The sequence below is a fragment of the Sphingopyxis terrae subsp. terrae NBRC 15098 genome (assembly GCF_001610975.1).
Lineage (GTDB): Bacteria > Pseudomonadota > Alphaproteobacteria > Sphingomonadales > Sphingomonadaceae > Sphingopyxis > Sphingopyxis terrae_A.
Map to the genome: position 1 here is coordinate 2,025,969 of NZ_CP013342.1, position 54,203 is coordinate 2,080,171.

General features: G+C 65.3%; 59 protein-coding genes and 1 pseudogene (2 of these 60 cut by a window edge). 29 read left to right on the forward strand and 31 right to left on the reverse strand.

Features of this window, described 5'->3' with window-relative positions; genetic code table 11:
* Nucleotides 1-738: the 3' portion of an enoyl-CoA hydratase-related protein gene (locus AOA14_RS09795; protein WP_062901651.1), read on the forward strand. Its footprint begins 45 nt before the window's first position; 738 of the gene's 783 nt are visible here — the last part of the coding sequence; the start codon falls outside the window, past its left edge; its stop codon occupies nucleotides 736-738.
* 151 nt (nucleotides 739-889) lie between these two features.
* Nucleotides 890-1,765 carry a 3-hydroxyisobutyrate dehydrogenase gene (gene mmsB / locus AOA14_RS09800; RefSeq protein WP_062901652.1) on the forward strand — a complete coding sequence of 292 codons (876 nt, stop codon included), beginning with the start codon at nucleotides 890-892 and terminating at the stop codon, nucleotides 1,763-1,765.
* A 426-nt stretch (nucleotides 1,766-2,191) separates the two neighbouring features.
* Here the strand turns inward: mmsB and AOA14_RS09805 are convergent, their stop codons facing one another.
* From AOA14_RS09805 to AOA14_RS09855, 11 genes are all read right to left on the reverse strand, one after another.
* Entirely contained in the window at nucleotides 2,192-2,428 is a 237-nt protein-coding gene (locus AOA14_RS09805; RefSeq protein WP_062901653.1) for a hypothetical protein, read from the reverse strand.
* 141 nt (nucleotides 2,429-2,569) lie between these two features.
* Nucleotides 2,570-4,603: a 3-hydroxyacyl-CoA dehydrogenase NAD-binding domain-containing protein gene (locus tag AOA14_RS09810; protein WP_062901654.1), complete on the reverse strand. Its 2,034-nt coding sequence runs from the start codon at nucleotides 4,601-4,603 to the stop codon at nucleotides 2,570-2,572.
* Between the two features lie 156 nt (nucleotides 4,604-4,759).
* Nucleotides 4,760-5,962, reverse strand: coding sequence for a serine hydrolase domain-containing protein (locus AOA14_RS09815; protein WP_062901655.1), 1,203 nt, complete (start codon nucleotides 5,960-5,962; stop codon nucleotides 4,760-4,762).
* A gap of 12 nt (nucleotides 5,963-5,974) precedes the next feature.
* Nucleotides 5,975-6,778 (reverse strand): SDR family NAD(P)-dependent oxidoreductase, encoded by an 804-nt coding sequence (locus AOA14_RS09820; RefSeq protein WP_062901656.1) that lies wholly within the window; start codon nucleotides 6,776-6,778, stop codon nucleotides 5,975-5,977.
* Entirely contained in the window at nucleotides 6,778-7,554 is a 777-nt protein-coding gene (locus tag AOA14_RS09825) for an SDR family NAD(P)-dependent oxidoreductase (RefSeq protein WP_003041355.1), read from the reverse strand. The genes AOA14_RS09820 and AOA14_RS09825 overlap by 1 nt, the downstream gene beginning before the upstream one ends.
* A complete protein-coding gene (locus AOA14_RS09830; RefSeq protein ID WP_062901657.1) occupies nucleotides 7,551-8,624 on the reverse strand; it encodes a phosphotransferase family protein in 1,074 nt (357 codons plus the stop codon). Before AOA14_RS09830 ends, AOA14_RS09825 begins: the two co-directional genes overlap by 4 nt.
* A complete protein-coding gene (locus AOA14_RS09835; protein ID WP_062903104.1) occupies nucleotides 8,621-9,712 on the reverse strand; it encodes a Zn-dependent alcohol dehydrogenase in 1,092 nt (363 codons plus the stop codon). Before AOA14_RS09835 ends, AOA14_RS09830 begins: the two co-directional genes overlap by 4 nt.
* 92 nt (nucleotides 9,713-9,804) lie before the next feature.
* Nucleotides 9,805-11,097 (reverse strand): acyl-CoA dehydrogenase family protein, encoded by a 1,293-nt coding sequence (locus AOA14_RS09840; protein WP_003041345.1) that lies wholly within the window; start codon nucleotides 11,095-11,097, stop codon nucleotides 9,805-9,807.
* A 113-nt stretch (nucleotides 11,098-11,210) separates the two neighbouring features.
* On the reverse strand, nucleotides 11,211-12,662 hold the full coding sequence (locus tag AOA14_RS09845) for an MFS transporter (RefSeq protein ID WP_062901658.1): 1,452 nt from the start codon (nucleotides 12,660-12,662) through the stop codon (nucleotides 11,211-11,213).
* Nucleotides 12,659-14,098, reverse strand: coding sequence for an MFS transporter (locus tag AOA14_RS09850; protein ID WP_062901659.1), 1,440 nt, complete (start codon nucleotides 14,096-14,098; stop codon nucleotides 12,659-12,661). Before AOA14_RS09850 ends, AOA14_RS09845 begins: the two co-directional genes overlap by 4 nt.
* Nucleotides 14,095-14,952, reverse strand: coding sequence for an SDR family NAD(P)-dependent oxidoreductase (locus AOA14_RS09855; RefSeq protein WP_062901660.1), 858 nt, complete (start codon nucleotides 14,950-14,952; stop codon nucleotides 14,095-14,097). Before AOA14_RS09855 ends, AOA14_RS09850 begins: the two co-directional genes overlap by 4 nt.
* A 172-nt stretch (nucleotides 14,953-15,124) precedes the next feature.
* On the opposite strand from AOA14_RS09855, the gene AOA14_RS09860 reads away from it, so the two are divergent.
* The 4 genes from AOA14_RS09860 (at nucleotide 15,125) to AOA14_RS09875 (ending at nucleotide 18,940) form a co-directional block, all read left to right on the forward strand.
* Complete coding sequence (locus AOA14_RS09860; RefSeq protein ID WP_062901661.1) at nucleotides 15,125-16,306, forward strand: acyl-CoA dehydrogenase family protein; 1,182 nt, start codon at nucleotides 15,125-15,127, stop codon at nucleotides 16,304-16,306.
* A 3-nt stretch (nucleotides 16,307-16,309) separates the two neighbouring features.
* Nucleotides 16,310-17,428 carry an acyl-CoA dehydrogenase family protein gene (locus tag AOA14_RS09865; RefSeq protein ID WP_062901662.1) on the forward strand — a complete coding sequence of 373 codons (1,119 nt, stop codon included), beginning with the start codon at nucleotides 16,310-16,312 and terminating at the stop codon, nucleotides 17,426-17,428.
* Nucleotides 17,429-17,480: 52 nt separating this feature from the next.
* Nucleotides 17,481-18,284, forward strand: coding sequence for an SDR family oxidoreductase (locus tag AOA14_RS09870; protein ID WP_062901663.1), 804 nt, complete (start codon nucleotides 17,481-17,483; stop codon nucleotides 18,282-18,284).
* 140 nt (nucleotides 18,285-18,424) lie between these two features.
* Complete coding sequence (locus AOA14_RS09875; protein ID WP_062901664.1) at nucleotides 18,425-18,940, forward strand: hypothetical protein; 516 nt, start codon at nucleotides 18,425-18,427, stop codon at nucleotides 18,938-18,940.
* A gap of 66 nt (nucleotides 18,941-19,006) precedes the next feature.
* Here the strand turns inward: AOA14_RS09875 and ppc are convergent, their stop codons facing one another.
* Nucleotides 19,007-21,676 (reverse strand): phosphoenolpyruvate carboxylase, encoded by a 2,670-nt coding sequence (gene ppc / locus AOA14_RS09880; protein WP_062901665.1) that lies wholly within the window; start codon nucleotides 21,674-21,676, stop codon nucleotides 19,007-19,009.
* A gap of 109 nt (nucleotides 21,677-21,785) precedes the next feature.
* Between ppc and AOA14_RS09885 the strand changes: the two genes are divergently transcribed.
* Nucleotides 21,786-22,340 (forward strand): hypothetical protein, encoded by a 555-nt coding sequence (locus AOA14_RS09885; RefSeq protein WP_062901666.1) that lies wholly within the window; start codon nucleotides 21,786-21,788, stop codon nucleotides 22,338-22,340.
* A 2-nt stretch (nucleotides 22,341-22,342) separates the two neighbouring features.
* Here AOA14_RS09885 and AOA14_RS09890 read toward each other — a convergent pair whose 3' ends face one another.
* Together AOA14_RS09890 and AOA14_RS09895 are read right to left on the reverse strand one after the other, a co-directional pair.
* Complete coding sequence (locus AOA14_RS09890) at nucleotides 22,343-22,765, reverse strand: YbaY family lipoprotein (protein ID WP_082819889.1); 423 nt, start codon at nucleotides 22,763-22,765, stop codon at nucleotides 22,343-22,345.
* Between the two features lie 64 nt (nucleotides 22,766-22,829).
* Entirely contained in the window at nucleotides 22,830-23,396 is a 567-nt protein-coding gene (locus AOA14_RS09895; protein ID WP_003041310.1) for an HNH endonuclease, read from the reverse strand.
* A 170-nt stretch (nucleotides 23,397-23,566) separates the two neighbouring features.
* Between AOA14_RS09895 and gluQRS the strand changes: the two genes are divergently transcribed.
* The 8 genes from gluQRS (at nucleotide 23,567) to AOA14_RS09935 (ending at nucleotide 30,392) form a co-directional block, all read left to right on the forward strand.
* Entirely contained in the window at nucleotides 23,567-24,427 is an 861-nt protein-coding gene (gluQRS, locus tag AOA14_RS09900) for a tRNA glutamyl-Q(34) synthetase GluQRS (RefSeq protein WP_062901667.1), read from the forward strand.
* A gap of 9 nt (nucleotides 24,428-24,436) precedes the next feature.
* On the forward strand, nucleotides 24,437-24,661 hold the full coding sequence (locus AOA14_RS09905) for an HIG1 domain-containing protein (protein ID WP_003041307.1): 225 nt from the start codon (nucleotides 24,437-24,439) through the stop codon (nucleotides 24,659-24,661).
* A 31-nt stretch (nucleotides 24,662-24,692) separates the two neighbouring features.
* A complete protein-coding gene (locus tag AOA14_RS09910) occupies nucleotides 24,693-25,274 on the forward strand; it encodes a cob(I)yrinic acid a,c-diamide adenosyltransferase (RefSeq protein ID WP_062901668.1) in 582 nt (193 codons plus the stop codon).
* 106 nt (nucleotides 25,275-25,380) lie between these two features.
* Nucleotides 25,381-26,703: an ergothioneine biosynthesis protein EgtB gene (gene egtB / locus AOA14_RS09915; RefSeq protein ID WP_062901669.1), complete on the forward strand. Its 1,323-nt coding sequence runs from the start codon at nucleotides 25,381-25,383 to the stop codon at nucleotides 26,701-26,703.
* 2 nt (nucleotides 26,704-26,705) lie between these two features.
* On the forward strand, nucleotides 26,706-27,692 hold the full coding sequence (gene egtD / locus AOA14_RS09920; RefSeq protein WP_062901670.1) for an L-histidine N(alpha)-methyltransferase: 987 nt from the start codon (nucleotides 26,706-26,708) through the stop codon (nucleotides 27,690-27,692).
* An 82-nt stretch (nucleotides 27,693-27,774) separates the two neighbouring features.
* The gene (locus AOA14_RS09925) at nucleotides 27,775-28,641 is read left to right on the forward strand and encodes a 3-hydroxyacyl-CoA dehydrogenase NAD-binding domain-containing protein (protein WP_062901671.1); all 867 of its coding nucleotides are present in this window, start codon (nucleotides 27,775-27,777) and stop codon (nucleotides 28,639-28,641) included.
* An 80-nt stretch (nucleotides 28,642-28,721) separates the two neighbouring features.
* Nucleotides 28,722-29,213: a hypothetical protein gene (locus AOA14_RS09930; protein ID WP_062901672.1), complete on the forward strand. Its 492-nt coding sequence runs from the start codon at nucleotides 28,722-28,724 to the stop codon at nucleotides 29,211-29,213.
* A gap of 36 nt (nucleotides 29,214-29,249) precedes the next feature.
* Nucleotides 29,250-30,392, forward strand: coding sequence for an epoxide hydrolase family protein (locus tag AOA14_RS09935; protein ID WP_062901673.1), 1,143 nt, complete (start codon nucleotides 29,250-29,252; stop codon nucleotides 30,390-30,392).
* Between the two features lie 19 nt (nucleotides 30,393-30,411).
* On the opposite strand, the gene AOA14_RS09940 is transcribed toward AOA14_RS09935, so the two are convergent.
* The 3 genes from AOA14_RS09940 to AOA14_RS09950 all read right to left on the reverse strand — a co-directional run bounded on the left by AOA14_RS09940 (nucleotide 30,412) and on the right by AOA14_RS09950 (nucleotide 32,839).
* Nucleotides 30,412-30,732 (reverse strand): MliC family protein, encoded by a 321-nt coding sequence (locus tag AOA14_RS09940; RefSeq protein ID WP_186402860.1) that lies wholly within the window; start codon nucleotides 30,730-30,732, stop codon nucleotides 30,412-30,414.
* A gap of 11 nt (nucleotides 30,733-30,743) precedes the next feature.
* Nucleotides 30,744-31,355 (reverse strand): beta/gamma crystallin-related protein, encoded by a 612-nt coding sequence (locus tag AOA14_RS09945; RefSeq protein ID WP_062901675.1) that lies wholly within the window; start codon nucleotides 31,353-31,355, stop codon nucleotides 30,744-30,746.
* 131 nt (nucleotides 31,356-31,486) lie between these two features.
* Nucleotides 31,487-32,839, reverse strand: coding sequence for a NupC/NupG family nucleoside CNT transporter (locus AOA14_RS09950; protein ID WP_062901676.1), 1,353 nt, complete (start codon nucleotides 32,837-32,839; stop codon nucleotides 31,487-31,489).
* Nucleotides 32,840-32,996: 157 nt separating this feature from the next.
* Here AOA14_RS09950 and AOA14_RS09955 point away from each other — a divergent pair, with 157 nt between their 5' ends.
* From AOA14_RS09955 to AOA14_RS09985, 7 genes are read left to right on the forward strand one after another with little or no spacing between them, the layout of a single operon-like run.
* Nucleotides 32,997-34,961, forward strand: coding sequence for an alpha/beta hydrolase family protein (locus tag AOA14_RS09955; protein ID WP_082819890.1), 1,965 nt, complete (start codon nucleotides 32,997-32,999; stop codon nucleotides 34,959-34,961).
* A 43-nt stretch (nucleotides 34,962-35,004) separates the two neighbouring features.
* Entirely contained in the window at nucleotides 35,005-35,682 is a 678-nt protein-coding gene (locus AOA14_RS09960; protein ID WP_003041276.1) for a queuosine precursor transporter, read from the forward strand.
* The gene (gene argB, locus AOA14_RS09965) at nucleotides 35,679-36,587 is read left to right on the forward strand and encodes an acetylglutamate kinase (protein ID WP_186402864.1); all 909 of its coding nucleotides are present in this window, start codon (nucleotides 35,679-35,681) and stop codon (nucleotides 36,585-36,587) included. The genes AOA14_RS09960 and argB overlap by 4 nt, the downstream gene beginning before the upstream one ends.
* 45 nt (nucleotides 36,588-36,632) lie before the next feature.
* Nucleotides 36,633-36,932, forward strand: a complete 300-nt coding sequence (locus tag AOA14_RS09970) for a YggT family protein (protein ID WP_003041270.1) — start codon at nucleotides 36,633-36,635, stop codon at nucleotides 36,930-36,932.
* Entirely contained in the window at nucleotides 36,932-37,837 is a 906-nt protein-coding gene (folD, locus tag AOA14_RS09975) for a bifunctional methylenetetrahydrofolate dehydrogenase/methenyltetrahydrofolate cyclohydrolase FolD (RefSeq protein WP_062901678.1), read from the forward strand. The genes AOA14_RS09970 and folD overlap by 1 nt, the downstream gene beginning before the upstream one ends.
* Nucleotides 37,837-38,511, forward strand: a complete 675-nt coding sequence (locus AOA14_RS09980) for a hypothetical protein (RefSeq protein WP_062901679.1) — start codon at nucleotides 37,837-37,839, stop codon at nucleotides 38,509-38,511. The genes folD and AOA14_RS09980 overlap by 1 nt, the downstream gene beginning before the upstream one ends.
* Nucleotides 38,508-39,137, forward strand: a complete 630-nt coding sequence (locus AOA14_RS09985) for a MarC family protein (RefSeq protein WP_003041264.1) — start codon at nucleotides 38,508-38,510, stop codon at nucleotides 39,135-39,137. The genes AOA14_RS09980 and AOA14_RS09985 overlap by 4 nt, the downstream gene beginning before the upstream one ends.
* 58 nt (nucleotides 39,138-39,195) lie before the next feature.
* Here the strand turns inward: AOA14_RS09985 and AOA14_RS09990 are convergent, their stop codons facing one another.
* Nucleotides 39,196-39,885, reverse strand: a complete 690-nt coding sequence (locus AOA14_RS09990) for a YiaD family glycine zipper/OmpA-like lipoprotein (protein ID WP_062901680.1) — start codon at nucleotides 39,883-39,885, stop codon at nucleotides 39,196-39,198.
* A gap of 212 nt (nucleotides 39,886-40,097) precedes the next feature.
* On the opposite strand from AOA14_RS09990, the gene AOA14_RS09995 reads away from it, so the two are divergent.
* On the forward strand, nucleotides 40,098-41,423 hold the full coding sequence (locus tag AOA14_RS09995; protein WP_062901681.1) for a hemolysin family protein: 1,326 nt from the start codon (nucleotides 40,098-40,100) through the stop codon (nucleotides 41,421-41,423).
* 48 nt (nucleotides 41,424-41,471) lie between these two features.
* On the opposite strand, the gene AOA14_RS19750 is transcribed toward AOA14_RS09995, so the two are convergent.
* The 4 genes from AOA14_RS19750 to AOA14_RS10010 form a co-directional block, all read right to left on the reverse strand.
* Nucleotides 41,472-41,621, reverse strand: coding sequence for a hypothetical protein (locus AOA14_RS19750; RefSeq protein WP_156000971.1), 150 nt, complete (start codon nucleotides 41,619-41,621; stop codon nucleotides 41,472-41,474).
* Between the two features lie 103 nt (nucleotides 41,622-41,724).
* A complete protein-coding gene (locus AOA14_RS10000; protein WP_062901682.1) occupies nucleotides 41,725-42,303 on the reverse strand; it encodes an LptA/OstA family protein in 579 nt (192 codons plus the stop codon).
* Nucleotides 42,300-42,938 carry a hypothetical protein gene (locus tag AOA14_RS10005; protein WP_062901683.1) on the reverse strand — a complete coding sequence of 213 codons (639 nt, stop codon included), beginning with the start codon at nucleotides 42,936-42,938 and terminating at the stop codon, nucleotides 42,300-42,302. The genes AOA14_RS10000 and AOA14_RS10005 overlap by 4 nt, the downstream gene beginning before the upstream one ends.
* Nucleotides 42,939-42,954: 16 nt before the next feature.
* On the reverse strand, nucleotides 42,955-43,572 hold the full coding sequence (locus AOA14_RS10010; protein ID WP_003041249.1) for a ribonuclease D: 618 nt from the start codon (nucleotides 43,570-43,572) through the stop codon (nucleotides 42,955-42,957).
* A gap of 260 nt (nucleotides 43,573-43,832) precedes the next feature.
* Between AOA14_RS10010 and AOA14_RS20270 the strand changes: the two genes are divergently transcribed.
* Nucleotides 43,833-44,630: a cold-shock protein gene (locus tag AOA14_RS20270; protein ID WP_062901684.1), complete on the forward strand. Its 798-nt coding sequence runs from the start codon at nucleotides 43,833-43,835 to the stop codon at nucleotides 44,628-44,630.
* A 78-nt stretch (nucleotides 44,631-44,708) separates the two neighbouring features.
* On the opposite strand, the gene AOA14_RS10020 is transcribed toward AOA14_RS20270, so the two are convergent.
* The 3 genes from AOA14_RS10020 to AOA14_RS10030 form a co-directional block, all read right to left on the reverse strand.
* Nucleotides 44,709-45,161, reverse strand: a complete 453-nt coding sequence (locus AOA14_RS10020) for a Dps family protein (RefSeq protein ID WP_062901685.1) — start codon at nucleotides 45,159-45,161, stop codon at nucleotides 44,709-44,711.
* Nucleotides 45,162-45,284: 123 nt separating this feature from the next.
* Nucleotides 45,285-45,848 carry a hypothetical protein gene (locus tag AOA14_RS10025; protein WP_062901686.1) on the reverse strand — a complete coding sequence of 188 codons (564 nt, stop codon included), beginning with the start codon at nucleotides 45,846-45,848 and terminating at the stop codon, nucleotides 45,285-45,287.
* Between the two features lie 108 nt (nucleotides 45,849-45,956).
* A complete protein-coding gene (locus AOA14_RS10030; RefSeq protein ID WP_062903106.1) occupies nucleotides 45,957-46,352 on the reverse strand; it encodes a YkvA family protein in 396 nt (131 codons plus the stop codon).
* A gap of 24 nt (nucleotides 46,353-46,376) precedes the next feature.
* Between AOA14_RS10030 and AOA14_RS10035 the strand changes: the two genes are divergently transcribed.
* Together AOA14_RS10035 and AOA14_RS10040 are read left to right on the forward strand one after the other, a co-directional pair.
* Entirely contained in the window at nucleotides 46,377-47,363 is a 987-nt protein-coding gene (locus AOA14_RS10035; RefSeq protein ID WP_062901687.1) for a dipeptide epimerase, read from the forward strand.
* A gap of 50 nt (nucleotides 47,364-47,413) precedes the next feature.
* Nucleotides 47,414-47,899, forward strand: a complete 486-nt coding sequence (locus tag AOA14_RS10040) for a MarR family winged helix-turn-helix transcriptional regulator (RefSeq protein ID WP_062901688.1) — start codon at nucleotides 47,414-47,416, stop codon at nucleotides 47,897-47,899.
* Here the strand turns inward: AOA14_RS10040 and AOA14_RS10045 are convergent.
* Both AOA14_RS10045 and AOA14_RS10050 read right to left on the reverse strand, forming a co-directional pair.
* Complete coding sequence (locus AOA14_RS10045) at nucleotides 47,896-48,360, reverse strand: pyridoxamine 5'-phosphate oxidase family protein (RefSeq protein ID WP_062901689.1); 465 nt, start codon at nucleotides 48,358-48,360, stop codon at nucleotides 47,896-47,898. The two genes, AOA14_RS10040 and AOA14_RS10045, sit on opposite strands and share 4 nt — an antisense overlap.
* Nucleotides 48,361-48,422: 62 nt before the next feature.
* Nucleotides 48,423-48,818 (reverse strand): VOC family protein, encoded by a 396-nt coding sequence (locus AOA14_RS10050; protein ID WP_062901690.1) that lies wholly within the window; start codon nucleotides 48,816-48,818, stop codon nucleotides 48,423-48,425.
* Between the two features lie 88 nt (nucleotides 48,819-48,906).
* Here AOA14_RS10050 and soxR point away from each other — a divergent pair.
* Nucleotides 48,907-49,376 (forward strand): annotated as a pseudogene (gene soxR / locus AOA14_RS10055) (redox-sensitive transcriptional activator SoxR).
* A gap of 59 nt (nucleotides 49,377-49,435) precedes the next feature.
* On the opposite strand, the gene AOA14_RS10060 reads toward soxR, so the two are convergent.
* The gene (locus AOA14_RS10060) at nucleotides 49,436-49,741 is read right to left on the reverse strand and encodes a hypothetical protein (protein ID WP_062901691.1); all 306 of its coding nucleotides are present in this window, start codon (nucleotides 49,739-49,741) and stop codon (nucleotides 49,436-49,438) included.
* Between the two features lie 173 nt (nucleotides 49,742-49,914).
* On the opposite strand from AOA14_RS10060, the gene AOA14_RS10065 reads away from it, so the two are divergent.
* Both AOA14_RS10065 and aqpZ read left to right on the forward strand, forming a co-directional pair.
* Nucleotides 49,915-51,198, forward strand: a complete 1,284-nt coding sequence (locus tag AOA14_RS10065; protein WP_062901692.1) for a methyl-accepting chemotaxis protein — start codon at nucleotides 49,915-49,917, stop codon at nucleotides 51,196-51,198.
* 109 nt (nucleotides 51,199-51,307) lie between these two features.
* Nucleotides 51,308-52,033 (forward strand): aquaporin Z, encoded by a 726-nt coding sequence (gene aqpZ / locus AOA14_RS10070; protein ID WP_003041215.1) that lies wholly within the window; start codon nucleotides 51,308-51,310, stop codon nucleotides 52,031-52,033.
* A gap of 48 nt (nucleotides 52,034-52,081) precedes the next feature.
* Here the strand turns inward: aqpZ and galU are convergent, their stop codons facing one another.
* The 3 genes in view from galU to AOA14_RS10085 are tightly spaced (at most 54 nt apart) and all read right to left on the reverse strand, a layout consistent with a single transcriptional unit that may run on beyond the window.
* Nucleotides 52,082-52,945 carry a UTP--glucose-1-phosphate uridylyltransferase GalU gene (galU, locus tag AOA14_RS10075; protein WP_062901693.1) on the reverse strand — a complete coding sequence of 288 codons (864 nt, stop codon included), beginning with the start codon at nucleotides 52,943-52,945 and terminating at the stop codon, nucleotides 52,082-52,084.
* Between the two features lie 54 nt (nucleotides 52,946-52,999).
* A complete protein-coding gene (locus AOA14_RS10080; RefSeq protein WP_062901694.1) occupies nucleotides 53,000-53,509 on the reverse strand; it encodes an outer membrane lipoprotein YfiB in 510 nt (169 codons plus the stop codon).
* A gap of 20 nt (nucleotides 53,510-53,529) precedes the next feature.
* Nucleotides 53,530-54,203, reverse strand: partial view of a diguanylate cyclase DgcN/YfiN gene (locus AOA14_RS10085; RefSeq protein WP_062901695.1) — the 3' portion only. Its footprint extends 535 nt past the window's final position; the window shows 674 of its 1,209 coding nt (coding positions 536-1,209); the start codon falls outside the window, past its right edge; it ends in the stop codon at nucleotides 53,530-53,532.

The following is a 54,203-nucleotide window of genomic DNA, read 5'->3' on the forward strand; positions in this document are numbered from 1 at the left end:
CTCGTCACGCTCAACCGCCCGCAGGCGCTCAATGCCCTGAACTCCGATGTGCTGAACGACCTTATCGCCGCATTCGCGGCTTTCGAGGCCGATGACAGCCAGCGCTGCGCCGTTCTTACCGGATCGGGCGACAAGGCGTTCGCCGCGGGCGCCGACATCAAGGAAATGGCCGACAAGCCCGCCGCCGATTTCTATCTCGAGGACTTCTTCTCGAAATGGACGAGCGACTTCGCGAAGAAGGTCAGGAAGCCGTGGATCGCCGCGGTCAACGGTTTTGCCTTGGGCGGTGGCTGCGAACTGGCGATGATGGCTGACTTCATCATCGCGTCGGAAAAAGCGAAATTCGGCCAGCCCGAAATCAAGCTCGGCGTCGCCCCCGGCATGGGCGGGTCGCAGCGGCTGACCCGCGCGGTGGGCAAGGCGAAGGCGATGGAAATGTGCCTCACCGGCCGGATGATGGACGCCGCCGAAGCCGAGCGTTCGGGCCTTGTTGCACGCGTGGTTGCGCATGAAACGCTCGTCGACGAAGCGGTGAAGACCGCGACCACGATTGCAGGCATGCCGCCGATGGCTGCGATGGTGAACAAGGATATGGTCAACGCGGCGTTCGAAACGACGCTCGACCAGGGCCTTCTCTACGAACGCCGCCTGTTCCAGATCCTCGCCGCGACCGAGGACAAGGTCGAAGGCATGGCCGCGTTCATCGAAAAACGCGAAGGCGTGTGGAAGGGGCGGTGATCGTCTCGAACATAATCCATCTTTTGAGTGAAAAGCTGTGTGCCCCCGCGAAGGCGGGGGCCCATCATCGGACGGCGCAATTCAAACTGCCGGATGATGGATCCCCGCCTTCGCGGGGACACACAAGTCATTGAGGTTTGTGGAGAGAAATATGAAAATCGCCTTTATCGGACTAGGCAACATGGGCGGCGGGATGGCCGCGAACCTTGCGAAGGCGGGCCACGACGTCCGCGCCTTCGACCTCAGCGAAGAGGCGCTGACGCGGGCGGTAGAAGCGGGCTGCACCCGCGCCGCATCGGCGGCCGAGGCGGTGACCGGCGCCGAGGCTGTCGTGACCATGCTCCCTGCGGGCAAGCATGTCGCGGGCGTTTATGACGCCGAGGTCTTTCCCAATGCCGCGCCCGGCACTCTGCTGCTCGATTGCTCGACGATCGACGTCGCAACCGCGCGCTCGAACATCGAAGCGGCGACGGCGAAGGGCCTCGTCGCGGTCGACGCGCCGGTTTCGGGCGGGATCGCCGCTGCGAATGCGGGCACGCTTACCTTCATGGTCGGCGGCACCGACGAAGGTTTCGCGCGCGCCGAACCGATCCTCGCGAAAATGGGCAAGGCGGTGATCCACGCCGGCGACGCGGGTGCGGGGCAGGGCGCGAAGATCTGCAACAACATGCTGCTCGGCGCCTCGATGATCGCGACGTGCGAAACGCTTGCGCTTGCGCAGAAGCTCGGGCTCGACCCGCAGAAATTCTTCGACATCGCCAGCGTGTCGTCGGGGCAATGCTGGTCGCTCACCAGCTATGCGCCGCTCCCGGGCGTCGGGCCGACGACTCCCGCCGACAATGATTACAAGGGCGGGTTCGCCGCGGCCCTGATGCTCAAGGATCTCCGCCTCGCGATGGAAGCGGCAGCGAGCGTCGAGGCTGAGGTCCCGATGGGGTCGAAGGCCCGCGAACTCTATGAAGCGTTCGTCGCCGCCGATGAAGGCGGACATGATTTTTCCGCGATCATCAAGACATTGCAGGATTGAGCCGCAACGCCGCCCGTGACCGTTTGGGGTCGATTCCGGTCATACGACCCAGATCGACGGCGAACGACGACTTTGGGGAGGGGAGCGGACGTTTCACGTTCGTGCAAGAATGGATTGCGACACGGAGGCTCAGTGCTGCGGACCGCTCAACAACAGGAGAGTCGCCCAAGCGACGATCAAGATAGTTAGCAGGCCCCACGTTGACAAAAGCCAGGCTTTAGAGCGCACATCTCTGGCGGTCTGCACAACTGCATACATAAGGACCGGCAAAAAGAATAATGCAGCCGAGCCGCCCATAAATGTCCCTCGAGGTTAAACCGATTTCATCGCCATGCGCGAGTTTGGCCGCGCGATGATCGACATTATGGACAAACAACCATGTCCGCAATCGGTCGATAACCGAACCCACCGCGGTCCGGCACCAGTTCAATAGAAATCCGCTGTCTCGCCGCCATTGAGCCTTTTGGTGCGATGCACTTGCGTGGGCGCTTTGCTGTCGCCGGAGCGCACTTCCAGTCGGCCGTTCACCCGCCGCACCTCGGCCGGGGCCACTATGCGCGCGCGGGCGACGCCCACGGCGCTTGCCTGCGGCGGCGGAGCTTGCGCTGCCGTCGGTGCGCCCGCAGCGACGAGCAGGGCGAGGGCAAAGGACATGGCGTTCATGCTCTGCTCTAACGGCCGATGCCGCCATGATCTTAACCCTGAATCGCCGCTGTTTTTACGGCCGGTCGCCGTGATTTTGACAAAAGAAGGGCCGCCTGACCCAAGCGGGGACAGGCGGCCCTTTCTTCGTTTCGCGCTGGTTTAGAAGCCCGCCTTCGCCGCGGCCTTCTCGGCGAGCAGCGGTGCCACCGTGAAGCCGTGCTTTTCCAGCGCCGCGGCGATCTTGTCGGTGCCTTCAAGGCCCGCCCAGAACATCGGACCGCCGCGATAGACCGGCCAGCCATAGCCGTAGATCCACACCACATCGATATCGCTCGCGCGCTGTGCCTTGCCTTCGGCGAGGATCAAGGCACCTTCGTTGACCATCGGATAGAGCGTGCGTTCGACGATTTCCTGATCGCTGATCTCGCGCTTCTGAATGCCCGCCTTCTGGCGGAACTCCTCGATGATCTCGGCAACGCGCGGGCTTTCCGACGGATTGCGCTTGTCGTCATAGTCATAGAAGCCCGCCTGCTTCTTCTGGCCCCAGCGGCCTTCGGCGCACAGCGCGTCGCGGATGCTTTCGATCCGGTTCGGGTCGCGGTGCCAGCCGATGTCGACGCCGGCAAGGTCGCTCATCTGGAACGGTCCCATCGGCATGCCGAAATCGACATGCACCTTGTCGACCTGCGCCGGGGTCGCGCCTTCGAGCAACAGCTTCTGTGCCTCGATCTGGCGCGGTGCGAGCATGCGGTTGCCGATGAAGCCGTGGCAGACGCCGGCGACGACGGCGACCTTGTCGATCTTCTTGCCGATCGCCATCGCGGTCGCCAGCACGTCGGGGGCGGTCTTGTCGCCGCGCACCACTTCGAGCAGCTTCATCACATTGGCGGGCGAGAAGAAGTGCATGCCGAGCACGTCGCCGGGGCGGCTCGTCGACGCTGCAATCTCGTTGACGTCGAGGTAGCTGGTGTTCGACGCCAGAATGGCGCCGGGCTTTGCGATCTTGTCGAGCTTGCCGAAGATGTCTTTCTTGACGTCCATATTCTCGTAGACCGCCTCGATGATGAGGTCGCAGTCGGCGAGCGCGTCGAGTTCGAGCGCGGGGGTGATGAGCCCCATCATCTGATCGACCTGTTCGGGCTTGAAGCGGCCCTTCGCGGCGCTGGCATCATAATTCTTGCGCACCACGCCCAGGCCGCGGTCGAGCGCTTCCTGCTGCATTTCGACGATGGTGCAGGGAAAGCCCTTTTGCAGGAAGTTCATCATGATGCCGCCGCCCATCGTGCCGGCGCCGATGATGCCGACCTTCTTGATGTCGCGCAGCTGCGTGTCCTTGGGCAGGCCGTCGATCTTTGCCGCCTGGCGTTCGGCGAAAAAGATGTGGCGCTGCGCCGCCGACTGGCTGCCCATCATCAGCTTCATGAATTCCTGGCGCTCGAAGGCGAGCCCTTCGTCGAAGGGCAGGCGCGTCGCCGCCTCGACGCAGGCGAGGTTCGCGTAAGGCGCCTCGAAACCGCGCCAGCGCTTCGCGTTCGCGGTCTTCAGCTTTTCGATGACGCCGACGTCGCCGAACACGGCGCGTTCGCGGGTCGGGCGCGGGCCGTCGGCGATCTTGGCGCGGGCGAAGGCGATTGCGTCGGCGGCAAGGCTGTCCTCACCCGCCAGCGCATCGACGAGGCCCATCTCCTTCGCGCGTGGCGCGGGGACGGGATCGCCGAGCGAGGTCATCGTCGCGGCGACTTCGACCCCGACGACGCGCGGCAGGCGCTGCGTGCCGCCCGCGCCGGGCAGCAGCCCCAGCTTCACCTCGGGCACGCCGAGCTTCGCCGACGGGACCGCGACGCGATAATGACAGACGAGCGCAGTTTCGAGGCCGCCGCCGAGCGCCGTGCCGTGGATGGCAGCGACGACCGGCTTGGTCGCGGCTTCGATCATGTTGAGCACGGCGTTGAAATCGGGACCGCGCGGCGGCTTGCCGAATTCGCTGATGTCGGCGCCGGCGATGAAGGTTGCGCCATCGCAGCGCAGCACGATCGCCTTGACGCCGTCATCGGCGAGCGCGGCTTCGAAATTATCCTTCAACCCCTGACGGACATGCCACGACAGGGCGTTGACCGGGGGGTTGTTGACGATGACGACGGCGATCTCGCCATCCTTCTGCATCGTGACGGATACGGGGGTTTCATCGGACATGGGAAAGCTCCTCTCAATCTAAAGCCTGTCAGAAAAGCCTTGTGCCCCCGCGAAGGCGGGGGTCCATCACCGGACGGCACGATCTGGCACCGGCAGGAGATGGGTCCCCGCCTTCGCGGGGATACAGGCCCTTTTTATTCGAACATATACATCATTTCAGTCGTCGATCGCGGCGTGGACGAGCGTCTTGACCTCGCGCCGCACGGGATAGGTGGACGAGGGCATGAGCTGGGTCATGAACACCATGCAGATTTCTTCGACCGGATCGACGAAGAAGCCGGTCGAAAACATGCCGCCCCAATAAAAATCCCCCGCCGAGCCGGGGATGCCCGCCGCCGCCGGGTCGAGCGTGACCGCGAAGCCGAGCCCGAAGCCGACCCCGGCATTTTCGTCCTCGGAAAAGATGCCGACGCTATGCTGCGTCAGGTCGCCGCCGCCGACCAGGTGGTTCGCGGTCATCAGGGCGAGCGTCTTGCGGCTGATGATTCGCGTGCCGTCCAGCTTGCCGCCGCCGAGCAGCATCAGACAGAAACGGTGATAATCGGCCAGCGTCGAGACGAGCCCGCCGCCGCCCGAATGAAAGCTGCGGTCCTTTGCCCAGCGGCTGCGGTCGCCGCTGTCGAAGCCCTTCATCTTCTCCTTCGGGTCGAAAGCGTAGCAGTCCGTCAGCCGATGCTGTTTGTCCGCAGGCACCTTGAACCCGGTATCGACCATGCCGAGGGGGCCGAAGATGCGCTCCTGCAGCACCTCGGCGAACGGCTTGCCCTCGATCCGCTCGATCACCGCGCCAAGGACGTCGGTCGCCATCGAATAATTCCAATGCGCGCCGGGATCGAACTGCAGCGGGATTTTCGCGAGTCCCGCGATGAAGCTGTCCATCGTATAATCGGCGTCGAAATCGTCGATCTTGGTCTTGCGATAGGCGGCGTCGACCGGCGTACGCTCCTGAAAGCTGTAGGTGAGGCCGGCGGTATGGCGCAGCAGGTCGACCATCAGGATCGGGCGCACCGGCGGCCGGGTCAGGAAGGGCACATTGCCGCCGCCCGCAACGAAGACGCCGGTGTCCTTGAACTCGGGGCAGAACTTTACCAGCGGATCGGACAGCGCGACCTTGCCCTCCTCGACCAGCATCATGAAGGCGGTGCTGGTGATCGGCTTGGTCATGCTGGCGATGCGGAAGATCGCATCCTCTTTCAGCGCCTCGCCCGGACGCGCCTCGCCGATGCACGACAGATGCGCGATCTCGCCGCGCCGCGACACCAGCGTCGCCGCATGCGGCAGGCGGCCGGCGCCGACATATTTCGCGCCGAGAAAGGCTGGAATGCGGTCTAGCCGCGCGGTATCGAATCCGTGACCCATGGGGCGTCGTCCTTAGTGCGATGTCTGGCCGAGAAGCTGGCGCGTCACCGGGTGCGAGCTGGTGAGGCCCCCGTCAACCGCAATCGCCTGTCCGTTGACGTAGCTTGCCTGGTCGCTGAGCAGGAAGAGCGCGACATTGGCGAGCTCCTCGGGCTGGCCGGCGCGCTTTAGCGGGTTGAGCTGGCCGATCTTGTGCGTGACGCCCTTCTCCTTTGCATAGTCGAAGGTCGGTTTGGTCATCCCGGTTTCGGTGAGGCCGGGGCAGATCGCGTTGACGCGCACATTGGCCGACGTCATCTGCTGCGCCGCGGTCTTGGCAAGGTTGATGACCCCCGCCTTCGACGCCGAATAGGCGGCCGGGCCGGCGCCCGAATTGATCCCCGCGACACTCGCGGTCAGCAGGATCGCGCCGCCGCGGCCCTGATCGACCATCGCCTTGCCCGCATGCTTCACCATCAGCGCCGGGCCGATCAGATTGACGCGCAGCGTTTCGGCCCAGGCCTCGGGCGAGATGTCGAAGATGCCGCCCATGTCGCCGATGATCCCGGCGTTGGCGAAGGCGATGTCGAGCCCACCGTAATTTTCCTGTGCGGTCGCGACCAGCCGCGCAACATCGGCTTCGACACCGGCATCGACTTCCAGCGCGACGACGGTGCCGCCTGCGTCCTTCACTGCCTGCGCCGTGTCATGCACCGCCGCGCTCTTGTCGCCGATGACGAGTTTCGCACCTTCGGCGGCGAAGCGCAGCGCGCTTGCCCGGCCGATGCCGCTGCCCGCGCCGGTAATGATCGCAATCTTGCCGTCCAATGCGCCCATCATGCGCCTCCCGATATCGTGGCTCCGCCATCGCAGACGATGGTCTGGCCGGTTGTGAATGCCCCCGCCTTGCTGGCAAGAAAGACCGCCGCGCCGGCGATCTCGTGCGGTTCGCCGATGCGCTTCAGCGTCGAAGCCGCGGTGGAACGCCGAAGATTCTCTTCATTTTCCCACAGCGCGCGCGCCATGTCGGTGCGGATCAGGCCGGGCGCGATGCAATTGACGCGGACGCCCTTGGGGCCGAACTCGACCGAGAAATTGCGCGCCACCTGCATGTCCGCCGCTTTGGAAATCCCGTAGGCTCCGATGATCGGCGATCCCTTGAGCCCGCCGATCGAACTGATGATCGTGATCGATCCTTCGCCGCGTTCGAGCATTTCGGGTGCGACCATCGAAATCAGCCAGTGGTTGGACAGGATATTATTGTCCATGATCTTGCGGAACTGGTCGTCGCTGATGCCGAGGCCAGGACCATAATAGGGGTTCGATGCCGCGTTGCAGACGAGCGCGGTGATCTTGCCGAAGGCGGCGCGTGTCGCGTCGACGAGATGCTGCAGATCCTCCTTCGACGAGATGTTCGCGGCAACCGCAATGGCGGTGCCTTCGCCAAAGCGCGCGTTGATCGCCGCCGCGGTCTGATCGCAGGCATCCTGCTTGCGGCTCGAGATGACGACCTTGGCGCCCTGTTCGGCCATTGCTTCGGCGGTCGCCTTGCCGATGCCGCGCGACGATCCGGTGATCAGCGCGACCTGCCCGGTCATGTCGAACAGGCTCATGCGCCGGCCTGCTGCGCGAAGTGCCATGCCTTTTGCGCCAGCGGCAGGACGCGTTCGGACATTGCCTTGGCATGGGCCGACGATGCGGTACCGTCGATGACGCGCTTCTTGATCCCCTGCATGATGCCGGCGAGGCGGAAGAAATTATAGGCGAAATACCAGTTCATGTCGGGAACGCTGTCGCGCCCGGTCGCGGCGCAATAGCGATCGACCACCTCGTCGAGCTCCGGAATGCCGAGCGCCGCGCGGTCAAGGTCCATCACCCCCGAACGGCCGCCGTTTTCGGTCACCCACGCCATTGCGACATAGGTGAAATCGGCGAGCGGATCGCCGAGTGTCGACAATTCCCAGTCGAGCACCGCCAGCACCTCGGGCCGGTCCTTGGCCCAGATCATATTGTCGATCCGGTAATCGCCGTGGACGACGCTGGTGCGCGTCTGTTCGGGCAAGGTCGCGGGCAGCCATGCGATCAGCCGCTCCATCTCGTCCATCGTCTCGGTCTCGGACAGCCGGTACTGCTTGGTCCAGCGATCGACCTGGCGCCCGAAATAATTGCCCGGCTTGCCGAAGTCCGAAAGCCCGGCGGCTTCGACATCGACACTGTGCAGCGCCGCGAGCGCGTCGATCATCGCGAAATAGGTCGCGCGGCGGTTTTCGGGGGTCGACCCCGGCATCGATCCGTCCCAGATGGTATGGCCGTCGACCATCCCCATCACATAGAACCAGCTGCCGACCACGCTGTCATCGGTACACAGCCCATATTGGCGCGCGACCGGATAGCCCATCTTATGGAGGCCAGCCTGCACCTTATATTCGCGGTCGACGGCGTGCGCCGACGGGAGCAGCGGGCCGAAAGGTTTGCGCCGCAGCACATAATTGCCCGACGGCGCCGATATCTTGTAGGTCGGGTTCGACTGGCCGCCGGCAAATTTGCTCTGCGTCAGCGGGCCTTCAAACCCTTCGACATTGGCTTCCATCCAGGCGGTCAGCTTCGCCTCGTCGAGGACGTCGGCGCCCTCCGGCGCGACGGTGCCGCTGAAGGCCTTTTGCGCGTCGATTGTTTCCGTCATTGGCCGAACACGATCACCGACCGCGCGGCATCGCCCTTTCGCATCTTGTCGAAGCCTTCGTTGACCCGGTCGAGCGGGATCGTCTCGGCAACGATGCTGTCGAGATCGAGCAGGCCGCGCAGGTAGAAATCGACGAGCCGCGGGATGTCGACCGGGAAGCGATTGCCGCCCATGATCGCGCCCTGCAGCTTCTTGCCCGAAAGCAGGTCCATTGCGCCCAGCCCGACCTTTTCGGACAGCGGCATCATGCCCAGGATCGTCGCGGTGCCGCCGCGGCGCAGCGAGGCGACCGCGAGGCTGGCCGAGGCAGGACGCCCGACCGCTTCGACCGCATGGTCGACGCCGCCCTTGGTCATTTCGACGATCTGTTTGGCGGCATCGTCGGCGAGCGCGTCGACGACATCGGTTGCGCCGAGCTTCATCGCCAGTTCGCGCTTTTCGGGAACCGGGTCGGCGGCGATGATGCGCCCCGCGCCGGCGATCTTGGCGGCGTTGATCGTCGCGAGCCCGACGCCGCCGCAACCGACGACCGCGACCGTTTCGCCCGGCGTCACCTTGCACGCGTTAAAGATGGTGCCCGCGCCGGTCGTGACCGCGCAGCCGATCACCGCCGCCCGGTCGAGCGGCATTTCGGGATCGATCGCGACGCACGCATGTTCGTGGACCAGCATCACCTCCGAAAAGGCGCTGAGGTTGAGCATCTGGTTGACCGGCGATCCGTCGGGGCGCGTGATGCGCGGCGCCGATCCGACCGGCCGGCGCGTCTCGCCGCCAAGGCACAGCGACATGCGCCCGGTAACGCAGAACTCGCAATGGCCGCAAAAGGCGCTGAGGCAGGTGACGACCGCATCGCCCGGCTTCACCGTGCGGACTTCGCTGCCCACCGCCTCGACGATCCCGGCGGCTTCATGGCCGGGGATGGCGGGCAGGGGGTGCGGATAGGCGCCGTCGATGAAGTGAAGGTCCGAATGGCAAAGCCCGCAGGCGGCGGTGCGGATGCGCACCTCGTGCGGGCCGGGCTTGTCGACGACGACCTCCTCGATGACGAGGGGCTTGCCGGGTTCGATCAGGACGGCGGCTTTGGTCAATGTATCTTCTCCGTTCGGTTCGAGCGACATCGAGAACCGGTTGTGGCCGTTCGTGTCTCGACTTCGCGCGACACGAACGGACGTGGGACGATTTAACGCGTAACGCCGATGTCGCCCGACGAGAAACGATCGTCCTGCGCGGCGGGCGAATGTTTCGCCAGCTCGATGCGCGCGATGGCGCGGGCGTGGACTTCGTCGGGACCGTCGGCGATGCGCAGCGTGCGCTGGCCGGCATACATTTTGGCGAGGCCGAAATCCTCGCTGACGCCGCCGCCGCCATGCGCCTGAATCGCATCGTCGATGATCTGCAGCGCCATGTTCGGCGCCTGCACCTTGATCATCGCGATCTCGGCCGCGGCCGACTTGTTGCCGACCTTGTCCATCATGTCGGCGGCCTTCAGGCACAGGAGGCGCGTCATTTCGATGTCGATGCGCGCGCGGGCGATGCGCTGTTCCCAGATGCTGTGCTCGGCCACGGTCTTGCCGAAGGCGACGCGCGACTGGAGCCGCTTGCACATCCGTTCGAGCGCTTCTTCGGCGACGCCGATCGTGCGCATGCAATGGTGGATACGCCCCGGCCCGAGGCGGCCCTGCGCAATCTCGAAGCCGCGGCCTTCGCCGAGCAGCATCGCGTCCTCGGCCTTGACGCGAACGTCCTTGAGCTCGATTTCCATATGACCGTGCGGTGCATCGTCATAGCCGAAGACGGGCAGGTGGCGCAGGATATTGATGCCCGGCGCGTCCATCGGGACCGCCAGCATCGACTGCTGCGCGTGGCGCTTGGCGCCGAAATCGGTCTTGCCCATGACGATCGCGACCTTGCAGCGCGGATCGCCCGCGCCCGACGACCACCATTTGACGCCGTTGATGACATAGTCGTCGCCGTCGCGTTCGATCCGCGTTTCGATGTTCGTCGCATCGGACGAGGCGACCGCGGGTTCGGTCATCAGAAAGGCCGATCGAATCTCGCCATTCATCAGCGGGGCGAGCCATCTGTCCTTCTGCGCGCGGGTGCCATAGCGATGGAAGACTTCCATATTGCCCGTGTCGGGCGCCGAGCAGTTGAACACCTCGCTCGCAAAGCCGACGCGGCCCATTTCCTCGGCGCACAGTGCATATTCGAGGTTGGTGAGCCCCGGACCTTCGAATTCGAACGTCTCGTCGACATGATGGTGCGCGCTGCTGCGCGGCGGCATGAACAGGTTCCAGATGCCGGCGGCCTTCGCCTCGGCCTTCAGATCCTCGACGACCTGGATGACTTTCCAGCGATCGCCGCTCGCATCCTGCTGTTTGTAGGTCGCAACGGCGGGGCGGATCTTGCGGTCGATGAACTCGCGCACCCGGTCGCGCCAGTGCACCTGCCGGTCGGTGAAGTCGAAATCCATCGCTGCATCCTTTCCCTTTACGTTCACGTAAGCCTTTGGACCGATTCGCCCCCCTTTGCCAAGACCCGCGGCGCAGAAAATTGCCCCGGCATCGCTGCCCGCGCAATCTTCCGTTACGGCCGCGGCCCCTGGCTATCGGCCGCCGCGCCGCCCGTCGAGGCGAGGGCGGCGAGCCGTGCCTCGTGGCTGGCCCGGTCGATCGGATACCGCCGCAGGCCAATGGCCGCCATGACCGAAATCAAAATCATCAATCCGGCGAAAGTCCACGCCATTGCCGCGGCAGTGCTGGCTGGCCAGTCCTCGGGCCGCACTTGATCGCTCAACCCCGCAAAGGCGACAAGCTGGCCGACGAGAAAGATGCCGAGCGCCTGCCCGAATTTCTGGACCATCAGATAGCCGGCGAAGAAGACGCCCTCGATCCGCGTGCCATGATCGACCTCATGCGCTTCGACGATTTCGGCAACCATCGACGAGGTGGAAATGGTTGCCACCACCAACCCGAACAGCGACAGGGTCTGCAACGACAGCAAAAGCATCACCGAAGGCCATCCGCCCAGATCGGGCCACCAGCCCAGATTGCGTGCGGCATAGGGCAGGAAAGCGATCACGCCACTCGCGAGCGCGGCACCGATCGCGCTGTCGCGCTTGCCAAAGCGGCGGTGCGCATGGCCGACCGCCGCGAAAGCGCCGAAGACCGCGACGGCGAGCCCGACAGGATAGAAACGCAGCTGTGCATCGCTGAGTTGCCAGACATAGAGCATCATATAATTGGTCGACGCGATCGTCGTCGCATAGGCGCCCGTGACGAACAGCGCGCCGGACGCCAGCGCAAGAAACGCCGGGTTGCGAAAGGCAAGCAGGATGTCAGCGAGCATCGAATGGCCGTGCGGCCTGCGCGGCGGAGGCGGCAGCGACAGGATGCGGCGTTGCTGACCGAATGCCGACGCCAGCGTCGTCAGCAAGATCATGGCGGCGCCGAACAGACCGTAGGCGGTATAGCCGGATGTCTCGAGCAAGCCGCTGCGCGCGGGATCGTCGGAGACCAGAAAGACATTATAGGCAAGCGCCACGGCAAGGAGGCCGCCGAGCCAGCCGAACAGAAAGCGATAGCGCATCAGCGCGGTGCGCTCGTCATAATCGCGCGTCAGTTCGGCGACGAGCGAGATCGACGGAATTTCGCACGCCGACACCAATATCCGCACGGCCACGACATTGAGGAACAGGCCCAACGTCGAATGTTTTGCGATATCGGGCGACACCCACAGCAGCGTCCACACGATTGCCATCGGCAGAGCGGCGCCGTAAAGCCAGGGCAGCCTCCGCCCAAGCCGGGTTCGCGTCGCATCCGACAGCCGGCCGATCATCGGATCGACGATCGCATCGACCAGCATCGCGCCGATCAACACGAGCGACACGACGCGCGGATCGAAACCGAGCACCTGGTTGTAATAGATCATGAAGAAGGTAGTGAGCCCCGACTCCTTGATTCCGAGCGTTACGGCACCCACGCCATGCGCCACCTTGATGCGCGTCGGCAGCGCGCCCGGGAGAATATTGGCGCTCATTGCAGCGCGATCGTTTCGGATGCGGACAGCGCGGCGACGCGGGCTTCGTGGTCGGCGCGGTTGATCGGGAAGCGCGCGAAGATCCACGTCGACAGGATTGTCGCGACGATCACGATCAGGCTGTAGCTGACGACCAGCCGGTCGACCACTTGCGGTGCAACCTCGCCGGGAACGGCTTTCGCCGGCAGGCCCGACAGGCTGATCAGCAGGCCGGTGAGGCCGATCCCTACGGCGGTGGCGCATTTCTGGACGAACATCCAGCCGGCGGCGAACACGCCTTCGGTGCGGCGTCCGGTTTCGACCTGCGAGGCTTCGACGACGTCGGCGAGCATCGACTGTGCGGAGATCATCACCATCACCGCGTTGACGTTGGAAACGAGGATGAAGCCCATCAGCAGATTGCTCGAAAAGGCGGAGCCGGTTCCCGGCCAATGGCCCGAAAGGAACAGGCCGAACGGCGCCACCCAGAACGTCGTGCTGATGATCCCGCAGATCACCGCGACGCGCTTCTTGCCGAACCGGTGGTGGAGTGGCTGCACAAACACGAAGGACAGCAGGACGCTGACCATCAGCAGCCATGGCAGCGCCGCGAAGGCGCCATCGGAAAAGCGCCAGACATAAAGATAAAGGAAGTTCGAGATGGTGAAGGTCATCTGCGTGCTCGAAATCGCGATCAGCGAGGCGCCGAGCAGGATCAGCGCCGCCGGGTGGCGCAGCGATTCCCAAATCTCGGCAAAGGCGCGCCGGGGCGTTCCGGGTTCGGGCTTCGTCGCGGGCAGATGCGCTATGCGCCGATGCTGGCCGAGCGCCGAGATGAAAACCGTCACCGCCATGATGATCGCCCCGCACAGGCCGTAGAGCCAGTAGCCCGCAGGATTGAGCTGCCCGAACTTGTGCGTCGCGTCGGGCCGCAGGAAGACGGTGTTGGCGAGGAAGAAGACGAGCAGCCCGCCGCCCCAGGCGAAGAGGAAGCGGAAGCGGACCAGCGCGGTGCGCTCGTCATAATCGCTTGTCAGTTCGGCGACGAGCGATTGCGACGGCACTTCGCAGCACGATACCAGCGTGCGCACCAACACCGCGACGACCACCAGATAGGCAAAGATGTGCGTATGGTCGTCGGGCGGCGACCACAGCAGCATCCATGCGAGCCCGAGCGGCAGCGGCGCGAGATAGAGCCACGGATGGCGGCGGCCCCAGCGCGTATAGGTGCGGTCCGAAAAATAGCCGATCAGCGGATCGACGAAGGCATCGGCGAGCAGCGCGAACATCAGCGCCAGCGAAACAAGGCTCGCATCGAGCCCGACCACCTGGCTGTAAAAGATCAGGAGGAAGGTCGAAAAGCCGTTGTCCTTGACCCCATAGGCAACGCTGCCGAGGCCGTGGAATAATTTGAGCCCGAGCGGCAGGCGCGCCTGCGCCGGGGTCTCGGCGGTCACGCCGCGGCTCCGGCCTTGGCCGCATCCTCCATGGCTATCAGGGCGTCGAACAGGCCGGGCGCTTCGGGATCCCAGGCGTGGCGCTGGCCGATCGTCAGACCGCCGTCGACCAGCATATGCGTGCCGGTCATGAAGCTCGCCTCCTCGCTCGCCAGATAGGCGACGGCATTGGCGATGTCGTCGGGTTGTCCGCCGCGCGCGACCGGCTGCGCATGCGCACTCATTTCGGCGATCACCGCCTTGGCCGCATCCTTGCTTTCGTCGGGCACCTCGAGCGAGGTGGTGAAGATATTGGTGTTGATGAAGCCGGGGCAGATCGCGTTCACGCGGATGCCATATTGGGCAAGATCGGTCGCCGCGACCTTGGTCAGATGCAGCACGCCCGCCTTGGCGACGGCATAGGCGGTCGGCGAATAGCCAGCGCCGAGCGCCGCGACGCTCGCAGTGTTGACGATCGCGGCGCCTTTGCGGCCCTTCATGTGAGGCGCAGCATAGCGGATGCCCATCGCGACCGATTTGAGGACGAGGTTCATCGTCCAGTCCCATCCGTCGGGCGTGATTTCGTCGATCGGGGCGCGGTCGCCGCCTGCGGCAGCATTGTTGAACACGATGTCGATGCCGCCGCCGCGCTTCGCGGCTTCGTTCATCAGCGCTTCGATGTCCGACGCGACGGTGACGTCGCACCGGATGAATTCGATCCGGCCGTTCGACGCCGCGGCAAGAGCCTGACCGCCCGCCTCGTCGATGTCGGCTGCGAAAACATGGGCGCCTTCGCCCGCGAGTTTCAGAACGGCCGCCTTGCCAATACCCGATGCTGCGCCGGTGACGACGGCGACCTTGCCTGCGAATCGCATTTCCTGCTCTCCCGTTTTCTTTTGCCACTTAGCTTAGGCGCATGGGAGGGCGCGTCAACGGCCCGCAATCGGACGCTACGGCGCCGTAACGGCAGCGCGGCACGGCCAAGTTGACGCTTGCGTAAACCGGGCGACTCCCCTTAGTTTGCGCGCCAGAAGAGGAGCCCGAAAGATGAGCGATCAGGACGCTTTCCGCGCCGAAGTGCGCGCCTGGCTGGAAGCCAATTGCCCCCCCGAAATGCGCGAACCCGTCCGCGACGAAGGCGATGTGTGCTGGGGCGGCCGCAAATGGGTTTTCAAGAATGACGCCCAGAAACAATGGCTCGAAGCCTGCGCCGCAAAGGGCTACACCGTTCCCGATTGGCCGAAGGAATATGGCGGCGCCGGGCTGACCCCCGAACAGACCAAGATCCTGAAACAGGAAATGAAGCGGATCAACGCGCGCTCGCCGCTCGACAGCTTCGGCATCTGGATGCTCGGCCCCGCGCTGCTCAAATTCGGTACCGAAGAGCAGAAGGTCCATTATCTGAACCAGATCGCGCGCGGCGAAATCCGCTGGTGCCAGGGCTATTCGGAACCCGGCTCGGGCAGCGACCTCGTCTCCCTGCAGACCTTCGGCGAGGACAAGGGCGATCACTGGGTCGTCAACGGATCGAAGATCTGGACCAGCTATGCCGACAAGGCCGACTGGATCTTCTGCCTCGTCCGCACCGACAAGGCGAACAAATATCAGGGCATCACCTTCATGCTCTTCGACATGGAGAGCAAGGGCGTCACGACCAAGCCGATCCTGCTGATTTCGGGCAATTCGCCCTTCTGCGAAACCTTCTTCGACGATGTCGAAGTGCCCAAGACGCAGTTCGTCGGCGAGATCAACCGGGGCTGGGACGTCGCCAAATATCTCCTCGGCCACGAACGCGAGATGATTTCGGGCGGCGGTGCGGGCGGCGACATGGTCAGCATCGGCGGCGCCTTTGCCAAGGCGATCGGCAAGAACGGCCATGGCGAACTCGACGATCCGATCCTGCGCGCCGAAATGGCGGCGTTCGACGTCGATGTCTTTGCCTATCGCGCGATGGGCGAACGCTTCATGGACATGTGGAAGACCGGCCGCGCGCACCCCGCCTCGTCGAACATGATGAAATATGTCGGGACCGAGCTCAACAAGCGCCGCCACGAACTCGTCATGTCGGGCGGTGGCAGCGAAGCGCTCGAATGGGACAGTCCCGAAACAAAGGGTGGCGCCCGCCCGCGCGCGTGGCTGCGCACCAAGGCCAATTCGATCGAAGGCGGCACGAGCGAAGTGATGCTCAACGTCATCGCCAAGCGTATCCTCGATTTGCCCGGAGCCTGACCCATGCCCTTGTATCACAATGACGATCAGGCGATGCTCAAGGACAGCGTCGCGCCCTTTGTGGCCGAACAGGCCCCCGTCTCGCACCTCCGCAAGCTGCGCGACGAGGCCGACGCCACCGGCTTCTCGCGCGACCTGTGGGCGCAGTTCACCGAAATGGGCCTGCCCGGCATGCTGGTGCCGGAGGCGCATGGCGGGCTCGGCATGGGGCATATGGAAGCGGGCATCGTGCTCGAGGAAATCGGCCGCAACCTGACGCCGTCGCCCTTCCTCGCGACCAGCGTCGGCGCGGTCGCCGCGCTGGCGAAGGCGGGCGGAACGCAGGCGGGCCGCTGGCTTCCCGCCATCGCCAGCGGCGAGGCGATCGTCGCACTCGCGATCGACGAGGGTGCCAAGCACCGCCCCGACCGCATCGCGACCGCCGCGACACGCGCCGGCAACGGCTTTCGATTGGACGGCAAGAAAAGCTTCGTCCTCCACGGCCATATCGCCGACATGAGCATCGTCGCGGCGAAAACCGACGGCGGTATCACCCTGTTCGCGGTGCCGAAGGATGCAAAGGGGCTGACCGCCGATCCGCGCCGCCTCGTCGACTCCTCGCTTGCAAGCCATGTCACCCTCGACGGCGTCGAGGTCGATGCCGACGCGGTGATCGGCGAAGTCGATGCCGGCGGCCACATCCTCGACGCGCTGCTGGCCGCCACCCGCACCGGCGCTGCCGCCGAAATGGTTGGCGTCGGGCAGGGCGCGATGGACATGACCGTCAATTACCTCAAGGAACGCAAGCAGTTCGGCAAGCTAATCGGCGAGTTTCAGGCGCTCCAGCACCGCGCCGCGCATCTCTATGGCGAGATGGAAGTCGCGCGCGCCACGGTGATGAAGGCGCAGCAGCTCCTCGACGAAGGCAGCGAAGGCGCGAAGCTGATGGTCTCGGTCGCCAAGGCCAAGGCGGGCCGCGCCGCCAACCTTGCGGTGCGCGAAGGCGTTCAGATGCACGGCGGCATCGGCATGACCGACGAATATGACATCGGCCTCTACATGAAACGCGACCGCGCGCTCGCCGAATTCATGGGCGATGTGCATTACCATATCGACCAGGTCGCCCGGATGAACGGATACTGAAACGACTCAAACCCCCTGCCGCCTGCGGGAGGGGAGTGATCGGAGAAAAACAATGAACCTCAATGATATGTTCGGCCTCAACGGCCGCATCGCGCTCGTCACCGGCGGTTCGCGCGGCATCGGCAAGATGATCGTCGAAGGCTATCTCGCCGCGGGATGCGCGCGCGTCTATATCTCAGCGCGCAAAACGGCGCAGATCGAGGAAGCCGTCGCCGATTTCGAAACGCGCTATCCGGGCAAGGTCATCGGCCTTCCCGTCGATCTTTCGACCGTCGAAGGCTGCCGCGCGCTCGCCAAGGAACTCGAAGCACGCGAGGAAAAGCTCGACATCCTCGTCAACAATGCGGGCGCCGCCTGGGGCGAACCCTTCGAGAATTTCCCCGAAGCCGGCTGGGACAAGGTGATGGACATTAACGTCAAATCGCCCTTCTTCCTGACCCAGGCGTTGCACAATCTGCTGAAGGCGGCGGGCACGCCCGCACAGCCGGCAAAGGTCATCAACATCGGATCGATCGACGGCATGCGCCTCAACCCATGGGAAACCTACAGCTATCATGCGTCGAAGGCGGCGATCCTCTATCTGACCAAGCGCATGGCGGCGCGGCTGGTGCAGGACAATATCATCGTCACCGCGATCGCACCCGGCGCCTTCCAGTCGGACATGAACAAGGCGGCGCGCGACCATGGCGACGCAGTTGCCAAGAGCATCCCGACCAAGCGCATCGGCGTGCCCGAGGATATGGCCGGCGCAGCGATCTTTCTCGCATCGAAGGCGGGCGATTATGTCGTCGGCGAAACGATCGCGGTCGACGGCGGTCTCGTCCATGGCGACCTCAAGACCAGCATCGACGCTTAGGCCGCTTCTTGTTGGCCACCCCGGACTTGATCCGGGGGGCATCCCTGTCGAACCGTAACCGCGTTATGGCGAGCCGACAGGAAATTGACTCGCCGCGCGCGCAGGTGTATTATTCAGATAATGCACCAAGGAGACAGTCCATGCGTTTCGCCTTCCTGATTCCCCCGATGCTGTTGCTCGGCGCCTGCGGCCACGCCGAAGACAAGAGCGATAAGGCCGAGATCACGGTGAATGCCGATGGCGACGGCGGCAATGTCCGGATCACCGCCGGCAAGGACGGCGGCAAGGTCAGCATCGATGGCGACCACGGCTCGATGAGCTTCAAGCTCCCCGATTTCGCCAATATCGACGTCGATAGCGATTTCGATATCGACGGGGTGAAGCTCTATCCGGGCAGCAAGATCGCAAGCATCGACGTCAATGCGAGTGACAAGGGCGGCGCCGACAAGGCGAGGGTGCGCCTCGGCTTCACCTCGCCGGCGGCGCCCGCCAAGGCAGCCGACTGGATGGCCGGCGAATTTGCGAAGAAGAATATCCAGGTCCAGCGCGCCGGCGACACGCTGCGCGGAACCGACAAGGACGGCGCCGATTTCACGATCAGCTTCGAACCCGCGGGCGAGACGAGCAAGGGCGAGGTGCGGATCGTCAAGAATTGACCCCTCGTCATGGCGAGGCGCGAAGCGATTGCTTCGCCTTGCTCCTCGCCATGACGGTGTTCGGGTCTACCCGCTGTTGCGCAGCGCGGTTGCGATCGCGTTGATGGTCAACTGGATGCCCTCGGCGATGCGGGGGTCGGTTTCGCCCGCGCGATGGCGCTTCATCAATTCGATCTGCAGCAGGTTGAGCGGCTCGATATAGGGCAGGCGCAGGCGGATCGATGCCTCGAGCGCTGGATTATTCTCGAGCAGCCGCGACTGGCCGGTGATTGTCAAAAGCCCGTCGTGGGCGCGGTGCCAGCCGTCGCGGATGCGCGAAAAAATCGCCGCATGCCCGCCCACATCCCCGGCCAGTTCGGCATAGCGCGCGGCGATGCCGATGTCCGATTTTGCCAGTACCATTTCCATATTTCCGAGCAGCGCGCCGAAGAAGGGCCAGCTTTGCGCCATATCGGCGAGCAGCGCCTGGTCCGCGAACGCCGCAAAGGCCTCGCCGGTGCCGTACCAGCCGGGCAGCATGGTGCGCGCCTGCGCCCAGCTGAACACCCAGGGGATCGCGCGCAGGTCCTCGATCGCGGTCGATTTGGTGCGGCTCGACGGCCGCGATCCGATCTTCAGCGTCGCGATCTCGGCGATCGGCGTCATTGCACGGAAGAAGTCCTTGAAGGCGGGCGTGTCGTAAACGAGGCCGCGATAGGCGGCGAAGGCGTCGTTCGACAGCGCGGTCATAGCACCCGCAAAGCGCCCGGCGTCGTCCGCGCTCATCGCCTCGGGCTCGAGGCTGGCGAGCAGGCTTGCCGATACCATCGCCTCCAGATTGGTCGCGGCGCTGTCGGCGGTGCCATATTTGGCCGCGATCACTTCACCCTGTTCGGTGATGCGGATGCGGCCCTGCACCGTCCCCGCGGGCTGCGCGCGGATCGCAGCGAAAGCGCTGCCGCCGCCGCGCCCGACCGCACCGCCGCGACCGTGGAACAGCTGCATCGCGGTATCGGCGGCCTCGAACACCGGGGTCAACGCTTCCGATGCCTGGTAGAGCCCCCATGTTGAGGTCAGATAGCCGCCATCCTTGTTCGAATCCGAATAGCCGATCATCACTTCCTGATGTCCGCGCGCGACGACATGCGGCGCAATCTCGGGCAGCGCGAAATAGGCGGCCATGATCCCCGGCGCCTCGTCGAGGTCGGCGATGGTTTCGAACAGCGGCACGACCATCAGATTGTCCTGCGCCTCGGCCGACCACAATCCGGCTTCGCGGGCGAGGACATGGACTTCGAGCAGGTCGGACAGGCTTTCGGCCTTGCTGATGATCCACTGGACGATCGCCTCGACGCCCAGCCTGGCGCGGATCGCGGCGGCGGCGTGGACGATCGCGAGTTCGCCGGCGGTTTCTTCGCTCCATTTGTGCCACGGCGCGGCAAGCGGGCGGTTGGTCGCCAGTTCGCGGCGCAGCAGCTCGACGCGCGCCTCTTCGCCCAAGCTGAGATAATCGCCTTCGACGCCCGCGACCGCGAGCAGCTCGGCGAGCACGCGTTCGTGCACCGCGCTGTTCTGCCGCATGTCGAGCGTCGCAAGGTGGAAACCGAAGACCTCGACCGCGCGGATCAACCGGCCGAGCGCGCCGATGCCGCCAAGCTGGCCCTCGCCGCTCGCCGACAGGCCGGCGGCGATGGTGACGAGGTCGCGGCGAAAATCGGCGGGAGCGGCATAGGCGTCGCCGGCCAGTGCCGACGGCCGCGGCGGCGCGCGCCCGACGATGCCGGCATAGGTTGCGCACAACCTGGCATAGATGCCCGACAGTGCGCGGCGATAGGGCTCGTCGCTGCGGCTCGGCGCGGTATCGCCGCTCGCCGCGGCCAGTGCCTCGACCGCTTCGGAGACTGTCGCGAGCGAAGACGACACCGACAGTTCGGCGCCGAGCGCATGCACCGCGTCGATATAATGGCCGAGCACCGCGGCGGCGTTGCGGCTCGTTGCCATATGCAGCGTCTCGGCGGTGACGAAAGGATTGCCGTCGCGGTCGCCGCCGATCCAGCTCCCGACGCGCAGGAAGCTTGCCGGGCGCGCGCCAAGTTCCTGTTCCCAGCGCGCATAAAGCTTGGGGATCACGGGCACGAACACGTCGCGCAAATAGGTCAGCGCATTGTCGATCTCGTCGGCAACGAACAATTTTTCGGTGCGCAGCGGCCGCGTCTGCCACAGCAGCACGATCTGGCGGCGGATCGCTTCCTCGACGACATCGCCCTCGGCGGTTTCCTCGACGCCGGCATCGCGCAGCCGCATCAGCTCGGCGATGCGGTTCTTGTGGTCGAGCATCGACTTGCGGCGCACCTCGGTCGGGTGCGCGGTGAGCACCGGCGCGACCAGCGCGGCGCCGAGCAGCGCCGCGACCGCATCGCCATCGATACCGTCCTGTTTCAGCCGGGCAAGCGCTGCCGCCACCGTCGCCTCGGGCTCGGCGGCGACGCCCTGCCGGTCTTCGGCCAGATTGGCGAGCATCGAAAACAGCATGAAGCCGCGCACGAAGGCGATGGTATCGTCGAGGCTCAGCGCCTCCAGCCCCGGATCGATCGTCTCGGCGCCCGCGATGCCGCGATGCCGGTCGACGCTCGACGACCGGATATATTCGGTCTGCCGGAACAGCTTCTCGCCGCCATAGGCGCGAATGACGTCGCCGAGGATTCGCCCGAGATAGCGGATGTCGGGATTTTGCGAGATCTGGATTGGTGGGCCCATGGACGCAGCTTGCTGCACCGCAACAGGCGCCGGGTCAAGCGGCGCATAGCTATGCCTTTATTACGTGTCTGTTAAAGCTATTGAAATGGCTTGGGCTGAGGGAGGCAATATGAAGCAACGAAGCGCCATGATTGCCGTCGGCACAGCACTGCTCCTTTCCGTGGGCGTCGTTTTGTCGCTGGCCATGGGATCGGAGGTGTCGGGCGACGAATATATCATGTCGCCGCCCTCCAGGCCTTCGGCCGGAGCCACGCCGGTCAGGCCGTGGCCGCAAGCCGCCGAGGTCCGCCTGTTCGTTGAAGATCTATCTTATGACGATCAAGAAAAGATGGGGAAATGGACGTCGCGACCCGAAGGCATTCGCCTGACAAAGGCGCAGCGGGATATTCTCGACGGATCGGTATTTCTTTACCGTCTGACAAAGAAGGAATGGGCTGAGCGGGTCCATGCGGCTTGCTTTATTCCGCATCACTTCTTTCGATATTATGACGGATCGGGGCATCAGCTCGGCGAGATTCAGGTCTGCTACTGCTGCCAAGGTGTCGGCATGACTCCCGCGCTTCGCCGGACCGATTCCTATGACGAATGGCAGTTCGACTTTCCGAGAGTCGAAAAGATGCTGCACGAGATGGGCGTGCGCACAGACCTAAACTGTGACGGCTGAGGTCAGCGCGTCTTCACCATCACCAGCGTGCCCAGGTCGATCCGCGGCGCACCGTCGAAGGTCACGCTGTTGCGCGTGTCGGTGATGAACATCAGCTTGCCCGACGCATCGGTGATCCGCGCCGCCACGGCGTAGCTGTGGCGCGGGTCGAGACGGCGCTGGTCGACAGTCAGCGAAAAGGCGAAGGGCACCTGCCGGCCGTCGGCGGTGAAGCTCTGGCGTGCGATCACCGACGCGGGCGCATCCATCAGGCTGACGTCGGCCAGCGTCACCTCGACCTGCGCCGTCGGCGGCAGTGCCATGCGTTCGCGATAGGTTATCGCGCCGGTCACCGACACGGGCTGCTCGGCGGGCGCGAAGCTTGCGCAGGCGGCAAGGGGCAGGGCGGCGAGGCCGATGGCGAGCGAGGCGATGGCGTGGTTCATGGCGATACTCCTGTTGACCAAATATCTGGCAATCGCCTGGCATCCTCCGGCTGAACCGGGCCTGTCAGCCCTCCAGTTCGACATCCCAGTAAAGCCAGTCGATCCAGCTTTCGTGCAGATAGCCCGGCGGAAAGGCGCGGCCATTGTCCTGAAGCTGCCAGCTCGTCGGACGCCACGGCTTCTGGTGCAGCGGCATATGCGCCTGCGCCGGCGTCCGCCCGCCCTTGCGCAGATTGCACGGCGCGCAGGCGGTGGTGACATTTTCCCAGCTCGTCCGTCCGCCCAGCCGCCGCGGCACGACATGATCGAAGGTCAGGTCCTTGCCTGACCCGCAATATTGGCAGGCGAAGCGATCGCGCAGGAACAGGTTGAAGCGCGTGAAGGCGGGATATTGCGACGGCTTCACATATTGGCGCAGCGCGATGACGCTGGGGATCGGCATTGTCCGCGTCGGCGAATGGATTTCGCGCTCGTAATTCTCCACGATCGTGACGCGGTCGAGGAATACCGCCTTGACCGCGGTCTGCCACGGCCACAGGCTCAGCGGGTAATAACTCAGCGGCGTATAATCTGCATTGAGGACGAGAGCCGGACAATTATCGGGATGCCGGGCAAGATCGGGATGGAACATGGCTTGGTAACGCTGCCCCCTATGCTGCTCGGGATGGCGCGCCACTGCCTTCCTCGCGTGACACCATCATTACATGACGCATCAGAATCTGGCGTCAAGGGGGGATGTGTCGCAATATATGGAATGGTTGGATTGAGAGCCCCACAGCATATGGATTCGGTCGCTGAGCCATGCTGACCCGCTTCGCCCCCAGCCCGACCGGCGAACTGCACCTTGGCCACGCGTTCAGCGCGATCCTCGCGCATGATGCCGCGCGCGCCGCGGGCGGCGGGTTCCACCTCCGCATCGACGACATCGACGGCAGCCGTTCGCGCGAGGCGTTTGTCGGCGCTGCGCTTGCCGATCTCGAATGGCTCGGCCTGACATTCGACGGTGCGCCGGTTCGCCAGTCGCAGCATCTGGGCGATTATGCCGCCGCGCTCGCCGATCTTCGCCAACGCGGGTTCGTCTACCCCTGCTTCTGCACCCGCGCCGATATTGCCGCCAGCCTCGCGGCGCCGCACGGAGCACCGCCGGACGGCGCGCCGCTTTATCCCGGCACCTGCCGCCACCTCGGCGCGGCCGAGCGCGAACGGCGGTTGGCGCAGGAGGCGCATTGCTGGCGGCTCGACATGGCAAGCGCGGTCGCGATTGCGGGCCCGCTCGTCTGGGAGGAGGAGGGGCAGGGGGCGCGCGCCGCCGATCCCGCCGCGCATGGCGACGTCGTTCTCGCGCGCAAGGATGCCCCTGCCAGCTATCATCTCGCGAGCACGATCGACGACGCTGCGATGGGGGTGACGTTGGTGGTTCGCGGCGCAGATCTGATCGCCTCGACCGACGTCCACCGGCTGCTTCAGGCGCTGCTCGGTTTTCGGCCCCCGGTCTACCGCCACCATGCGCTTGTCTGCGGCGCCGACGGCAAGCGGCTCGCCAAGCGCGACGGCGCGGCGGCGCTTGCCGCGCTGCGCGCTGCGGGCGCGGACGGGCGCGCGCTGGCCGACGATTTGCGCGCCGGGCGGCTTCCGGCTGGATATTCGCTGCAAATGCCCTAAATAGAAGACATGCAGGTGCTTCTCATCCTTGCGGTCGTTGCGTCGGCCGGCCTCGTCCTCTTCGCGCTCGCGCGCGGGCTCTTCTATTTCGCGCAGGGTCACCGCGCCGCGATGGAGGGCAATGAGCATGAAAATCAGCTCATGCAGAACCGGATGATGATGGCGCGCGTGAAGTGGCAGGCGGTGACGATCATCCTGATCGTGCTCATCGGCCTTCTCGCCGCGGGTAGCTGATCGCGGCGCGTCCGCCCGCAGCCCCTCGCTTATGGTCAAGCTCAACAAAATCTATACGCGCACCGGCGATGACGGCACGACGGGCCTCGTCGACGGGTCGCGCATCGCCAAGTCCGACGCGCTGATGGAAGCGATTGGCGATGTCGACGAGGCGAACAGCGCCCTCGGCATCGCGGTCACGGCGCTGCCTGCGGGCGGCGAGGCAGCGGCGATGTTCGCGCGCATTCAGAACGAATTGTTCGACCTTGGCGCCGATCTCGCGACGCCTGCCGATCCGCAGCATGGCTTCGGCCCGCACCAAATGGCGCTGCGCATCGTCGCGAGCCAGATCGCGCGGCTGGAGGCGGAGATCGACGCGATGAACGACAGGCTCGCGCCGCTGTCCAGCTTCATCCTGCCCGGCGGCACCGAAGCCGCGGCACGCCTCCACCTCGCGCGCGCGATCGCGCGCCGCGCCGAACGGGCGGCGGTCGCCGCGGCGGCGACGCGGCCGCTCAACCCGCTGGCGCTTGCCTATCTCAACCGCCTGTCCGACCATCTTTTCGTCGCGACGCGCCACCTCAACGCCGCGGCGGGGGGGGACATCCTGTGGAAGCCCGGCGCGACGCGCTAGGACCGATCGCCTTATTGTTCTTCTTTTGTTCTGGACAATTCTCCGTCCTGTAACCATATTGGGGCAGGCGACGAAACCGAATCGCTCTTCGGGGGATTGTCAAACCATGGCCAGCCGAACCGATGCTTCGCCCACGACCGCTCCTTCGGCGGACGACCTGACCCGGCGCTTCACTGCGACGCGGCAGCTCTCGCTCGACCTTGTCGCGCGCCTGTCCGACGCCGACGCCAGCGTGCAGTCGATGCCCGACGCATCGCCCGCCAAATGGCATCTGGCGCATACGAGCTGGTTTTTCGAAACCTTCGTCCTGCGCGATCATTGCCCCGGCTGTTCGCTGTTCGATGACCGCTTCGCCTATCTGTTCAACAGCTATTATGAGGCAGAGGGGCCGCGCCACGCGCGTCCGCGCCGCGGCCTGCTGACGCGGCCGTCGCTCGATGCGGTGCGCGATTGGCGCGCGCATGTCGATACGGCGGTCGTGAGGGCGCTGCCGACGCTGTCGCCGGCCGCGCGCGCGCTCGTCGAGCTTGGCATCCATCATGAACAGCAGCATCAGGAATTGCTGCTCACCGACATCAAGCATCTGTTCGCGCAGAACCCGCTCGGGCCCGCCGTTTGGGACGCCTCCGACAGTGCAATTGCGAATGAAGTTGCGCAGTTTTCGGCCGATTCTTCGACATCGTCTGCCGCGGCGGCGCCGCTGCGCTGGATCGCGGGTACCGAGGGGATCGTTACCGTGGGGCATGAGGGCGAGGGTTTCGCGTTCGACTGTGAACTTCCCCGCTTTTCGGCGCTTCTTGCGCCGCATGCGCTCGCCAATCGACCGGTAACGAACGGCGAGTGGCGCGACTTCATCGCCGACGGCGGCTATCGCACCCCGTCGCTGTGGCTCAGCGACGGCTGGACATGGGTCCAGGCCGAAGGCGTCGACGCCCCCGCTTATTGGGATGGTGATCGCCAGTTCACCCTTGCCGGATGGCAGGGGATCGACCCCGCCGCTCCCGTGACGCACATCAGTTTTTTCGAAGCCGACGCCTTCGCCAGTTGGGCGGGCGCGCGGCTGCCGACCGAATTTGAATGGGAAGCGGCGGCGGCGGGATATGATCCGCGCGCGGGGCAGCAGCTCGATGCCGCCGGCCCGGTGCATCCGGCGGCGGCGGACGGCTCCGCATCGGACGGCGCTGCGCTTGCGGGGATGTTCGGCGGGGTCTGGGAATGGACCGGCAGCGCCTATCGCCCCTATCCCGGTTTTCGCGCCGCGCCGGGCGCGGTCGGCGAGTATAACGGCAAGTTCATGAGCGGCCAGTTCGTGCTGCGCGGTGGCAGCTGTGCGACCCCGCGCGGCCATGTTCGCGCCTCCTACCGCAATTTCTTCTACCCCCACCAGCGCTGGCAGTTCACCGGCCTGCGCCTTGCCAAGGATTTGTGATCATGGGCGTTGTTCGCCAATTGCGGCAGGTCGATGCCGATGACAGCGGCGTCGATATCGCCTTTCGCGCCGACGTTCATGCGGGATTGTCGCAGGCGCAAAAGGCGATTCCGGCGCGCTGGTTCTACGACGCGACCGGATCGGCGTTGTTCGAGGATATCACCGGGCTGCCCGAATATTATCCGACGCGCAGCGAGGTGGCGCTGCTCACCCGCCATGCGGGCGAACTGGCGGCGGCGATCGGGCCGGGCCGCGCGGTGGTCGAACTGGGATCGGGCAGCTCGACGAAGACGCCGCTGCTGCTCGATGCCATTGCCCCCGGCGCCTATGTGCCTGTGGATATTTCGGGCGATTTCCTGCGCGATAGCGCGGCCGCCCTCTCGGCACGCTTTCCCGATCTTCCGGTCTATCCGGTCGAGGCCGACTTCACCCAGCCGGTGGCGCTCCCGCGCGAGATTTGCGGCCTTGCCAAACTCGGCTTCTTTCCGGGCTCGACGATCGGCAACATGGTGGCGCGCAGCGCGATCGATCTGCTCCGCCATTGGCGCAGCGCGCTCGGCGACGGCGCACTGATGCTGATCGGGGTCGACCGGATCAAGGAGATCGGCACCCTCGAACGCGCTTATGACGATTCGGCCGGTGTCACCGCGGCGTTCAACCTCAACCTGCTCGAACGGATCAACCGCGAACTGGACGGCACGATCCCCGTTGCCAATTTCGACCACCGCGCCTGCTGGAACGATGTTCATGCGCGTATAGAAATGCATCTGGTGGCGGCGTGCGACCTCGAATTCATGGTCGATGGCCGTCCTTATACGATGGCGAAGGGCGAAACGATCCACAGCGAGAACAGCCATAAATATGGGCCGCGCGACGCCAGCCTGCTCCTCCGCGCCGGAGGCTGGACGCCGATCGCGGCGTGGGACGATGTCGATCCCGCCTTCGCACTGATCCTCGCCGAAGCGACCGAGGTGCGCTCCGCGCCCTGACGCGCGCTCCCGACTCTCGGCCTTGACGACGCTTGCCCAGTCCCTAGGGGCAGAGCTGCGATTTCCAGCGAAAGGGCATATAATGATCGTCGGCGTTATCGGGGCAGGGCAAATGGGCGCGGGGATCGCGCAGGTATCGGCAGGCGCCGGCCACGATGTGCTGCTGTCGGACATCGACATCGCCCGCGCCGAAGCCGGCAAGGCCGGGATCGGCAAGGCACTCGGGCGGCTGGTCGCCAAGGACAAGATAACGCAGGGCGATGCCGACGCGCTGCTCGGCCGGATCACCCCCGTCGCCGACCACGCCGCCTTCGCCCCGGCTGCGCTGGTGATCGAGGCCGCGACCGAGCGCGAGGAGATCAAGCGCGCGATCTTCGCCAGCGTCGGCGCGCATCTTTCGGACAGCGCGATCCTCGCCTCTAACACCAGCTCGATTCCGATCACCCGACTGGCGCAGGCGGCCCCCGATCCGGCGCGCTTCATCGGCGTCCATTTCTTCAACCCTGTACCGGTCATGGGCCTGATCGAACTGATCCGCGGCCTTGCGACCAGCAACACGACGCTTGCCAGCGTCGAAGCCTTCGGCCGCGGACTCGGCAAGGAAATCGTCCATGCCAACGACGCGCCCGGCTTCATCGTCAACCGCGTGCTGATGCCGCTGATCAACGAAGCGGTGTTCGCGCTCGGCGAAGGGGTGGCGACGATGCAGGACATCGACACCGGATGCCGGCTCGGCCTCAATCACCCGATGGGGCCGATCACCCTTGCCGATTTCATCGGGCTCGATACCTGCCTTGAAATTATCCGCGTGCTGCACAGCGGCACCGGCGATCCCAAATTCCGTCCTGCGCCGCTGCTCGTCCAATATGTCGAGGCGGGCTGGGTCGGCAAAAAGGCCGGACGCGGCTTCTACGACTGGACCGGCGAGGCGCCCGTTCCCACGCGCTGACCCGGCGGGAGCCGAATCGGTCCTCGTTCGTTATCCCGCTGGCGCCGGTGCGGGCGCCTGCGGATAACAGGAGGACAGGGATGATGCGGAGAGCATGGCTGCCGCTGGCGATAATCGCCGCGCTATCGGTCAATGGTGCGGTGCAGGCGCAGGAAGGCGCGCCCGAGGATTCGACGCTGAAATCGACCGCGAACAGCGTGACCGAGCCCTTCGACGGTAAGGAAGTGCCCGACAAGCTGAAAGCGATCCAGCACAATCCCTATTCACTCGCGGGCTTGCGCAAATGTTCCGCGATCATCCGCGAGGTCAGCGAACTGAACGACGTGCTCGGCCCCGACGTCAACGAACCTGCCGACAAGAGCGCAGCGAAAAAGCGCGAGGAAACCGTCGGCCGCGTCGCGGGCAGCGTCGCCGGGTCGATCATTCCCTTTCGTAGCCTGATCGGCGAGGTCACGGGTGCCAACGCCGAACGTCGGCGCTATGCAGAGGCGGTCTATGCTGGCACGGTGCGTCGCGGCTTCCTGAAGGGCGTCGGGTTGCAGCGCGGTTGCAAGGCGCCGGCGCGGCCCTGACACAAAGCCGAAGCAGTCAGGTGGGGGAGAGGCCGAATGAAGGTCGAAAATATCCGCGCGTTCCGCGCCGAGGTTCCGCAGGCAGCGATCGATGATCTGAAGGACCGGCTGGCGCGCACGCGCTGGCCCGAAAAGGAGACCGTCGACGATTGGGACCAGGGCGTCCCGCTCGCCTATGCGCAGGAACTCGCGGCCTATTGGCGCGACGATTATGACTGGCGCACGGTCGAGGCGCGGCTCAACGCGCTGCCCAATTTTCTGGCCACGGTCGATGGCCTTGACATCCATTTCCTTCATATCCGCTCGGACAATCCGGCGGCGCGGCCGCTGGTGCTGACGCACGGCTGGCCGGGGTCGGTGCTCGAATTTCTCGACGTGATCGCGCCGCTGTCGGCCGACTATCATCTCGTGATCCCGTCGCTGCCGGGCTACGGCTTTTCGGGCAAGCCCGCGGCCGCGAAATGGAGCGTCGAACATATAGCTGCGGGTTGGGACGCGCTGATGCGCGCGCTCGGTTACGATCGCTATTTCGCGCAGGGCGGCGACTGGGGCAGTGCGGTTACCTGCGCCATCGGGACGAACCATGGCGACCATTGCGCGGGCATCCATGTCAACATGATCGTCGGCCAGCCCGACCCGGCGCTGATGGCCGATCTGACCGACGCCGAAAAACTCTATCTCGCGCGTTTCGGCTGGTATCAGGCAAAGGACAGTGGCTATTCGACGCAGCAGGCAACGCGGCCGCAGACCATCGGCTATGCGCTTACCGATTCACCCGTCGGGCAGATGTGCTGGATCGTCGAGAAATTCCACGGCTGGACCGATTGCGGGCATCAGCCGGGCGGCCAGTCGATCGGCGGCCATCCCGAACGCGCGCTGTCGAAGGACACGATGCTCGACACCGTCAGCCTCTATTGGTTCACCGCCAGCGCCGCGTCGTCGGCACGGCTCTATTGGCACAGTTTCCGCAGTTTCGCGGCAGGGGAGATCGAGGTGCCGACCGGCGGCAGCCTGTTTCCGAACGAGATCATGCGCCTGTCGCGCCGCTGGGCCGAAAAGCGCTATCGCAACATCGTCTATTGGAACGAGGTCGACCGCGGCGGCCATTTCGCGGCGTGGGAGCAGCCCGCCCTTTTCGCGCGCGAGGTCCGGGCGGCGCTTGCGCAAATGACGCTGTAACGGGGGAGAGGCGCCCCGCCTACATCGGCCGATTGACGGGGCGGCAGCTCTCGGGCGCGGTGCGCGCGGCGGTGTTCCACGTCACCTCATTGCCGCTGCGGTACAGCCGCGCGCCGCTCTTGTTTTCATAGGCCTGCCCCATGTTGGTCGGCGCGGCCTTGAGCACCATGCTGCGGCGGCCGTCGACGCGGACGATTGCGCCGTTGGCGACATAATCGACCTGCAACCGCGTGCCGCGATTGCATTCGTAAAGCGTGCCGGTGTTTTGCGGGTAGGAGGCACAGCCCGCAACGACAAGAATGGCCGCGCCCGCGGCGGCCAGCTTCGCGATTCGGATCATCTCCATTCCCCTCAATAGCCCGAACGGACGCACAGCACGTCGGCCAGATATATGCGGCCCGAAACCGTCTCCATATGTTCGCGGGCCGATCCGTTCCAGCCGATCGAGCGGCACCATGTGTCGGCAGTCCGCGCCGCGCAGGCGGCAGTCGCCGATCCGCTCTGGCACGCGAGAATGCGATAATTTGCGGTGGCGGGCTGGGTATGGAATTCGGCGAAATTGCCGCGCGCAACCTGATCGTTGGCGACCGGGCCGGGATTCCAGCCGCCGCCCGATCCGACGGGGCGGATAGACTGGATCTTGATGCCGCGCAGGATATTGCCCAATATCGGGGTGTCGCGTTCGACCGTCCGGCAATTGCCGCGATAGCGCGTCTTCTCGCACAGTTCCCAGCGACCGCTGGTCACGCGGATCGAATTGACCGGCCACGACAGGCCCAGATCGGGCTTCGCTTCGCCAATGAACACCGCCGGCCCCTTGTAGGCGGCGTCGCGATAGATGGTCGCCTCGGTCGGACGCATCATCCTGTCCTCGGGCGATTGCGCCTGCGACGCGGCAAGGAAACCCCCGCCGAGCGCTGCGGCGGCAGCAGCGAAGAGCGACCAGCGATGGATGGATTTCATCAACAACCTCCCTGTTTGGCGAACGCGACCCCGGGATTCGTTTTTCCGGGACCGAAACTACGCCACAACAGGGGGACTTGCAAATTATCCCGTGCTGACCGGGCCTTGCGCGGCCCGGCGCTGCCCGCGCGTCAAGGTGCCTTGGCCGCGGCGGGGGCAGCGGTATCGGCGGCAGCGGGCGGCGCACCGGGAAGCGGCGCCGCCGCAACCGGCGCGGCAGCCGGCGGCGGTGTGGCGACCGGCGCGGTGAAACTGAGCATAAGGCCGGCGAGCGCCGCCGACATCAGGTTCGACAGGCTGCCCGCAAGCAGCGCCTTCAGCCCCAGCCGGGCGATCATCGGCCGCTGATTGGGGGCGAGACCGCCGGTCACGGCCATCTGGATCGCGATCGAGCTGAAATTGGCGAAACCGCACAGCGCAAAGGTGGCGATCGCAACCGACACCATCGACATCCCCCCCTGGATTTTACCAAGGTCGATGAAGGCGACGAATTCGTTGAGCACGACCTTGGTACCGAACAGGCCGCCGACCGCGGCGCTTTCGTCCCACGGCACGCCCATCAGCCACATCACCGGGCGGAAGATCGCGCCGATGACCGCCTGGAACGACAGATCGGGATAGCCGAACCAGCCGCCGATCCCGGCGAGCAGCCCGTTGGCGAGCGCGACGAGCGCGACGAAGGCCAGCACCATCGCGCCGACCGCGACCGCCAGCTTGACGCCGGTTTGCGCGCCCTGCGCCGCTGCCATGATGATGTTCGCCGGCTTTTCCTCGTCATGGCTTGCCTCTGGCATGATGACGGGTTCGATACCCAAATCCTTGGGGTCGTCGGGCATCATGATCTTGGCCATCAGGATGCCGCCCGGCGCCGACATGAAGCTGGCGGCGAGCAGATAGGGCAGCAGCTGTTCGCCGATCATGCTGGCATAGGCGCCGAGGATGGTCCCCGCGACCCCGGCCATGCCGACCGTCATCACCGTAAAGAGCTGCGACGGGGTAAGACCGGCGAGATAGGGACGGATGACGAGCGGGCTCTCGCTCTGACCGACGAAGATATTCGCCGCGGCGCCCAGGCTTTCGACCTTGGTGATTCCCGTAATCTTCTGGATCGCCCCGCCGACCCATTTGATCACGAATTGCATGATGCCGAGATAATAGAGGATCGAGATAAGCGAGGCGAAGAAGATGATCACCGGCAGCGCGGCGATCGCAAAGCTGTGGCCGCCCATTTCGGGTCCGGCGAGCGGGCCGAAAATGAAGTCGGTTCCCGCCTTGGCATAACCCAGAAGATTGGCGACGCCGGTCGACATCGCCTGAATGATCGCGCGGCCCCACGGCGTACCGATCACCAGCAGCGCGAACCCGGCCTGCAACAGAAAGGCCGGCACGACGACGCGCAGGCGAATCCAGCGACGGTTCGATGAAAACAGCACGGCAATCGCAAGCAATGCAACGATTCCGAGCAGGCCGATAAGATGTCCCATAAGTGTTTTGCGTCCCCCGCAAGTTTATTGCGCCTGTCTAGCGGGCTTTGCGGATCGGGCAAGGGGGGCGGCGGAGCATTGCAGTCATCCATAACGGCAGCGATCCTGCTTGGCGGCTCCGTGACGGCTTGATAGGCAGCGCTGAAACAGGGGGAATATGATGCGGACTGGCGTTGCGGGACATGTAATTTTGGCGATTTGCGCGCTGGTGCAGGCGGCCGTGCCCGCGGCGGCGCAGGCGCCCGCCACGACCGCATCGACCCCCGCTCCGCCATTGCCCACGGCCGCCTTTGCGCAGCTTCCCTTTGCGGAAAATACCGAATTATCGCCTGACGGAACGCATATGGCGGGCCTGTTCGCGGTCCGTGGGGAACAGCGGATCGGCATCCTTCCCGTGCTGGGCGATCAGAGCAAATCGGTCATTATTGCGGTTCCCGACCAGACCGAAATCGATTGGCTGACCTGGGTCAACGACGAACATCTGCTCGTCGGCCTGCGGGCGTTGATGCCGGTGGAGGCCGACAATTGGTACGTCACCCGCATCATCGCCATCGACCGGGCCTCGGGCAAGATCACGCGGCTGTTATGGGATCTCAAGGGCCAAAATGCGTCCGATGTCGTCTGGCTGCCCAAAGACGGCAGTAGCGAAATTCTGGTCGCGGGTCAGGACTCGATATATGACAACGCCGATTTCTGGCCGGCTGTATACCGCATCGATGTGAAGACGGGGCGCAAGAAGACCGAACTGCGGTCGCGCACCGGGGTTATGGACTGGGGCGCCGACCATCTCGGCCGGGTGCGCTACGGCATCGGCTATCGCGACGATACGACCCGGGCCACGCTGCTCTATCGTAGCGCCGGAGAAGGGGCTTTCCGGTCGATCGAGCGCGCTTCGCTACGCGATGACGAGCGGCTGACGGTGCCGATCCTCTTCGTCGACGGCACCGACAACGGATTGGTGTACAAGGACCGGGACGATGGCAAGACCGCGATTGCCGAGGTCAATCTTGCTACCGGTGCCGAAGTCCGCACGGTCGTTGCGCCCGACGCGGGCGACATATTGGGCGCCATTCGCGCGCCCGACGGATCGAGGCTGCTCGGCGTTCACGTCGCCGACGACTTGAAACCGGTGCGCTGGCTCGACCCGGCGATGGCAGCGCATCAGGATACGCTGGACGCGACGGCCCGCGCGGCGCGTGTACGGATCGACAGCTATAGCCGCGACCTGAAGAAAATGCTGGTGCGGATCAGCACCCCCGACAATCCGGGGCTGCTCTATTATTATGATTCGACGACCGGCGATTTGTCGCGTCTTGCGGCAATGAACGAACGGATCGGAGCGAAGCGCCTCTCGCGCGCGAAGCTCGTCCGGTACAAGGCGCGCGACGGGCTGGAGATCGAGGGCGTGCTGACGATGCCGCGGGGCCGAGCGGCAACCAACCTGCCGTTCATCGTGCTGCCGCACGGCGGACCGTGGGGCCAGGATGAGCTGACCTACGATTATTGGGCGCAGTTCCTCGCCGAACGCGGCTATGCGGTATTGCAGCCCAATTTCCGCGGCTCGACCGGCTATGGCGCCGAGTTCGAAAAGGCCGGCGAGGGGCAGCTCGGCTTTGCGATGCAAGATGATGTGACCGACGGCGTGCGCTGGGCGGTCACCGAAAAGATCGCCGACCCCAAGCGCGTGTGCATCGTCGGCGCCTCTTATGGCGGCTATGCAGCGATGTGGGGGATCGCCAAGGATCCTGACCAGTATCGCTGCGCGATCTCGATCGCCGGGGTCGCCAATCTGCGGCGCGAGGTCAATGATTTCGGCGGCACGCTGCGCGCCAATCTGTACCGGACGCAGTGGAAGCGCATGACCCCCGACTTCGCGGCGGTGTCGCCGATCAACGCCATCGACCGGATCAAGACGCCGCTGCTGCTGATCCACGGCAAGAAGGATGTGACAGTCGATCACAGCCAGTCAGCGCGCATGTATGCGGCAATGACCAAGGCGGGGAGGACGGTGGACTTCGTCTCGCTGCCGCTCGCCGATCATTATTTCACGCGCGAGGCCGATCGCCTGATGTTGCTGCAATCGATCGAATCCTTCCTCGCCAAGTATAATCCCGCCGATTGACCGGCATCTTTCCACGCGTCGCAAAAGCGACTATCGGGCGCCGATGACCGAACCGACCTCGACCGCGCTGCCGCGCACGATCACCCCTTCGCTTTTCCTGTTCACGATCATCTATGGCGGCATGGTCGTGCTCGCCGGCGTGCTCGGGAACAAGCAGGTCGCGCTGGGCGCCGGTCTTGCGGTTGAGGCCGGGATTTTCCCGTTCCTGATCCTCGTCGCGCTCTCGAGCACCGTGTCCGAACTGCACGGGCAGGCGACCGCGAACCGGCTGGTGCTGTGGGGTTTCGTGCCGCTGATCCTGTCGATCATGCTGACCTCGCTCGTCTATTTCGTCCCCGCCGCGCCCGAGATGGACCCGGCCCGGCTGGCATCGTTCGAAATGATATTGGGACAAACGCCGCGCCTGATGGCAGCGGGTATCGTCGCCTATGGCACGTCGCAGTTTCTGAACGTGACCATCTTTTCCAAACTGCGCGGCCGTGAAGGCGCGGGGACGGGGTCGACCTGGCTCGCGATCCGCGGCGCAGTCGCCAGCGCGCTCAGCCAGATCGTTGACACGCTGCTGTTCGTCACCATCGCCTTTTACGGCGTTTTTCCGATCGCCAATCTGATGGCGGGACAGATGCTGGCGAAGGTCGCGCTGTCGATCGTCGTCATTCCGGCGGTGATCACCGGCCTCGTCGCGCTCGGCCGCAGCCTCGACGCGAAGACCGCGGAATGATGACGATGACCGATCCCACGACCATGCCCGATCTGCTGACCAAGGCCGAAACGCTCGTCGAGGCGCTGCCCTATCTTCAGCGCTATGCGGGCGAAACCTTCGTCATCAAATATGGCGGCCACGCGATGGGCGATCCCGAGGCGCAGCGCGATTTTGCCGAGGATGTGGTGCTGCTGAAGGCGGTGGGGATCAACCCTGTCGTCGTCCATGGCGGCGGGCCGCAGATCGGCGCGATGCTCAAGCAACTCGGCATCGAATCGCAGTTCGTCGGCGGGCTGCGCGTCACCGACGCCGCGACCGCGGAGGTCGCCGAAATGGTCCTGGCGGGCAAGATCAACAAGGAAATCGTCGGATGGATTGCCGGGCTTGGCGGCCGCGCGATCGGTCTGTCGGGCAAGGACGCCAATCTGGTGCTGGCCGAAAAGGTCCACCGTACCGAGCCCGATCCCAATTCGGGGATCGAACGCCACGTCGACCTCGGCTTCGTGGGCGAACCCGTCGCGGTCGACCCGACGATCCTGCAGCGGTTGTCGGCCGACAATTTTATTCCGATCGTTGCTCCCGTCGCGCTCGGCGCCGATGGCGCGACCTATAATATCAACGCCGACACCATGGCCGGGGCGATCGCCGGCGCGCTCGGCGCGCGGCGTTTTTTCCTGCTGACCGACGTGGCCGGCGTGCTCGACAAGTCGGGTGCTCTGCTGACCGATCTCGACCGTCCGGCGATCGACGGGCTGAAGGCCGACGGGACGATCACCGGCGGCATGATTCCGAAGGTTGAAACCTGCGTCGCGGCGGTCGATGCGGGGGTCGATGCCGCGGTTATCCTCGACGGCCGGGTGCCGCACGCGATGCTGCTCGAAATTTTCACCGCAAGGGGTGCAGGCACGCTCATTCACCGCTAAGAGGGCCTGCAAGACCCCCCTTTACGGAGACCCGCCTTGCTTCTCATGCTCATCCAGATCGTCGACATCATCCTGACGGTCCTGTGGTGGTTCATCATCGCGCAGGCGGTGATGTCGTGGCTGATCGCCTTCAACGTCATCAACACCCACAATGACTTCGTGGCGCAGCTGTGGATGATGCTCGACCGCATCACCGAGCCGCTCTACCGGCCGTTCCGGCGCATCATGCCCGATTTTGGCGGGCTCGACCTGACGCCGATGCTCGTCCTGATCCTGATCATCATCATTCAGGGGCCGGTGCTGGGCTATCTCGCGCGCCTCGCCTATTCGAGCGGAATGGCCTGATGTCCGTCGCGACCGAGGCGCGCATCATCGACGGAAAGGCTTTCGCGGCGGGTTTGCGCGCGCGCATTGCCGGCGCCGTCCCGGCGTTCGAAGCCGCGACCGGCCGCGTGCCGGGGCTGGCGGTCGTGCTCGTCGGCGACGATCCGGCGAGCGCCGTCTATGTCGGCTCCAAGGGCAAGGCGACGGTCGCCGCCGGGATGGCGAGTTTCGAATATCGCCTGCCCGCAACCGCGAGCCAGGACGAGGTCGAGGCGCTGCTCGCGTCGCTCAACGCCGATCCCGCGGTCGATGGCATCTTGCTCCAGCTTCCGCTGCCCGGTCATCTCGACGAGCAGCGCGCGGTGGCGACGATCGATCCCGAAAAGGACGTCGACGGGCTGACCCCGGTCAGTGCCGGACGGCTCGCGCTCGGCATCCCAGGCATGGTGCCTTGCACACCCTTTGGCTGTCTGTTGCTGTTGCAGGATGTGCTCGGCGATCTTGGCGGCAAGGATGCGGTGGTGATCGGCCGCTCGATTCTGGTCGGCAAGCCGATGGCGGCGCTGCTGCTCGGCGCCAATTGCACCGTGACCATGGCGCACAGCCGCACCCGCGATCTGCCCGATCTGGTCCGCCGCGCCGATATCGTCGTGGCGGCGGTCGGCCGGCCCGAAATGGTCAAGGGCGACTGGATCAAGCCCGGCGCGGCAGTCATCGACGTCGGCATCAATCGCCTGCCGCCCGAAGCGGGCGCGACCAAGGGGCGGCTCGTCGGTGACGTTGATTACGCCAGCGCGGCGACGGTGGCGGGCGCAATCACCCCGGTGCCCGGCGGCGTCGGCCCGATGACGATTGCCTGCCTGCTGCGCAACACGCTGGTCGCCGCGCACCGCCGCGCCGGCCTCGCCGATCCGGAGGGTTTCTGATGCGCCGACTACTCCTTGCCGGGCTTGTGCTGACGGCGCTCGTCGGTTGCGCGCAGCAGGGGCCGGAGGCGCGCAAGCGCCCGCTTTCGGCGAATCCGAGCGGCTTTATCGCGGCGGAAATCGCCTTCGCGCGGCTGGCGCAGGAAAAGGGGCAATGGACGGCCTTTCGCGAAACCGCGGCGCCCGAAGCGGTGATGTTCGTGCCGCAACGGGTCAACGCCCGCGACTGGCTGAAGACGCAAAAGGATCCGGCCGAGGCGGTGCGCTGGCAACCGCACAAGGTGTTCGTAAGCTGTGACGGCAACAGCGGCGTGACGACGGGCGCATGGCAGAAGGGTGCGGCGCAGGGATTCTTCACCACCGTGTGGTCGCGCGATCCGATGAAGGGCGACATGCGCTGGCTGCTCGATTCGGGCGATGCGCTTGCGACCCCGCGCGCAGCGCCCGACTTCATCGAATCGAAGCAGGCGACCTGCACCGGCAAGCCGGGCGCCACGGTGACCGCCGCCGCGGAGGGTGATGATATGATGGTCGGCATGTCGCGCGACCAGACTCTGAACTGGACTTCGGTCGTGCGCCCCGACGGATCGCGCAGCATCACCGTGCGGCTGTGGGACGGGCATGACATGACGACCGTTATCGATGACCGCATAGCGGCTCCGAAGCAGCCATGATCGACCTTTTCATCTCGGCCTTCGTGACGCTTTTCGTGGTCATCGATCCGCCCGGCTGCGCGCCCATCTACGCCAGTCTGACGACGGGAGCCAGCGCGGCGCAGCGCCGGTCGATGGCGATCCGCGCGACACTGATCGCCGGTTTCATCCTGATCTTCTTCGCGATGTTCGGCGAGGCGCTGCTCAGTTTCCTGCACATCGATCTCGACAGTTTCCGCATCGCGGGCGGGGTCATGCTGTTCATCATCGCGATCGACATGGTGTTCGAAAAGCGTACCGAGCGCCGCGAACAGCGCGCCGAAAAGCTGATGGCAACGCCCGAGGTCGAAGATGTATCGGTGTTTCCGATGGCGATGCCGATGCTCGCGGGGCCGGGATCGATTGCGTCGGTGATGCTGCTGGTGTCGCAGAACAGCGGGCTTGACCGCGCGCTGGTGATTTTCGGCGCACTGCTGCTCGTGCTTCTGCTGACGCTCGCCGCGCTGCTGCTCGCCGGACCGTTCATGCGCTTGATCGGCAACAAGGGCGAGGCCGTCATCACCCGCCTGCTCGGCGTGCTGCTCGCGGCGCTCGCGGCGCAGTTCGTCATCGACGGGCTGAAAGCGAGCTTCTCGAGCCTCGCCTGACACGGTAAAGGGCGCCGCCTCCCGGCGACGCCCTTTCCATCGTCCACGGGAATGGACTTTATCGTGCGGCGGCCACGTCCGCCTGCGTCACCGGCGCAATGCGGATTTCGACGCGGCGGTTGCACTGATAGTCGGCCTGCGTGCGTTCGGGTGCGCATTTGAGCTGCGTTTCGCCATAGCCCATCGTCGCCATGCGCGCGCGGTTGACGCCGCGACCTGCCAGATAGTCGGCGACCGACGCCGCGCGCCGTTCGGACAGCCCCTGATTATAGGTTTCGCTGCCCTGCGAATCGGTGTGGCCGTAAACGTCGATATAGGTGCTCGGATATTCCGACAGGGTCGAGGCGACGCTGTCGAGCGCGCCCCGGAACTGCGACTTCACGACCGCGCTGTTGAGGTCGAATGTCACGTCGCCGGGCATGTTGAGCACGAGCTGGTCGCCCTGGCGTTCGACATCGATGCCGGTGCCCGCGGTGCGTTCGCGCAGCTTCTTTTCCTGCTGATCCATATAATAGCCGACGCCCGCGCCGGCGACGGCGCCGATGCCCGCGCCAAGGATCTTTTCGGTCCGGTCATTGCGTCCGCCGACGAGATCGCCGAGCAGATAGCCGCCGAGCGCGCCGCCGATGCCGCCGATCGCGGCCTTGGAGATGCGCTGCTTGCCCGTTTCGGGGTCGGTGACGCAACCGGTCAGCGTGAGCGCGCCAAGGCTGGCGACGGCCGCTAGCTTGATCGTCCTCTTGTTCATTTCTGGCTCCCTTTTTTGGGCATCGCCGGTCCATGCGATGCCACGACCACAAGGATAACATATGATCGCGCTTTCCGTTCCGTCATTCATGCTGAACGCTGGCTGAGCGTGCCGATGTCGTCGCCATTGTGCAGCACCGCGGCTTTGGCCTATAGGACCGGCATGACCGAAGCTGACAGGGGCCGGGCGCGCCAGCGCCGTACGACCGCCCAATGACCCCTTTTCCCTGGGCGGATGTGGCGATCATCCTGATCCTTATCCTGCTCAACGGCGTTTTCGCCATGTCCGAACTCGCGATCGTTTCGGCGCGCGACCCGCGGTTGCAGGCCGCTGAGAAGCGCGGCAGCAGTGGAGCGCGGATCGCGCGTCAGCTTGCCTCCGACCCCGGCCGCTTCCTGTCGACGGTGCAGGTTGGCATCACGCTGATCGGCGTGCTGACGGGCGCCTATTCGGGGGCCAGCCTGGGCCAGCCCGTCGCCGAACGGTTGCAGGCATGGACCGGCCTTGATGCCGACACCGCGCGCACGGTTGCGTTCGCCCTCGTCATCGCGCTTACGACTTATGCCTCGCTGATCGCGGGCGAGCTTGTCCCCAAACAATTCGCGCTGCGCGCACCCGAACGGATTGCGATCTTCGTCGCGCCGATGATGTTTTGGCTTGCGCGCATTGCGGCTCCGCTGGTCTGGCTGCTCAACAACAGTTCGGGTCTGGTGTTCCGCCTGCTCGGTCTCAAGCGCGAATCGGACGATCAGGTGACCGCCGAGGAACTGCACCTGATCGTCGCCGAGGCGTCGAAATCGGGCGTGATCGAGGAGAGCGAGCGCGCGATCATCTCGGGCGTCGTGCGGCTTGCCGACCGGCCGGTGCGCGAAGTGATGACGCCGCGCAAGGATGTCGACTGGATCGACATCACGCTCGACGCGAAGGGTGTGCGCGACAAGCTGCTCGAAACGCCGCACAGCCGTCTGCCGGTCGCGCGCGGGTCGGTCGACGATATCGTCGGAGTCGTGCAAGCGCGCGACATCGCGGCGGCGCTGTTCCGTGGCGACCCGATAGACCTCGAGCGGCTGATGCGCCGCGCCGCGGTCATCCACGACCAGATCGATGCGATGGACGCGCTCGCGGCGCTGCGCCTTGCCGAAGTGCCGATGCTGCTCGTTCACGACGAATATGGCCATTTCGATGGACTGGTGACGCCCGCCGACCTGATGTCGGCGATCGCGGGTGAGTTCGCGTCCGATCAGGATATCGGCAGCGAACCCTTCGTCGTCGAACGCGAGGATGGCAGCCTGCTGATCGCCGGGTCGATGCCCGCCGACCAGATGGCCGAGCGGCTGGGGATCGAACTCGACGACGACCGCGACTATGCGACCGCCGCGGGCCACGCGCTCGCGATCCTCAAGCATCTGCCCGAGGAAGGGGAGGCCTTCACCGATCGCGGCTGGAGGTTCGAGATCGTCGATATGGACGGCCGCAAGATCGACAAGCTGCTGGTCAGCGAAGTGCGCAAGCCCAAGGTCGAAGCCGAGGGCGATTGATCGGGGTTCGCGGCCTCAACGGCCGGGACTGAAGTGGCAACTGGCCGTTTATCGGGGTCGCGTCGGTCCGACATGATGCATCACCGCTTCCGCGAGTTTTCGCTCCTCGCGGGTCGGACGGACCGGCTCGGTTTCGGGCGTCGCGTGGCGCCGTCCGAACATCGGGCGGCGGACAGGAAGCAGGGGGGCATAACGCATCGGAGCACGCCTTGATCGCACGGCCGCCCCCCGGCACCGCAATGGGTCTGGTCCCCGAAACCATTCTTGCGCGCGCGGCTTGCGCGACGCTTAACGGACAGCGTTACTGGTTTCTTTGCGGTACGCTGAAGGTGCCCTTGACGCGGCCGCCCGAACCGTCGGTGACCGGATTGCCGTCGGGGCCGCGGGCAGCGCCGCGACCGTCGACCGTCGCGCGTCCGCTGTTGAGGTCGATTACAAGTCGTCCGCCCGACAGGCGGTTCGCGCCCTGCGTTAACTGGACATTGCCGACCATCGTGATCAGCCGCCGGTCGAGATCGTAGATCGCGACATTGCCCTTTGCCGTTTCATTGCCCTTGGTGACGGTGACGCCGCCCGTCGCGTCGAGCCGGTTGACGTCGGTGTTGCCGGCGCGGGTATAGGCGACGGTCATGCGCGGTGCGACCACGGTCAACCCCGCCTGCGTTACTCGCACGCCGCCCGCCAGTACGACGCGGTCGGCGCGATCCTGCACCTCGATGCTGCCCGCGTCGAAATCGACGGGGGCGTTGCTGTTGTGATTCGCCAGCGCCTGCGCATAGGCCGCGCCGCCGCCATGTCCGCTTGCCAGAATCGCGAGGCTGGTCAGCACGAAGCTGGCGCCGGCCAGCGTCAGGCTCTTCACGGTCCAAAGCCCCTTCATTTGAGCGCTCCCTGGTTGATCCGAAGATGGGCGTTCCCCGACAGGCGGACGATCCGCTGGTCAAGGTCGGCGGTCAGTTCGTTGGCCGAAAAATTACCGATGTTCAACGCGCCATTGACGCCGCCGGTACCGACGAGGCTGCGATTCTTGAGGTCGATAGCGACATTGTTCGCATCGATGCGATAGCCGTCGGCGCCCTTGACTTGTACCAGTCCCGGCACGGTCACCTTTTCGCTGTCCATGTCATATTGTCCGTTCGCGGCGGCGATCGTCGCCGGGCCGTCGGCCAGCTTGATTGCCCCGGACAGTCCGTTCATCCGCACGATCGGTTCGGTCGAGCTTTTCTGCACCGCGCTTTCTGCGATGAGCGCAAAGGGCTGGCCTTTGGTGTCCTGGCCGCGATATTCGGCACGCACGACCTTCATCCGCTCCTTCGCCACCTCGACCTTGTCCTTGGCGAGCAGGAAGCTGACCTCGCTGCGCTGGGTGAAGGGCGAAAAGACGAGCACCGCCGCAACGACGCCGATAACGAGCGGCAGGCCGTAGCGCAAAATGCGCACCACGCGGTCGTGGCGCGACCCGCTGGCCGCCCACAGGCGGCGCATCGTGCGGTCGATTTCGGCGCGTTCGGACACCCGCGGCGGCTTCCCGTCAGCTATGCGCGAAGATGTCGACCTCGGGCCATCCGGCGAGGTCGAGCGCGGCGCGCGTCGGGAGGAAATCGAAGCAGGATTGTGCGAGTTCGGTGCGCCCCTCGCGCGCGAGGCGGGCGTCGAGCACCTCCTTCATTGCGTGCAGAAAGCGGACATCGCTCGCGGCATAGTCGCGCTGCGCCTCGCTCAGTTCGGCAGCGCCCCAGTCGCTCGACTGCTGCTGCTTCGATACATCCTGTCCCAGCAGTTCGCGGACCAGTTCCTTGAGCCCGTGGCGGTCGGTGTAGGTGCGCACCAGCTTCGACGCGATCTTGGTGCAATAGACGGGGGCGGTGACAACGCCGAGCGCCTGCTGCATCGCGGCAATATCGAAACGGGCGAAATGGAACAGTTTCAGCCGGTCAGGATCAGTGAGGATCGCCTTGAGGACCGGTGCGTCATAGCGGCTGCCGGGGCCGAATCGCACCAGATGCTCGTCGCCCTTGCCGTCGCTGATCTGGACGAGGCACAGCCGGTCGCGCAGCGGGTTGAGTCCCATGGTTTCGGTGTCGATCGCGACGGGGCCGGGGCCGATCGCGCCTTCCGGCAGATCTTCTTCGTGGAAATATACGGTCATCGACTTGCCTTAGGCGAAGCGGCGGCGCCGCTCAATGACTGGTTTTCGCGGTACCGCCCCTCGGCGCCAGCGCTACGGCAAAGCTTGGAAATCCGCCGATCGCGGCTTTGAATTTTCTGTTCGCAGATGCCGTTCATATAGGTTATATATTGCGCCGTTAGCGGCACGGGGCGAGTCTGTGCCCATGGTGAACTGCGTCCCCGTCCGGCGCAAGGAGCCGGTTCAATCGGGTGTGGACGACCGAAAGCGACTACTAAGCAATGAGTTTCAACAAGGATCGCCGTGGCCATCGCGGACGCGGCAAGCGCGACGACTTCGGCAATTTCGACAGTTTCGAACCGGCACCTTATGGCGGCGGCGGCTTTGGCGGTGGCGACCGCGGTGGTTTCGGTGATCGCGGCGGCTTCGGTGGCGGCGATCGTGCCGGCGGCGATCGTGGTGGTGGTTTCGGCGGTGGCGATCGCGGCGGCTTCGCCGGCGGCGGTCGCGGCGGCTTTGGCGGTGGCGGCGGCGGTGCCCGCGGCGGCATGCCGGCACAGGTCGTCGGCGAAGGCCAGGGCCAAGTGAAATTCTTCAACCCCTCGAAGGGCTTTGGCTTCATCGCGCGCGACGATGGCGGTGAAGACGTGTTCGTGCACATCAGCGCGGTCGAACAGGCGGGACTGCAGGGCCTCGCATCGGGTCAGCCGCTCGGTTTCACGCTCGTCGAACGCAACGGCAAGGTGTCGGCCATCGATCTCAAGATCGAAGGCGAACCGATGCCTGTCGAGGACTTCGCCCCGCGTCCGCGCGAGGATCGTCCCGCTGCGGGCGGTGCGCGCGGCCGGCGTCAGCTGACCGGCGAACGCACGTCGGGCACGGTGAAATTCTTCAACACGACCAAGGGTTTCGGTTTCATCGCGCGCGATGACGGACAGGCGGATGCCTTCGTCCACATCAGCGCGGTGCAGCGCGCCGGCATGGCGGGCCTCGAAGAAGGCGACCGCGTCGCTTTCGACATCGAGGTGGATGATCGCGGCAAATTCGCCGCGGTGAACCTCCAGCCGACGCAGGACTGATTCGGCGTCCACCGGATGAACGAAGGGCGGCCCCGCAAAGGGCCGCCCTTTTTCGTTACCGGTGGTCTGCGCAGCCCCTCAGGCGAGGGTGGCCTTCAGGAACCAGATACGCTGCTGCGTTTCGTCCGCCCAGCCATCGACCAGGCCGCTCGTCGCAATGTCGCCATCGGCTTCGGCCGCCGTCTTGGCATCCTTGAGCTGGGCGAGCAGCGTCTCGTTGTCGGCGGCAAGGTTGCGCACCATCGTTTCGGCGTCGACGCTCGCTGCGTCGTCGTCCTTGATCGACTGGTGACGGCTGATGTCGCCGATCGAGCGGAGCGTCGCTGCGCCATTCTTGCGCACACGCTCGGCGATCAGGTCGGTCGTCGCGAGGATCTGGGCCGCCTGCTCGTCGAACAGAAGGTGCAGGCTGCGAAAACTGGGGCCCTTGACGTGCCAGTGATAATTTTTGGTTTTCAGATAGAGCGCGAAACTGTCGGCGAGCAGCGCGTTCAGCGCATCCGCAACGGCAGGCTGATTCTTGTTGGACATGGGAAAGCCTCCTTTTTCTGCTTCCCGGCCAATATAGTGCCGTAGCGGCAAAGCTGCCCATGAAGCCTGTTCGATGCTGTGATCGATAAAATCGATTACTGGGCACCATAATCGGATTTTCTGTCAGAGACCGAAGGCGCGCATCGCGGCGTTGAGGCCCCATAGCGTGAGAATCGCGGCGCTCATCAACCGGGCGATCCGTGCCGCGGCCTGATCGGCGAGCGCGGCGCCAAAAGCGAGGAACGGGACCAGCGAGAGCGTCCAGCCGATCAGCCCCCCCGCGGCCGCCCACAGCCCGGCGCCACTCGTCGCCGCCAGCGCGCCGATCAGGAAATGGCTGCGGTCGCCGAGTTGAGCCAGAAACAGCCGTGCCGCGAGCGAGGGCAACGGAGCTTCCTCCAGACTCTGGACCGCCGGGCCGAGGCGCCCCCGCCAGACGAGCGCGACCGCCGCACCGAGCAACGCGAAGGCGAGCAGCAGCGCTACGATACCCTGACCGATCACCCGGTTTGCTGCCGTCCCCGCGACCGCCGCGATGGTCGCATTGGCCAGAAAGGCGGCAAAGGCAATCGCGACGACGGCGCGGCGATCCCCGCGCGCCGCCATCACCTGCGACAGCAAACGTCCGGTTCGGCCATCGGCGTTGGCTAGCAATACCGCGACGAGGGCAAGCATGATGGCATCCATGACGACCAGCCTACTCCAGCTATGGCAGCGAAGAAACGGGGCGGCATAAGCATCGCAGGGCGCGGAGGATGCGCATGCCGGCCGCCTCCCGACTTCGAATCCCGCCCGTCAATGCCAAGGCGAGGTCCGGACCGCCCAATAGACGAGGTAGAGCAGCCCTGCCCACAACAGAAGGATGAAGGCCATGCCCGCGCGGCTCGAGGGGCGCTCGCTCGCAAGCTCCGCCGCTGCATGCAATTCGCTCCACAGCGGATCGGGGATCATCTGTCGGACCAGCCACAGACCCGCTGGGACGATCAGCAGATCGTCGAGCCAGCCGAGTACAGGGACGAAATCGGGTATCAGATCGATCGGCGACAGCGCATAGGCAGCGACGGCGACCGCCAGCAGCCTGGCGATCAGTGGCGTCCGCGGGTCCCGCGCGGCGAGCCACGCGGCGTGCGCCTCGACGGAAAGCCGATGGCCCAGATCGCCGATGCGTTCGGAAAGGGATTTGCCCGTCATCGCGTCGCACATTAGTCTTCCTGCATGGCTATCCAACTGAAAAGCGCACGCGTCGAGCGTTGGCCCGTCGCGGGCGAATTCGTCATCAGCCGCGGTGCAAGCGACCATGTCGATGTCGTCGTCGCCGAAGTCGAGGAAGACGGCGTCGCCGGGCGCGGCGAGGGAACGCCGATCTACTATCAGGGCGAAGATGCGGCCGGCTGCCGCGACGCTCTGCTGCGCGTCATGCCGCATCTCGCGGGACTGGGCGCGGCGGCCGCGCGGGCAGCGGTGCAGGAATTGATGGGGGCGGGTGCGGCGCGCAACGCGATCGACTGTGCGCTATGGGATCTCGAAGCGCGCCAGCGCGCCGTCCCGCTGTGGCAGCTCGCCGGCTGCGAAGCGCCGGCGCCGCGCGTCACCGCCTTCACCATTTCGCTCGGCGGCCCTGGCACGATGGCGGCGCGAACCGAGGAAGCGGTGATGGCGGGCTATCGCCTGTTCAAGATCAAGCTGGCCGGCGACGCCGAAGATCGCGCGCGCGTTGCCGCGGTGCGCGGGGCGGCGCCCGGCGCCCGCCTGATCGTCGATGCGAACGAGAGCTGGGGCGCGCTCGACCTGCTTCCTGAGGTCGAGGCGCTCGCCGACCTCGGAGTCGAAATGATCGAGCAACCGGTGCCGGTCGGCACCGACGTGCTGCTCGACGGCATCTATGCCCCGCTGCCGTTCATCGCCGATGAAAGCTGTCATGTCGCTGCGGATGTGCCGCGCATCGGGGCCTTTTACGACGGCGTGAACATCAAGCTCGACAAGGCGGGCGGGCTGACCGAGGCACTCAAGCTGGCCGATGCCGCCGACGCGGCGGGTCTGAGCATCATGGTCGGCTGCATGCTGTCGACCAGCCTGGCGATCGCGCCGGCGTATCTGCTCGCGCAGCGGGCGCGATGGGTCGACCTCGACGGCCCCGCCTTGCTGGCGCGCGATCGCGCCGATGGCTTCAGCTTCGCCAATGGCGAAATTAGTCCATTTTAATGATAGTAAATTATATTGACTAAATGGCCGAAGCGGGAAATATTCGCCGAATGAGCAATTCGGACACCGCCCGCCACCGCGAGATCGTTATGCCCGCCCTTCTGCGCCATGCGCGCACCATCTATGGCGGAGCAATGCGCCGGGCGCTTGATCGCGCCGGATTTGAGGACATCCCGGCAAACGGGCTCTATGTGATCGGCGGTTTGGCGCTGGGGGCGGAGGAGGTGCCGCTGGGGGCTCTGATCCGCGATCTGCGCATATCGAAGCAGGCGGCGGGGCAGCTTGTCGATACGCTCGTCATGCGCGGCTATCTGGAGCGCCAGGCCGATCCCGCCGACCGGCGCCGACTGACTGTGCGCCTGACCGAGCGCGGCGCCGAGGCGGCGACGATCCAGGGTCAGGCGCGCGATGCCATCGACGCGAAGCTCGCGGCGCGGGTCGGCGCCGAGGACATCGCCGCCGCGCGCCGCGTCCTCTATGCGCTGGTCGAGATGGGGATCGAGGCCCGCGAGCGCGATGCGGCTTCTTCGTCCTAAAGCGCCACCTCGGCATGGCTGCCGAGTTCGCCTTCCTTCACCGTCGATCCGGTCATCAGGCGGAACAGACCCTTGATCCCGGCCTCTGCGGTCCAGATTTCGGCATCGTCGAGATCGAAGCGCAGCATCAGCAGGTCCGGGTCATCCTTGCCGCCTTCGTACCAGGCCTCGACCGGCTTCGACCAATATTTGTCGATCGTCGCACGGTCGGTCACCGGAGTCAGCGTGCCGGAGACGCATGCGAACAGGTCATGGCCTTTGGCGACATATTGCGCCATCGCGCGCCCGCCTGCGGCGAGACGGCCACTCTTGGCGTGGAAAAAATGGAAATAGCCGTCATTGTCTTTGTCGAGCTGCGCGGTCATCGGGATCGCATGGGCGTGACCGGCGTCGAGCGCGACCATCAGATAGGGATTGTCGGCCATTTCCTTCCAGAAACGCTGTTTGATGTCCTTGCTCATCGGGGAGGCTCCTTTCTGCTTGTGTCATGCTAACGCGCGGAGCCGCCCCGATGTTGCGCGCTTTAGCGCGCGGGCCGCGCGGCGTAGCTCACCACCTCATATTCGATGCCGTCCAGGTCGAAGAAATAGAAGCGGCGCCCGGGTTCGTAAACGCCGTGATTGAAAGGGCGCAAACCGGCATCGACCACTTTCGCCTCGATCGCATCGAGATCGTCGACCTGGATGCCGACATGGTTGAGCGGTTCGCCTTTCGCGAAATGCGCGTTCGCATGAAGGCCGTCGGGACCGGTGTAGAATGCGACATAGGCCTCATCCGATCCGACGTGGATCGACATGCCGCCGTCGCGCGCCGGCCCGCGCCAGCGTTCGTGCCAGCCGAAGATCCGCGCCATCAGCGCGGCGCTGCGTTCGGGGTCGCTGACGGTCAGATTCACATGTTCGATAAAGGGATGCGTCACGGGCTGAAACTCCTGATTCGGGTTGACGCAGACAGATATGAAAGTTCAACTAAGCTTTAGATCAAGCATATTTCGCGAAGGGGCTTTCGTGCACCGTGCCGACCTTCTGCCCATCGGCGAGCTTGCCGCACGAACCGGCGTTGCGGTGTCGGCGATCCGTTTCTACGAAGCGAAGGGACTGATCGCGTCGCTGCGCACGGCGGGCGGCAAAGACGCTTTCTGCGCGCCGACACGCGGCGCCTGTCGTTTATCCTTATCGCGCAGCAGATGGGGCTCAGCCTCGACGAGATCGCGGCGGAACTGGCGCGCCTCCCTTCGGAACGTACCCCCAATGCCGCCGACTGGCGCCGGATCAGCACCGGCCTGCGCGCGCGGATCGACGCACAGATCGCGGCGCTGGAACGGACGCGCGACCTGCTGGACGGCTGCATCGGTTGCGGTTGCCTGAGCCTGAAGAAATGCGGGCTTTATAACGCCCGGGACAAGGCGGCGCAGCGCGGCGCCGGCCCGCGCTATCTGCTGGGCGACCGATCGGGCGACATTGCCGATGCGCGATAGCGCGCAAGGAAGTAGGGATTATTCGCTGTTGCCACGGAGGCGGCCAGGTCGCGCCGGGCTTACATCGGTTCGGCCATCACCGCTTCGATTTCATGGTTCAGCACTTCGGCGCGGCGGCATTGATCGTGGTCGCCGCGCTCGCATTTTTCAGCCGCCTTGTCGCGCTGGCGCGAAAGCTTGCCCAGCCTCTCCTCGCGTTCGCGCATCGCCCGGCCGCGGTTGCGGTCGGCCTCGTCCTGGCTGGTGGTCGACCAGTCGACGACCTGTCCTGCGGCCTTCACCGGCGCGGTGACGACCGATTTCACGGTGCTTACACAGCCCGCAAGCAGGGGCAGCGCCAGCATCGCCCCGAACCATATCCGCATCGTCCTTCTCCTCGGCGTCCGGCGTTGCACATTGCCGCAGCAATGGCCAGCGGCTTGCGGCCAAAAGTGCAGCCTTTCGGCGCTTCTGTCATATCACTGAAACAAATAGTTAAATTCGCATTAACCCTCTTGGCCTAGGTCGCCCTGCATCGCTTTGCAGTCAAGAGAGACAGATGACGCCCCCCGATCCGCTATTGGCCCCCGCGACCGGACATTCGATGGCGATCGCTCACGATGCGCATCTGTCGGCGGTGATCGACATTTTCCGGGCGCAGCCGCAGTTGCGCGTCCTGACGATCGTCGACGCCGCGGGCCATCCGGTCGGAATCATCCGCGAACAGCGCGTGCGCGAATTGCTCTTTTGTCCCTATTGGTTTTCGCTGATGCAAAACCCGTCGATCGGGGGATCGATCGCCTCGCTCATCGATCCGTGCCAGATCGCCGATGTCGGCGAGAGCACCGCCGCGCTGCTGAGGATCGCCGCGCAGTCGGCGGCGCAGGAACTCGTGCTTGTCGATCGCGGCTGCTTCGTCGAAACGCTCGACTCGGCGCAACTGTCGAAATTGGCCATGCTGCGCGAGATCGAGGTGGCGCAGGAACGCAGCGCGCGCGCCGCGACGGTCGAAGCAAGCGGGCGCCGCTTCGAACAGGATATCAGCGCGCTGACCGCGACGCTCGCCGAGATGGCGCGTGAGGCAGAGGCGGTGGCGCAGGGGCTGGGGACGCGTGCCGACGAGACGGGGCGCGACGCGGTGTCGGTCGCGGGCGCAACCGCCCAGACGCTCGCGGGGCTTCAGGAGCTTGGGGATCGGGGGCGGGGGCTCGCCGCCAGCATGGCGCGCATCGTCGCCGACGGCACCCGGGCGCGCGACGTGCGGCGTCACGCCCATGCGCGCGTCCGGTCGGCGAGCGAGCGGGCGACCGCGCTGCGCGAGGCGAGCCAGTCGATCGAGCATATGCTGTGCCTGATCATCGACATGGCGAGCCGCACCAACATGCTGGCGCTCAACGCCGGGATCGAGGCGGCGCGCGCGGGGGAGGCGGGGCGCGGCTTCGCTGTCGTTGCCCAGGAAGTGAAGAATCTCGCGGCGCAGACCCGTGCCGCGGCAAGCGACATTTCGCCCTTCATCGACCATATTCGCGAAATCGTCGGGCAGGTTGCCGAAGGCTTTGCCGAGGTCGAACGCGCGATCGAGGCGAACAACGCCTTTTCGGATGCCGTCGATACGGCGGTCGACGGCCAGAGCGCGACGACCCTGCTGATCGCAAGCTATGTCGAGCAGGCGGTTGCCGCGGGGAAGGAGATCGACACGCGCGTCCATCAGATCGGCCGCGGCGCCGCGGCGGTCGGACAGGAGGCGATTGCGCTCGGCGAATTGTCGTCGGGGCTGACCCGCGCAGCACGATCGTTGCATCAGCGCGCGAGCCAGTTCGTCGAGACCGTCGCTGCGGCCTGAATCCCGCCGCGGGACATATGGTTTACAAAGACTTGCCGGGGGCATGGGCTGTGATAGGTTGCTCCCGCGCCCGCGGCGCTTCCGGCCCCGGGCGGGAGGGAGGGTCCATATGACCAATATGCAAAAGGGTCTGGCCGAGTTTATCGGCACATTCTGGCTTGTCTTCGGCGGTTGCGGCAGCGCGGTTCTAGCGGCGGCCTTTCCCGATGTCGGCATCGGATTGCTCGGCGTCGCGCTCGCCTTCGGCCTGACGGTCGTCACCATGGCCTATGCCATCGGCCATATCTCGGGCTGCCATCTCAACCCCGCGGTCACGGTCGGCCTGTGGGCCGGCGGCCGCTTTCAGTCGCGCGACATTCCACTCTATGTCGTCGCGCAGGTGCTGGGCGCGATCGTCGCCGCTTTTCTCCTCTATTATATCGCGAGCGGAAATCCCGATTTCGATCTTGCGACCAAGGGCCTCGCTGCCAACGGTTTCGGCGACGGCTCGCCCGGCCATTACGACATCTGGTCGGCGCTGATTATCGAGGTCGTGCTGACCGCCGGCTTCCTGTGGGTCATCATGGGTTCGACCGACGGCCGCGCACCCGCGGGTTTCGCGCCGCTGGCCATCGGCCTCGCGCTCACGCTCATCCACCTCATCTCGATCCCGGTGACCAACACCTCGGTCAATCCGGCGCGCAGCACCGGCCCGGCGCTCGTTGTCGGCGGGCTGGCGCTTCAGCAGCTCTGGCTGTTCTGGCTCGCACCTCTCGCCGGCGGGCTTGCCGGCGGCTGGCTCTACAAGACGCTGGGCGCCGATCGCTTTCCCAAGCCCGATATCGAGGGCGAATGACGGACGGACCGGCGGGGCGCGTCCCCGCCGGTTTCCGCCCTGCACTTCCTATTTGAGCAGATCGAGCGCGAAGGCGCGCACGTCGGCGGCCATGTCGGGGCGTTCGAGCGCGATCGCCAGATTGGCCTGGATATAGCCGGCCTTTGATCCGCAGTCGTAACGGGCGCCGTCGAAGGTGACCGCGTGAAAGGGCTGCCGGCCGATCATCGTCGCCATGGCGTCGGTGAGCTGGATTTCGCCGCCTGTGCCCTTTTCCTGGCTTTCGAGCACGCGCATCACGTCGGGCTGAAGGATATAGCGGCCCGAGATGATAAGGTTCGACGGGGCATCGTCGATCGCGGGCTTTTCGACAAGGCCGCGGACTTCGGTCAGGGCGCCGTCGGCGCGGCCCGGCGCGATCACGCCATAGCTCGACACCTGTTCGTGCGGCACTTCGAGCACCGAGATCAGGTTGCCGCCGACCTTGTGATAGGCATCGACCATCTGCTTCATGCAGCCGGGGCTGCCGTGCATGAATTCGTCGGGCAGGAAGATCGCGAAGGGTTCGTCGCCGACGATGTCGCGCGCGCACCAGATCGCATGGCCCAGCCCCATCGGCTCCTGCTGGCGGACGTAGGCGCAATTGCCGGGACCGAGCCGCGTGGGTTCCAGGACCGACAAATCCTTGCCGCGTTCGGACATCGTGCGTTCGAGTTCGAAGGCGATGTCGAAATGATCCTCGATCGCGCTCTTGCCGCGGCCGGTGACGAAGATCATCTGCTCGATCCCCGCCTCGCGCGCCTCGTCGACCGCATATTGGATCAGCGGCCGGTCGACGACAGGCAGCATTTCCTTGGGGATCGCCTTGGTCGCGGGCAGGAAGCGCGTGCCGAGGCCGGCGACGGGAAAGACGGCTTTGCGGATCGGTTTCATGGCCGGGCTCTTAGCGCGGATCGGGCAGTGTGGAAAGGCAGGGCCGACGGCGCTTCAGGGCGTCACGATGATGACGACGCGGCGATTGTCCTGCCGGCCTTCGGGCGTGTCGTTCGAAGACAGCGGCATGGTTTCGCCGCGTCCGATAATCTGGCCGGGGGCGAATTGCATTCCGCCCGCGATCAGCGGCGCGGCAACGGCCTGGGCCCGGGCTTCGGAGAGCTTCTGGTTATAGTCGGGAGCGCCCGTTGAATCGGTGTGACCTTCGACACGCGCGCTGGGGATGCCGACCGCGATCAGGCGCCGGGCAAGCGTGCCGAGGCGTTCGGTCTGTTCGGGCTGGATTGCGCTTTCGTTGGTCGCGAACAGCAGGCGATCGGCCATCGTGAGCTGCCAGCTGTCGTCGGCGGCCGCGGGGGCGGGGATGAAGCCTTCTTCCTTCAGCACCGCGATCTGTGCGGCATTGAAGCCCTTTGGCGCCGGCATGCTCTGGCACGCTGCGGGCAATGCGGCGACGGCCAGCGCGAACAGGGTGCGAAGGTGGCGGGGGGCGGCATGGGTCATTGCAGGTCTCCGGGGGGTCGTCATTTCGAAAGCTTGCCGAGCTTGTCGGCATACATGGCGGCGTCGGCCGCGGTCAGCATCGCGGTGGGATCGGTGCCGTCGGCAGGATGCACGGCAACGCCGATGCTCACCGACAGGCGGTAGCTGTCGCCGCCGGGCAGCGTGATCGGATCGGCGATGGCCGCGCGAAGGCGCTCGGCGAGCGAGTCGGGTTGTGCGTCATGTCCGGCCGGATCGACGATCATCACGAATTCGTCGCCGCCGATGCGCGCGGCGAAATCGCCAGGGTGAAGCAGCGCCTTGATCCGCTGCGACAGCGCGACGAGCACCGCGTCGCCGGCGGCGTGACCAAAGCCGTCATTCACCGCCTTGAAATTGTCGGCATCGATGAACAGCAGCGCAAAGCGGGCGGCACCCGCAGCCAGCCTCGCCGCCAGCGCTTCGTCGAACGCCGCGCGGTTGGGCAGCGCGGTGAGCGGATCGTGCGAGGCGCGGTGGGCGAGCAGCGCCTTTTCGCTTTCCATATGCCCCTGCCAGCCCTGCAGCTCGTCGAGCAGGGCATTGATGTCGCCGCCGAGCCGGTCAAGCTCGGCAATGCCGAGCCCCTGCACCCGCTTGTCGAAGCGGCGGTGCAGCCGGACATCGTGCGCGACGGTAGCAATCTCGCCGAGCGGCTTGACCAGCTCATATTCGA

Coding starts and splice junctions, on each gene's coding strand:
- mmsB (WP_062901652.1), top strand. CDS start 890: ATGAAAATCGCCTTTATCGGACTAGGCAACATGGGCGGCGGGATGGCC.
- AOA14_RS09805 (WP_062901653.1), bottom strand. CDS start 2,428: ATGAACGCCATGTCCTTTGCCCTCGCCCTGCTCGTCGCTGCGGGCGCA.
- AOA14_RS09810 (WP_062901654.1), bottom strand. CDS start 4,603: ATGTCCGATGAAACCCCCGTATCCGTCACGATGCAGAAGGATGGCGAG.
- AOA14_RS09815 (WP_062901655.1), bottom strand. CDS start 5,962: ATGGGTCACGGATTCGATACCGCGCGGCTAGACCGCATTCCAGCCTTT.
- AOA14_RS09820 (WP_062901656.1), bottom strand. CDS start 6,778: ATGGGCGCATTGGACGGCAAGATTGCGATCATTACCGGCGCGGGCAGC.
- AOA14_RS09825 (WP_003041355.1), bottom strand. CDS start 7,554: ATGAGCCTGTTCGACATGACCGGGCAGGTCGCGCTGATCACCGGATCG.
- AOA14_RS09830 (WP_062901657.1), bottom strand. CDS start 8,624: ATGACGGAAACAATCGACGCGCAAAAGGCCTTCAGCGGCACCGTCGCG.
- AOA14_RS09840 (WP_003041345.1), bottom strand. CDS start 11,097: ATGGATTTCGACTTCACCGACCGGCAGGTGCACTGGCGCGACCGGGTG.
- AOA14_RS09845 (WP_062901658.1), bottom strand. CDS start 12,662: ATGAGCGCCAATATTCTCCCGGGCGCGCTGCCGACGCGCATCAAGGTG.
- AOA14_RS09855 (WP_062901660.1), bottom strand. CDS start 14,952: ATGCGATTCGCAGGCAAGGTCGCCGTCGTCACCGGCGCAGCATCGGGT.
- AOA14_RS09860 (WP_062901661.1), top strand. CDS start 15,125: ATGAGCGATCAGGACGCTTTCCGCGCCGAAGTGCGCGCCTGGCTGGAA.
- AOA14_RS09865 (WP_062901662.1), top strand. CDS start 16,310: ATGCCCTTGTATCACAATGACGATCAGGCGATGCTCAAGGACAGCGTC.
- AOA14_RS09870 (WP_062901663.1), top strand. CDS start 17,481: ATGAACCTCAATGATATGTTCGGCCTCAACGGCCGCATCGCGCTCGTC.
- AOA14_RS09875 (WP_062901664.1), top strand. CDS start 18,425: ATGCGTTTCGCCTTCCTGATTCCCCCGATGCTGTTGCTCGGCGCCTGC.
- ppc (WP_062901665.1), bottom strand. CDS start 21,676: ATGGGCCCACCAATCCAGATCTCGCAAAATCCCGACATCCGCTATCTC.
- AOA14_RS09885 (WP_062901666.1), top strand. CDS start 21,786: ATGAAGCAACGAAGCGCCATGATTGCCGTCGGCACAGCACTGCTCCTT.
- AOA14_RS09890 (WP_082819889.1), bottom strand. CDS start 22,765: ATGAACCACGCCATCGCCTCGCTCGCCATCGGCCTCGCCGCCCTGCCC.
- AOA14_RS09895 (WP_003041310.1), bottom strand. CDS start 23,396: ATGTTCCATCCCGATCTTGCCCGGCATCCCGATAATTGTCCGGCTCTC.
- gluQRS (WP_062901667.1), top strand. CDS start 23,567: ATGCTGACCCGCTTCGCCCCCAGCCCGACCGGCGAACTGCACCTTGGC.
- AOA14_RS09905 (WP_003041307.1), top strand. CDS start 24,437: ATGCAGGTGCTTCTCATCCTTGCGGTCGTTGCGTCGGCCGGCCTCGTC.
- AOA14_RS09910 (WP_062901668.1), top strand. CDS start 24,693: ATGGTCAAGCTCAACAAAATCTATACGCGCACCGGCGATGACGGCACG.
- egtB (WP_062901669.1), top strand. CDS start 25,381: ATGGCCAGCCGAACCGATGCTTCGCCCACGACCGCTCCTTCGGCGGAC.
- egtD (WP_062901670.1), top strand. CDS start 26,706: ATGGGCGTTGTTCGCCAATTGCGGCAGGTCGATGCCGATGACAGCGGC.
- AOA14_RS09925 (WP_062901671.1), top strand. CDS start 27,775: ATGATCGTCGGCGTTATCGGGGCAGGGCAAATGGGCGCGGGGATCGCG.
- AOA14_RS09930 (WP_062901672.1), top strand. CDS start 28,722: ATGATGCGGAGAGCATGGCTGCCGCTGGCGATAATCGCCGCGCTATCG.
- AOA14_RS09935 (WP_062901673.1), top strand. CDS start 29,250: ATGAAGGTCGAAAATATCCGCGCGTTCCGCGCCGAGGTTCCGCAGGCA.
- AOA14_RS09940 (WP_186402860.1), bottom strand. CDS start 30,732: ATGATCCGAATCGCGAAGCTGGCCGCCGCGGGCGCGGCCATTCTTGTC.
- AOA14_RS09945 (WP_062901675.1), bottom strand. CDS start 31,355: ATGAAATCCATCCATCGCTGGTCGCTCTTCGCTGCTGCCGCCGCAGCG.
- AOA14_RS09950 (WP_062901676.1), bottom strand. CDS start 32,839: ATGGGACATCTTATCGGCCTGCTCGGAATCGTTGCATTGCTTGCGATT.
- AOA14_RS09955 (WP_082819890.1), top strand. CDS start 32,997: ATGATGCGGACTGGCGTTGCGGGACATGTAATTTTGGCGATTTGCGCG.
- AOA14_RS09960 (WP_003041276.1), top strand. CDS start 35,005: ATGACCGAACCGACCTCGACCGCGCTGCCGCGCACGATCACCCCTTCG.
- argB (WP_186402864.1), top strand. CDS start 35,679: ATGATGACGATGACCGATCCCACGACCATGCCCGATCTGCTGACCAAG.
- AOA14_RS09970 (WP_003041270.1), top strand. CDS start 36,633: ATGCTCATCCAGATCGTCGACATCATCCTGACGGTCCTGTGGTGGTTC.
- folD (WP_062901678.1), top strand. CDS start 36,932: ATGTCCGTCGCGACCGAGGCGCGCATCATCGACGGAAAGGCTTTCGCG.
- AOA14_RS09980 (WP_062901679.1), top strand. CDS start 37,837: ATGCGCCGACTACTCCTTGCCGGGCTTGTGCTGACGGCGCTCGTCGGT.
- AOA14_RS09985 (WP_003041264.1), top strand. CDS start 38,508: ATGATCGACCTTTTCATCTCGGCCTTCGTGACGCTTTTCGTGGTCATC.
- AOA14_RS09990 (WP_062901680.1), bottom strand. CDS start 39,885: ATGAACAAGAGGACGATCAAGCTAGCGGCCGTCGCCAGCCTTGGCGCG.
- AOA14_RS09995 (WP_062901681.1), top strand. CDS start 40,098: ATGACCCCTTTTCCCTGGGCGGATGTGGCGATCATCCTGATCCTTATC.
- AOA14_RS19750 (WP_156000971.1), bottom strand. CDS start 41,621: ATGCGTTATGCCCCCCTGCTTCCTGTCCGCCGCCCGATGTTCGGACGG.
- AOA14_RS10000 (WP_062901682.1), bottom strand. CDS start 42,303: ATGAAGGGGCTTTGGACCGTGAAGAGCCTGACGCTGGCCGGCGCCAGC.
- AOA14_RS10010 (WP_003041249.1), bottom strand. CDS start 43,572: ATGACCGTATATTTCCACGAAGAAGATCTGCCGGAAGGCGCGATCGGC.
- AOA14_RS20270 (WP_062901684.1), top strand. CDS start 43,833: ATGAGTTTCAACAAGGATCGCCGTGGCCATCGCGGACGCGGCAAGCGC.
- AOA14_RS10020 (WP_062901685.1), bottom strand. CDS start 45,161: ATGTCCAACAAGAATCAGCCTGCCGTTGCGGATGCGCTGAACGCGCTG.
- AOA14_RS10025 (WP_062901686.1), bottom strand. CDS start 45,848: ATGGATGCCATCATGCTTGCCCTCGTCGCGGTATTGCTAGCCAACGCC.
- AOA14_RS10030 (WP_062903106.1), bottom strand. CDS start 46,352: ATGACGGGCAAATCCCTTTCCGAACGCATCGGCGATCTGGGCCATCGG.
- AOA14_RS10035 (WP_062901687.1), top strand. CDS start 46,377: ATGGCTATCCAACTGAAAAGCGCACGCGTCGAGCGTTGGCCCGTCGCG.
- AOA14_RS10040 (WP_062901688.1), top strand. CDS start 47,414: ATGAGCAATTCGGACACCGCCCGCCACCGCGAGATCGTTATGCCCGCC.
- AOA14_RS10045 (WP_062901689.1), bottom strand. CDS start 48,360: ATGAGCAAGGACATCAAACAGCGTTTCTGGAAGGAAATGGCCGACAAT.
- AOA14_RS10060 (WP_062901691.1), bottom strand. CDS start 49,741: ATGCGGATATGGTTCGGGGCGATGCTGGCGCTGCCCCTGCTTGCGGGC.
- AOA14_RS10065 (WP_062901692.1), top strand. CDS start 49,915: ATGACGCCCCCCGATCCGCTATTGGCCCCCGCGACCGGACATTCGATG.
- aqpZ (WP_003041215.1), top strand. CDS start 51,308: ATGACCAATATGCAAAAGGGTCTGGCCGAGTTTATCGGCACATTCTGG.
- galU (WP_062901693.1), bottom strand. CDS start 52,945: ATGAAACCGATCCGCAAAGCCGTCTTTCCCGTCGCCGGCCTCGGCACG.
- AOA14_RS10080 (WP_062901694.1), bottom strand. CDS start 53,509: ATGACCCATGCCGCCCCCCGCCACCTTCGCACCCTGTTCGCGCTGGCC.